General features: G+C 42.0%; 37 protein-coding genes, 1 pseudogene and 1 CRISPR repeat array (1 of these 39 only partly in view). Of the genes and pseudogenes, 14 read left to right on the top strand and 24 right to left on the bottom strand.

What is annotated here, in order from left to right; all coding sequences use genetic code 11:
- Positions 1-802: the 5' portion of a hypothetical protein gene (locus V7K62_RS21265; RefSeq protein ID WP_334867521.1), read on the bottom strand. It extends 3146 nt beyond the left edge of the window; 802 of the gene's 3948 nt are visible here — the first part of the coding sequence; the start codon lies at positions 800-802; the stop codon falls past the left edge of the window.
- A gap of 433 nt (positions 803-1235) precedes the next feature.
- Here V7K62_RS21265 and V7K62_RS21260 point away from each other — a divergent pair, with 433 nt between their 5' ends.
- The 3 genes from V7K62_RS21260 (at position 1236) to V7K62_RS21250 (ending at position 6780) form a co-directional block, all read left to right on the top strand.
- Positions 1236-4064 (top strand): DUF3131 domain-containing protein, encoded by a 2829-nt coding sequence (locus V7K62_RS21260; RefSeq protein ID WP_334867519.1) that lies wholly within the window; start codon positions 1236-1238, stop codon positions 4062-4064.
- A 206-nt stretch (positions 4065-4270) separates the two neighbouring features.
- Positions 4271-6265, top strand: a complete 1995-nt coding sequence (locus tag V7K62_RS21255) for a glycosyltransferase (RefSeq protein WP_334867517.1) — start codon at positions 4271-4273, stop codon at positions 6263-6265.
- Positions 6266-6453: 188 nt separating this feature from the next.
- Entirely contained in the window at positions 6454-6780 is a 327-nt protein-coding gene (locus V7K62_RS21250; protein WP_334867515.1) for an STAS domain-containing protein, read from the top strand.
- Between the two features lie 42 nt (positions 6781-6822).
- On the opposite strand, the gene V7K62_RS21245 is transcribed toward V7K62_RS21250, so the two are convergent.
- Complete coding sequence (locus V7K62_RS21245; RefSeq protein ID WP_334867513.1) at positions 6823-8013, bottom strand: SpoIIE family protein phosphatase; 1191 nt, start codon at positions 8011-8013, stop codon at positions 6823-6825.
- Between the two features lie 150 nt (positions 8014-8163).
- Here V7K62_RS21245 and V7K62_RS21240 point away from each other — a divergent pair, with 150 nt between their 5' ends.
- The gene (locus V7K62_RS21240) at positions 8164-8592 is read left to right on the top strand and encodes an ATP-binding protein (protein ID WP_334867512.1); all 429 of its coding nucleotides are present in this window, start codon (positions 8164-8166) and stop codon (positions 8590-8592) included.
- Between the two features lie 198 nt (positions 8593-8790).
- Here V7K62_RS21240 and V7K62_RS21235 read toward each other — a convergent pair whose 3' ends face one another.
- From V7K62_RS21235 to V7K62_RS21190, 10 genes are all read right to left on the bottom strand, one after another.
- The gene (locus V7K62_RS21235; protein WP_442937320.1) at positions 8791-10899 is read right to left on the bottom strand and encodes an ATP-binding protein; all 2109 of its coding nucleotides are present in this window, start codon (positions 10897-10899) and stop codon (positions 8791-8793) included.
- Between the two features lie 356 nt (positions 10900-11255).
- Complete coding sequence (locus V7K62_RS21230) at positions 11256-11780, bottom strand: Rab family GTPase (protein WP_334867508.1); 525 nt, start codon at positions 11778-11780, stop codon at positions 11256-11258.
- 50 nt (positions 11781-11830) lie between these two features.
- The gene (locus V7K62_RS21225; RefSeq protein ID WP_334867506.1) at positions 11831-14023 is read right to left on the bottom strand and encodes an OmpA family protein; all 2193 of its coding nucleotides are present in this window, start codon (positions 14021-14023) and stop codon (positions 11831-11833) included.
- Positions 14024-14136: 113 nt separating this feature from the next.
- Positions 14137-14793 carry a hypothetical protein gene (locus tag V7K62_RS21220; protein WP_334867504.1) on the bottom strand — a complete coding sequence of 219 codons (657 nt, stop codon included), beginning with the start codon at positions 14791-14793 and terminating at the stop codon, positions 14137-14139.
- 260 nt (positions 14794-15053) lie between these two features.
- Entirely contained in the window at positions 15054-19751 is a 4698-nt protein-coding gene (locus V7K62_RS21215) for a response regulator (protein WP_334867502.1), read from the bottom strand.
- Positions 19752-19823: 72 nt separating this feature from the next.
- On the bottom strand, positions 19824-21179 hold the full coding sequence (locus tag V7K62_RS21210) for a hypothetical protein (protein WP_334867500.1): 1356 nt from the start codon (positions 21177-21179) through the stop codon (positions 19824-19826).
- Positions 21180-21486: 307 nt separating this feature from the next.
- Entirely contained in the window at positions 21487-21699 is a 213-nt protein-coding gene (locus V7K62_RS21205) for a CopG family transcriptional regulator (RefSeq protein ID WP_334867498.1), read from the bottom strand.
- A gap of 56 nt (positions 21700-21755) precedes the next feature.
- The gene (locus V7K62_RS21200; protein WP_334867496.1) at positions 21756-22430 is read right to left on the bottom strand and encodes a response regulator transcription factor; all 675 of its coding nucleotides are present in this window, start codon (positions 22428-22430) and stop codon (positions 21756-21758) included.
- 434 nt (positions 22431-22864) lie between these two features.
- A complete protein-coding gene (locus V7K62_RS21195; protein WP_334867494.1) occupies positions 22865-24298 on the bottom strand; it encodes a sensor histidine kinase in 1434 nt (477 codons plus the stop codon).
- A 401-nt stretch (positions 24299-24699) separates the two neighbouring features.
- Complete coding sequence (locus tag V7K62_RS21190) at positions 24700-24906, bottom strand: type II toxin-antitoxin system HicB family antitoxin (RefSeq protein ID WP_334867492.1); 207 nt, start codon at positions 24904-24906, stop codon at positions 24700-24702.
- Between the two features lie 136 nt (positions 24907-25042).
- Between V7K62_RS21190 and ygfZ the strand changes: the two genes are divergently transcribed.
- The gene (ygfZ, locus tag V7K62_RS21185) at positions 25043-26038 is read left to right on the top strand and encodes a CAF17-like 4Fe-4S cluster assembly/insertion protein YgfZ (protein WP_334867490.1); all 996 of its coding nucleotides are present in this window, start codon (positions 25043-25045) and stop codon (positions 26036-26038) included.
- A gap of 5 nt (positions 26039-26043) precedes the next feature.
- Here ygfZ and V7K62_RS21180 read toward each other — a convergent pair whose 3' ends face one another.
- The 4 genes from V7K62_RS21180 to V7K62_RS21165 form a co-directional block, all read right to left on the bottom strand.
- On the bottom strand, positions 26044-26982 hold the full coding sequence (locus V7K62_RS21180) for a DUF5331 domain-containing protein (protein WP_334867488.1): 939 nt from the start codon (positions 26980-26982) through the stop codon (positions 26044-26046).
- Between the two features lie 55 nt (positions 26983-27037).
- On the bottom strand, positions 27038-27370 hold the full coding sequence (locus tag V7K62_RS21175; RefSeq protein ID WP_334867486.1) for a (2Fe-2S) ferredoxin domain-containing protein: 333 nt from the start codon (positions 27368-27370) through the stop codon (positions 27038-27040).
- 139 nt (positions 27371-27509) lie between these two features.
- Entirely contained in the window at positions 27510-28484 is a 975-nt protein-coding gene (locus tag V7K62_RS21170; RefSeq protein WP_334867964.1) for a cysteine synthase A, read from the bottom strand.
- Positions 28485-29021: 537 nt separating this feature from the next.
- The gene (locus tag V7K62_RS21165; RefSeq protein WP_334867484.1) at positions 29022-29156 is read right to left on the bottom strand and encodes a hypothetical protein; all 135 of its coding nucleotides are present in this window, start codon (positions 29154-29156) and stop codon (positions 29022-29024) included.
- Between the two features lie 379 nt (positions 29157-29535).
- Between V7K62_RS21165 and gyrA the strand changes: the two genes are divergently transcribed.
- The 4 genes and pseudogenes from gyrA (at position 29536) to V7K62_RS21145 (ending at position 36386) form a co-directional block, all read left to right on the top strand.
- Positions 29536-32178, top strand: a complete 2643-nt coding sequence (gene gyrA / locus V7K62_RS21160) for a DNA topoisomerase (ATP-hydrolyzing) subunit A (RefSeq protein ID WP_334867482.1) — start codon at positions 29536-29538, stop codon at positions 32176-32178.
- Positions 32159-33808 (top strand): apolipoprotein N-acyltransferase, encoded by a 1650-nt coding sequence (gene lnt, locus V7K62_RS21155; RefSeq protein WP_334867480.1) that lies wholly within the window; start codon positions 32159-32161, stop codon positions 33806-33808. The genes gyrA and lnt overlap by 20 nt, the downstream gene beginning before the upstream one ends.
- 517 nt (positions 33809-34325) lie before the next feature.
- A pseudogene (locus tag V7K62_RS21150) lies at positions 34326-35574 on the top strand (RNA-guided endonuclease InsQ/TnpB family protein).
- 437 nt (positions 35575-36011) lie between these two features.
- Positions 36012-36386, top strand: a complete 375-nt coding sequence (locus V7K62_RS21145) for a hypothetical protein (RefSeq protein ID WP_334867478.1) — start codon at positions 36012-36014, stop codon at positions 36384-36386.
- A gap of 71 nt (positions 36387-36457) precedes the next feature.
- Here V7K62_RS21145 and V7K62_RS21140 read toward each other — a convergent pair whose 3' ends face one another.
- From V7K62_RS21140 to V7K62_RS21125, 4 genes are all read right to left on the bottom strand, one after another.
- On the bottom strand, positions 36458-37462 hold the full coding sequence (locus tag V7K62_RS21140) for a transaldolase (protein ID WP_334867476.1): 1005 nt from the start codon (positions 37460-37462) through the stop codon (positions 36458-36460).
- A 158-nt stretch (positions 37463-37620) separates the two neighbouring features.
- Positions 37621-39051, bottom strand: a complete 1431-nt coding sequence (pyk, locus tag V7K62_RS21135) for a pyruvate kinase (protein ID WP_334867962.1) — start codon at positions 39049-39051, stop codon at positions 37621-37623.
- Positions 39052-39314: 263 nt separating this feature from the next.
- On the bottom strand, positions 39315-40358 hold the full coding sequence (gap, locus tag V7K62_RS21130) for a type I glyceraldehyde-3-phosphate dehydrogenase (protein WP_334867474.1): 1044 nt from the start codon (positions 40356-40358) through the stop codon (positions 39315-39317).
- Positions 40359-40601: 243 nt separating this feature from the next.
- Positions 40602-42446 carry a vWA domain-containing protein gene (locus V7K62_RS21125; RefSeq protein ID WP_334867472.1) on the bottom strand — a complete coding sequence of 615 codons (1845 nt, stop codon included), beginning with the start codon at positions 42444-42446 and terminating at the stop codon, positions 40602-40604.
- Between the two features lie 279 nt (positions 42447-42725).
- Here V7K62_RS21125 and V7K62_RS21120 point away from each other — a divergent pair, with 279 nt between their 5' ends.
- The 3 genes from V7K62_RS21120 (at position 42726) to V7K62_RS21110 (ending at position 49237) form a co-directional block, all read left to right on the top strand.
- A complete protein-coding gene (locus V7K62_RS21120) occupies positions 42726-43085 on the top strand; it encodes a Rieske (2Fe-2S) protein (RefSeq protein WP_334867470.1) in 360 nt (119 codons plus the stop codon).
- A 204-nt stretch (positions 43086-43289) separates the two neighbouring features.
- Complete coding sequence (locus V7K62_RS21115; RefSeq protein ID WP_334867468.1) at positions 43290-43457, top strand: hypothetical protein; 168 nt, start codon at positions 43290-43292, stop codon at positions 43455-43457.
- 98 nt (positions 43458-43555) lie between these two features.
- Positions 43556-49237: a PAS domain S-box protein gene (locus V7K62_RS21110; protein ID WP_334867960.1), complete on the top strand. Its 5682-nt coding sequence runs from the start codon at positions 43556-43558 to the stop codon at positions 49235-49237.
- A gap of 163 nt (positions 49238-49400) precedes the next feature.
- Here V7K62_RS21110 and V7K62_RS21105 read toward each other — a convergent pair whose 3' ends face one another.
- The 3 genes from V7K62_RS21105 to V7K62_RS21095 all read right to left on the bottom strand — a co-directional run bounded on the left by V7K62_RS21105 (position 49401) and on the right by V7K62_RS21095 (position 53737).
- Positions 49401-49736 carry a hypothetical protein gene (locus V7K62_RS21105; protein ID WP_334867466.1) on the bottom strand — a complete coding sequence of 112 codons (336 nt, stop codon included), beginning with the start codon at positions 49734-49736 and terminating at the stop codon, positions 49401-49403.
- A 584-nt stretch (positions 49737-50320) separates the two neighbouring features.
- A CRISPR array of direct repeats spans positions 50321-51219; the repeat unit is 37 nt; unit sequence GTTTCAATCCCTAATAGGGATTTTAGTTGATTGCGAC.
- Positions 51220-51473: 254 nt separating this feature from the next.
- Entirely contained in the window at positions 51474-52241 is a 768-nt protein-coding gene (locus V7K62_RS21100) for a circadian clock KaiB family protein (protein ID WP_334867464.1), read from the bottom strand.
- A gap of 218 nt (positions 52242-52459) precedes the next feature.
- Positions 52460-53737 carry a type IV pilus twitching motility protein PilT gene (locus tag V7K62_RS21095; protein WP_334867462.1) on the bottom strand — a complete coding sequence of 426 codons (1278 nt, stop codon included), beginning with the start codon at positions 53735-53737 and terminating at the stop codon, positions 52460-52462.
- Between the two features lie 730 nt (positions 53738-54467).
- On the opposite strand from V7K62_RS21095, the gene V7K62_RS21090 reads away from it, so the two are divergent.
- Complete coding sequence (locus V7K62_RS21090; protein WP_334867460.1) at positions 54468-54839, top strand: hypothetical protein; 372 nt, start codon at positions 54468-54470, stop codon at positions 54837-54839.
- Positions 54840-55094: 255 nt separating this feature from the next.
- A complete protein-coding gene (gene wecB / locus V7K62_RS21085; RefSeq protein ID WP_334867458.1) occupies positions 55095-56225 on the top strand; it encodes a non-hydrolyzing UDP-N-acetylglucosamine 2-epimerase in 1131 nt (376 codons plus the stop codon).
- 224 nt (positions 56226-56449) lie between these two features.
- On the opposite strand, the gene V7K62_RS21080 is transcribed toward wecB, so the two are convergent.
- Positions 56450-57040 (bottom strand): peptidoglycan-binding protein, encoded by a 591-nt coding sequence (locus V7K62_RS21080; protein ID WP_334867456.1) that lies wholly within the window; start codon positions 57038-57040, stop codon positions 56450-56452.
- Positions 57041-57671 lie beyond the last annotated feature (631 nt).

The following is a 57671-nucleotide window of genomic DNA, read 5'->3' as shown; positions in this document are numbered from 1 at the left end:
TTACGGAGTTGGTTGTTTCCTGAATAACGTATTTATCAAGATGGCTGCTTTTCTTTACCCATGTTTTCTCATTATGCTTAAAGTATGGAATAGACGTTTCAAATTTATCATAAGTTAGCATCAAAATACCAGATTTCTCTCGCAGAAGATGCAGTGGAAAAAATATTTCAATCAACTTTAAACATTCATTTGGCCAACTTCCTTGATCCAATTTACATTTAATGAGGAATTCTAAAAAACTTTCAAATAAATTATTCAGTTCACGTTTTGCTTTCTTCTCCTCAGAATCATTAAATTTATCATCCCCAAAACCTGTTTTTTTGACGAATTCAAGGCGGTTTATGACATCTTTTATTTTCTCAAGTTTTTGACGGCTTTCCTGAACCTTTTCATGAGGATATACTTTTGAATCGATCTTCCAGAAAGTTTTGTTGTTGAGGATTGAAGGTATCCATTGTTTGTATAATTTGATGAACTCATCCGTCGTTTTCATTTCTAATGAATTTAGTTTATAGACGGGAATATCTGGGTATTGGCTTGCAACTGGAGTTGGAACACATAAATGTTCTCTCAATGGGGCAACATATATGCCGATTATTTGAATATTTGGATGATCTTCAATCGTTTTATATATTGCTTGAAACAATTGATGAGTCTTTCCTGAACCTGTACCATAATTGATGAGTTTGAGTTGGGAACGGTTTTCTCGAAAACTATCTTCAATTGTTGTAAGGTAGGAATTAAGAATTTTGGAACGAGCTGATTCTAACTGCTGGCTAGGAGAGTCTTTTTGCTTGTGCATTACATGCCATCACTTTATCTTGGGTAAGTACATAAAACCCCTGAGCTTGGTTGACTGACAAATCTTTAGCCAAGGGCAGTTGAAATCGCTGTTATCAAGGCAAAGTCGGTCTGCACCGACTATATTTGTATAACTCTTATTAAATGCTAGAATTATACCAAAAATTGCCTGTTTATTTACCCAATTCGTCATATATATAGAAAGAAATTTTCTCTATAAAATCTCTTTTTGGGCAAAATACAAACTTCTTCCGTATACAGACCCAGTTTAAGGAAACAGTATAGAAAATTTCCGTATAATTCACCCTGATTTCCAGAATTTTTCCGAATATCATTTACTAGCGCTACTTGACTCATTCAATACATCTCTATTTATGAATATAGCTGTACAGATGTGATATGACGTTGCTAAGTCCTAACTCTTTCTTTGAATTATGATATACAAACTACCTCAACAAAAGCTGTTGAGATGGATTGCATTGTTCCTAATTGGAACATTTCTGCAATTTTTGTTTTACATCCCGACACCAGTCTTATCCCAAAATTCTAATAGCTGTAGCAATATTACAACCCCGCTCACATCTGAAGAACAAACTTATGCTCGTGCGGCTTGGCAGTATTTTGTCAAAAATTATCAGCCAGCAACGGGATTTACCAATTCTACTGGGGGTTATCCTTCAGGTACACTCTGGGATATGGGTAACTACCTGATGGCATTGAATGCTGCACGCTGGTTGAATCTTACCGATCAAGCAGACTTTGATAACCGCCTCAATAAGTTTTTGACGACTCTTAGCAGTCTGAAGTTATTTGAAGATGCCTTACCAAATAAAGTCTATAATGCAGCCACCGCACAGATGGTTGATTATGGTAACAATCCGGTGGAGCGTGGTCTTGGCTGGTCTGCTTTGGATGTTGGGCGAATATTGGCTGCGTTTGATGTCATCCGTACCTGTCATCCTCAATATAATGACTGGCTCAAAGGAATTATAGCAAAGTGGCAGGTGGCGCGATCGCTCAAAGATGGACAACTTTTTGGCGCTACTGTTCTCCCTGACAACAAAACGTTACTAGTCCAAGAAGGACGACTCGGCTACGAAGAATACGGCGCTAGAGGTTATCAACTTTGGGGTTTCTCAGCACCCAAGGCTATTGCTTTAGAACCGTTTAAGTTAGTTGAAATTAATGGTGTGCAAATTCCTGTTGATACCCGTGACTTTCAAAGCACCAACGCTAATAATTATGTTGTTAGCGAGTCTTATATCCTTGAGGGGATTGAATTTGGCTTGCAAGGTGAGTTAGCTGATTTTGCTGCCAGGGTTTTAGATGTGCAAAAACGGCGTTTTGATACCACAGGTCAGTTGACTGCGGTAACAGAAGATAATATTGACCAAGTGCCTTATTTTCTTTACAACACCGTCTACGCCAACGGTGCAAACTGGGCAACAATCACGGATACCAATCAACCTTATCCACAGTTTCGCAGCATCAGTACAAAAGCTGCTTTTGGCTGGCACTATCTATTTCCAGATAATGCTTATGCCCAAAAGGTTTTTGATGCAGTTAAGGATCTCCGCAGTCCTGATGATAGCGGTTACTATGCTGGTATCTATGAAGAATCAAAACAACCCAATAAAGCTTTGACAGGTAATACTAATGGGTTAATTCTGGAGATTTTATACTACAAATCTAGGGGAAATCACCCTTTAATTGCTTCCACTTCTGCAAGTGTGTCTACTGGCAAGCCTAGTGCAAATGCTTCTTTAGCAACACCCTCAAATCAACCGAATTCTACTGGCAAGCCCAGTGCAAATGCTTCTTTAGCAACACCTGCAAATCAACCGAATTCTACTCCGATCGCAACCCCTGCGGAAAATTCTAAAGTTATAGAAGTGACCGTTGCACCTATTCCACCAGTAGATAGTCCCCAGCCATCATCTAACCTGAAACTAGATCGACCACTGACGCTTATTGAACGGCGCTATGCAGAGGCGGCTTGGCGATACTTTCAAGCAAATTATCACTCCAAGAGTGGGCTGATAGACGATCGCAGTGATTTCAAAGGTGCAACCCTCTGGGGATTGGGAGATTATCTCGCAGCACTCCATGCGGCGCGATCGCTCGATATAATTACCCCCAAAGAATTTGACGGGCGCACCCGCCATCTGTTAGCAGCCTTGACAAAGTTACCGTTATTTGCTGGGGAATTGCCGAGTCGGAGTTATGATACGCGATCGCTGCAACCAGTCGATTATGGTGGCAATCCAGTTCCAGAAGGAAACGGTTGGTCAGCTTTAGATTTAGGTAGAATGCTGGCAGCGCTTTACAACTTAAAAAGCTGTCATCCAGAATACACGGCTGCCGTAGATAAAATTGTACTGGATTGGTCATACTTGCGCGTAGTCCGTGAAGGTATTCTTTCTAGTGCTACCGTTACCAAAGAGCAAGAAGGGCGATATCTGACCCGCGTTAACCCAGAAATCCGCTTGGGTTATGAAGAATATGCAGCTCGTGCTTTTCAATTATGGGGGTTTAATGTTGAGCGTTCTGCTGTTGGGGGTGAATATGAAACTGTCTCAGTGGAGGGCTTGAAAGTCCCAATTCAACGCCATCGCACAGATACTAATTCCAAAGTTAACCAATACACAGTTAGCAATCCTTTTGTACTCTATGCACTGGAGTTTGGACTAGATCCACAAATGCGATCGCTCTTTGAACCAATTTTTCAAGCACAAGCTGAACGTTACCGTCGCACCGGCATCTTCACAGCCTCAGCCACCACCTTGATTGATCGTAAACCTTACACTGTCCATAGTACAATTACTGGACAAGGGGAGTCTTGGGTAGCTTTAGGAGATGACGGTCAACCAGTACCAAAGGGGCGATTAGTAAGTACAGCAGTAGCTTTTGCCTATAATGCCCTGCTTCCAGAAAATAAGTATAGTCAACAGTTACTGCAAGGAACGACTGACTTATATAATCCATTAGTTGGATTTTATGAGGGCTTCTACGAAACCACCGGCAAAACAGCAGTTGGTTTCACCAGCAGTACCAACAGTGTGATTTTGCAATCCTTACTATACAATGTGACAAATCGACAACCCTTAATTCGTCCAACTACCAATATGAACTCCCTTTGGTGGCAGACAGTTACCAAGGGAAATTCTGGGCGAGGTCTACCAAATACCGCCACACAACAAATCAAGTTAACTTCTGATAGTTCTGGAAGTTACTGGGTTTCAGATAGTAGGGGCAATTCATGAATTGCCCCTACTATCTGTAGTTTTGCATAAGTCCAATATCAAAATCCTTATAGAGACGTAGCAGTGCTACGTCTCTACATCCAGATTCATCGCTCAATTCAGCAACGCCAATTTTGGCTGGATCGAGAAAAGGTTGTTAGTCACAAATTTAACTAGGGAATACTTATTTTAATGGAGATACAGACACATTAACTATCGGTACTAAGATGACTTCAGTTTCTATTACAAACTTTTCTGGTAACAGCCGCTCATTGCTCAAAAAAAGAACGCTGTTATTTCGTTATCTAGCAGAAATAAATTTAATTTTTGGTATCTGGTATTTGCAATGGCGTATTACCCATTCGATCAATTTTGATGCCCTCTGGATTTCTATTCCTTTGCTGATAGCAGAGATATACAGTTATTTCGGTGGCGTAATGTTTGTAATTGGGTTATGGCGACCTTTAGTTAGACAAATTAAGTCTCTCGACCAGATGACCCCAACTATACCCAGAGCCGACTGGCCAACAGTGGATGTGTTTGTAACCTGTTACAATGAGCCACCGAAAATTGTCGAAGAAACTGCCAAAGCCGCCCTAGCAATGGATTATCCGCCAATAAAGTTACGCGTTTATGTGCTGGATGATGGTAACTCGGCTGATATGCGAGCGATGACAGAAAGATTGTGTATTGAAGATTTGCAGTCACCACAATTACAGCTAGAAGCGGAACGGATTGATGCAGAACATTCTTGTTTGTTGGAGCGTTTGAAGCAACTGGAAAATCTGACACCTAATACTCAAGCTGCTGAACAATGGCTGCAAACATCATCAGAATCACTGGTGAACCAGTCTGTGGCTGGATTTGTGCAAAGTTTGCGATCGCTTATTCTTTGGCTACCTCCGGTAGATTATACTATTAACGATTCTCCTCTTAAGACCCTAGGCGATCGCCTAATTATCGAACGGAAAGCCTTAGAAGAAGCTATTCGCAAAAAAGAACTGGAACTAGTTGAACTCGCTCGTTTTCGCTACATTGCTCGTCCTAAACCAGCTGGTGTACCCCACCACGCTAAAGCTGGGAACCTCAATTACGCGATTTTTTCTGGAGAAACTTCAGGACAGTTTATTCTTACCCTAGATGCTGACCATATTCCCAAGCCCCAATTTATCAAACGAGTTTTACCTTATTTTTATACATTTAATCTTTTCATAGGGAAATACGACCATAATGAAATTGCTTTTGTCCAGACTCGCCAGGATTTTTATAATATTCCTCCGGGCGATCCTTTTGGACATCGAGCAAATTTATTTTATGGGCCACTTCAACAAGGCAAAGATGGCATGAATGCTGCATTCTACACGGGTACTAATGCGATTCTCAGACGGGAAGCATTGATTAGTGTTGGACTACAACATTTTGCTGATGAGTTTGCCAAAGATGAAAAACGTTTAGATGAATTTCAATTAATTGGTGGCTTATCCAGTAACAGTATTACAGAAGATATGAATACAGCAATGCGTCTGCATGGTGCTGGATGGAAATCTATTTATCACAATGAACTTCTAGCAGAAGGTTTAGCACCAGATGACCTGAGTTCTACTCTTAAACAGCGACTACGTTGGGCACAAGGAACCATCCAAGTGCTACTAAGAGAAAATCCGCTCACAAAACCAGGGCTAAGTTTTTGGCAAAGGTTGCACTATTTTAAGACGATGTATAGCTATTTCTCTGGTTTTGCAACTTTGGTTTTTATTTGTTGTCCAATTATCTATTTTTTTACGGATATTGTTCCAGTTAAAACTTATGGGGCTGACTTTGCTATACACTTTTTACCAGCTTTTATTCTCAACCGTCTGACCTTTATAGCAGCTACTTGGGGCATTCCAGCAACAGAACTTTGGCGCTCTGAACAATATGCCATCGCCTTATTTCCCTTATTAATCCAAGCCGTATGGAGTGTATTCACAGGACAAAAAATCAATTTCCAAGTCACACCTAAGCAACGGCAATCTGGGATTTATCTCCGACTGGTTTGGCCACAGGTGGTTGTCTTTATCCTCACTATCCTGGGAATATTATGGAGCCTTTACCGCTTTGCAACAGGTTATCTGAATTATCCTGAAGTTCACCTAATTAATGGTGCATGGGCTATCTATAACTTATTACTTTTGTCGGCTATCGTCCGCGCATCTGTTTGGCAACCTCCAAAAGTGGACTAAGAGATAGGGTAATGGGTTGATGCTAGCTTTTTTACTGCGATAGCAAATAATAGTAATCAGCAAGTGGTAAACAAAAGCTAATTGCATACGCAACACTAAAGCATTGCTTTATCTATTGCAGTTTATATTAGGTAAATGCCAAAATATAAATACATAGTTTTCAAACCAAATAATCGGAAAATAAAACCATGAGTTTGAGGGTAAAAGTACTAGAAATGTCTGGAATCTTAGATGGTATTAGAGGTAATCAATTACGTCGAGAAGTTAGCGATATTCTGGCAAACGGAGCCGACATTTTGTTGATAGACATGAAAGAAGTAAAGTTTATTGATAGCTCTGGTTTAGGTGCTTTAGTATCAGCAATGCAAATGGTACGAATTGCTAATGGTAAACTGTTTGTTTGTTCTATAAGCGATCAAGTCAGGATGTTGTTTGAACTGACTAAAATGGATAGAATTTTTAAAACTTTTGCTGACCAAGATGAATTCAATCGCCAAGTATTGGCAACACAATAAGCTGTTAAGCAATCAAAAATTCAATATGCATATTTGACTATCCTAACCAAAGTTAACTTTTACTAAAGATAAGTCATCATCAAGATTACCTTGAGGATTTAAGGTGAGAATCTTCGCTAATAGTTGATTGAGATTACAGGTATCTTTCTGACTATATTTGGTGAGTAAGTCAATGAAAGCATCGATCCCCCAAATCTTACCATCTGACTGATTAATTTCATAAGCACCATCACTAAAGATGTATAAAGTGCTGTTTTGTTCGACCTGAAAAACAGCAGACTCAAATTCAACTTCAGGTAAAAAGCCAATTGGTAAATCTAAAGAAGTTAGCTGTTTAACTTCGATGTTGTTCATGGAGGTATTAGATAACAGTAAAGCTGGTGGATGTCCAGCGTTGGCATAAATGAGTTGACGTTTAAGGCGGTGATAAACTCCATACCAGATTGTAAAGTATTTATCACCGTGCTTGCTCATTTGGAAGGCATGATTGAGTGCTTTCAGGACTTCACTTGGTTGACAAAAGTTAGTGTTTGGTAGAGATTGCGATCGCAAAACATTCAACACCGATACCGATAGGAGGGCTGAACCCACCCCATGACCTGATACATCCAACAAATAAATTGCCAAATTATCTTCGTCAATCCAATGATGGTCGAAGCAATCACCCCCTAGCTGTGCTGAGGGAATAAACAGATTTTCTGTAGTTACTGCTCCTACAAGTGGTGAGGGTAAAAGCGATCGCACATAATCAGCAGCCTCAGACAATTCGGCTTCCAAAATTTGCTTTTGAGTTTGCAAATCCTGATTTAGTGTCTCTAAAGCTTGCTTTTGACTTTGTAAATCCTGGTTTAGTTGGTGTAATCTTAGTCCTGCTCTTACTCGTGCTTTCAATTCATTCATCTCTATTGGTTTAGAGATAAACTCATCTGCTCCAGCGTCAAGTCCCCTAACTCTATCTTCCTCCTCTCCTCGAGCTGCTCCCCTAGCCGTCAATAGAATAAAAAAAGTAGTTGCCAAGTCTGGATCTGTTCTAATTCGACGACACACTTCTAGCCCATCTACCTGGGACATCATCCAGTCACAGATAATCAGAGCCGGATGTAGCAGTTGTGCTTGGATAATTCCTTCTTCGCCATTGCTAGCTACAGTAGTCTCATAACCCTGCCTTTGGAGTGTGCTTTTCAGCACTGCTCGTACTGTCGGGTCATCATCAATAACCAGAATTTTAAACATAAATTACAGTTTTCTAAGTAAAATGATCGGTAAATAGTTGCTTTAATTTAAGTTATATGCAATTTAGTTTTTAATGTATAGTAAAAATACTCAAATTAAATAAACTAATTAACGAATATGATGATTTCAAAATATTTTATTAGTTAAGAAGTGAATAAGAAAATTTATCTCAAAGTCAACACAGACCTGACAGCTTCACCTCAAGTTTTGTCTTGGTTCGAGCAGATGAATCAACCACCTATTCCCGATAAACAAACTTGGTGGCAATGTCAAACACTGATGATAGAAGGCTTTACTAATATTGTTGAACATGCCCACAAAAATTTACCTATTGAAACTCCGATTGAGATAGAAGCTGTGCGGTTAGATGAATACATAGAAATTCGCATCTGGTCTCAAGGCAAACCATTTAACTTAGAACAGCAATTGCGCCAAACATCTGAATTTGAGGATATCAATCAAGAGCGCGGGCGGGGTTTAAAAATCATGTCCGCCATTGCCGACAAATTGAGTTATGAGCCGACAGTAGATAATCGTTACTGTTTATTTATTAGTAAATCTTACAAAAAATGCCTATAATTCAGAGGATGTTTGCAAAGTATTGGGCGAATAGAATTCGCTACTACACAAAGCTTAGTCCACCTCCGTGGACTAATACAAAATCAAGAGTTTTTAACCCACGGAGGTGGATTTTGTCTGTATAGCCGCGACTTCTAGTCGCCCGGTGAGTAATAAATTCGACTTTTCAAACAACCTCTCAAAGTGGGGAGATAATGACTACTGACTCCTGATTATAAATTCTTGGATGCGTTTAATAAACTCTTCTAACTCTAAGATTAAGTTAGTGGTACCTCGACGCTCTTGGTTGTAAGCTAGTTGTTCTAGTTTTTCTGCTGCCAGATGCATGGTTGTAATTCCCATATTAGCGCTAGAACCTTTAATTTGATGGACTTGGAGCGCTATTTGCTCAAAGTCATGATCTGCGATCGCTATTTTAATTACCTCTAGACGAGGTTGAATATCTTCAACAAACATTTGCAGTAGTTCCAATTCAAATTCTGGGTTGTTTTCTGAGAGTTGATGCAAACGTTCCCAATCAATTGGCAGGTCAACTGAACCGACATCTGTGGTAGAAACTGTCTGCTCTGTGGCATTTGTTTCTTTTGCCCTGAATATCACACTTCCCCAATGCTCTAGCGTCGCCGCCAATTTTTCTTTCATTACTGGCTTACTCAAATAGTCATCCATTCCGGCATCTAGACACATTTGTTGGTCTTGTTTCATCGCATTAGCTGTCATTGCAATTACCACAGGACGGCGACCACTAGCAAAGCTGCTTTCTTGCCAACAATGAATTTGTTTTGTGGTTTCTAAACCGTCAAGAATCGGCATTTGGCAATCCATCAGAATCAAATCGTAAGGAATTTTTTCTAATAGCTGCAACGCTTCTTTGCCATTATTAGCGATATCAGCACTGTAGCCCAGGCTTTTGAGTTGCTTCAAGGCTATTTTCTGATTCACCAGATTATCTTCAGTTAAAAGAATTCTTAATTTATGGAAGTCAGGAAACGGGGAAGAGGAAGCGGGGACGCTCTTATCCGGGGACAATAAAAATAACTCCTGACTCTTGAGAGCCAGTTGATCGACTTGTGGAGACTCGATCGCCCTTAGCGTCTCCTGTTGGGAGAAGACCACACTGGCTCCCCCTGACTCATCTGCAATAACAGAAGCGGCAATCGTAAAGTAAAATGTACTACCTGCACTAAACTCACTTTCAACCCAAATTCTGCCACCCATTAACTCGCACAGTTGCTTGCAGATGGCAAGACCTAAGCCAGTACCGCCATACTGTCGAGTAATGGAGGAGTTAACTTGACTGAAGGCTTTAAATAAACGTTCAAGGCGATCGCATGGAATTCCGATGCCTGTATCTTTAACACTAAACTGAATTTCGTCAGTATTTGCAGCCGAAGAATGATTAATATCGCTATTCTTGCGGGTTGTAACTGAAACTTCTATGCTTCCAGTTTCGGTAAATTTAATCGCATTACTGAGTAAATTAATCAAGACTTGGCGCAGTCTGGTGATATCCCCCATAATCGTAGTAGGAAGTTCAGGACTATCTAAAAATGTGAGTTTTAAACCTTTTTCTCTAGCTGTAGGCGCAAGCATATAAAGAGCCTCATTAATGCAATTTCGCAAACCAAAAGGCTCCTCTTCTAGTTCCAAGTTACCTGATTGTATTTTGGAGAAGTCAAGAAAATCGTTAATAATTTTTAGTAAAGAATTTCCACTGGTGCAAATGGTTTCAACAAAATCTTGCTGTTCAGTAGTCAATTCAGTATATAGCAACAAACTGGCCATACCAATTACCGATGCGATCGGAGTCCGAACTTCATGGCTAATCATTGCTAAGAATTCCTGTTTAGCAATTTCTGCCTGTTTTCGTTCAGTCATGTCTCGCAAAATGTAAACATAACCTTGAAAATGTTCAATTTCTGTCTTTACTATTGAAGATGAAAAAGCTACGGGGATTGTTTTACCACTTTTGGTATAACAAACAGTTTCTACCTCTTTGACTAAAGGATTTATGTCTTGATTGTCAGATATATCGATACTTTCAATATCACCAATTATAAATTGATATTTATTAACTTCTTTAATAACTTTTGTGATCGGTTGTCCGATGAGTTCTATCTCGTTATATTGCAATAAAAGTTGTGCGGCGTAATTTATTTTTTTTATCTCGCCTGATAGTGTTGTCACTAACAATGCGTCTGCCATTGATGTCACAATTTGGTCAATATATTGTTTAGAAGCCTTTAAGTTACGTAGCAAAAGATTTGCTTCATTTGCACCTTGAAACAAAGATTGCTCAAGAACCATCCGTTCTGTAGCATCTTCGATAACAATGGTTAGTCGATTGCTAGAATGGTCTTCTTGGAGATTATTAGTAATACGAATATCAATATATAAAGGAGAAGCTGTATCTTGCGATCGCATAATTCCTTTTAATTCAAAATTATCTTGCTCTCCTTGTCGAATTGCATCAAAAATATCCTCAAGTCCCTCTAATTCGGGAAATACAATCCGAACATCCTGACCTAGCTTCACTTGATTAGAAATATCGGCAAAATGATTTAGTCCCAAAGACATCTCTAGAATATTCAAGTTTTCATCAATTATCAAATATTCAATACCACATACAGATAATAGGTTTGTTAAAAAGGAGTTCATCTTAATTAAATTAACCGAGTGGCTAAAGCTTGAAATATTTTATCAACATTATTACCAGTTTTAGCTGAAGTTACATAAGTGTCTAATATATTAGCTTGAGCGGTGAATTGATACATTTGACGAATTTTTTCTAAATATTCGGCTGCAATCATATCTGATTTGTTCAGTGCAACAACAATATAGCTGTTAGGATTAACAGCTAAAAAAGTTTGAATATGCTCTTGGATATGATGGAGCGTTTCTGCTTGTGTCACATCACCGACTATCACAGCACCTTTAGAACCTTGAAAATAATTTTTAGCGACTGCCTTAAACTTATTACTACCTTCAATATCCCAAATTATCAACTGTAAGTTTTTTTCATTAAGTAGGTCTTTTTCGGAAATACTAACCAATTTACGAGATATTTTTACTCCTACAGTTGAAAGGTATTCATCACTAAACTGACACTCTACAAATTGGCGAATTAGACTAGTTTTACCAACACCAAAATCACCAAATAAGCATATTTTTTTAGAGATTGTAGACATAGTTGGACAAAAGTAGAGAATGTTTTATCGGAATCATAGCTACTATAAACTTAAAATTGCTTGTTTATCGGTTCTAGAGCGACACAGCGGCTTAACCATAAGGGTTGAGTTACATCAATTCCTGGTGGTAAGTTTGTCCTCCCAATGACCTGTAGGCGAGATGGCTCAATACCTAATTTAATCAGTGCTTGTTGTACAGGCTTTGCTCGCGCCAGTGCCAATTTTTGAGATTTGTTCTCGCCATTACGGTCACTATAACCAATGATTTTTAAATGCTTATTTGGGTGCTGATTGAGGAAAAACTTGACCTGTTGAACCTTGTACACTAAATCTGCTTTCATTAAACTCGCTGAGTCGGGTTGAAAGTAAAATCGAACTTCAATCTGTGGAGGTTCTACTCGCACCGCGCTAGACACAGATTTTACGCCTGGAATTTGTTCAAATGCATTAGCAATAATCTGAGCATCTGCAATTCGGTTGACAGTTCCTTCAACAGCTACTTTACCAGCGATGTATTGAGCGGAAATTGCTATATCGTCAGTCTGATTTAAAACTGCTGTAACTCGTTTGACTTCAGCAGCAGCTAATACAGGGTCTGCGGGTAATTCTACTAATAAAATTTGATTGTCAATCAACCAATTAGGAGAGGTTATTTTAACAATTTGCTCGGCTTTCTGGCGAAGAAGTTGATTAGGTAATCGTCCTGTTAATTTTAATTTATTGTGTTCTACTTGTACAGTGAGCCGATATACGGCTAGTTCTGGAACAGAAGTTAGAGCCAACGAAGTTTGATTTTCAATGGAATATATAACTCCACTACGGTATTGCCAAATGCCCCAAGGAATGAAAATGCTGCTGATAACTGTTAAGCCCAATATCAGTAGCGGTGATATTTTTGTTTTCTTTGTCTCCTGAATACCTGTATTTTTCAGTTCTTCTAGAAGTGTCTGAACTTCCATAGGAATTAAATCTGGGTCGCCGTCAAATTTTTCAATTAAATTACCATATTGTTTAACAATGGTGCTGAAGACTTGCCGCATTTTCCAAATAAATTTTTTGCTTGGTTCTCCTCGTACAACAATCGCTAAATAACAGTATCCTGCAACTTCTAAAATTATTTTGGATGTCCCGTATTCAATTGCATCTAATTCTGTCATGCTTCCAGATTGATTGATGCAATCATTAGCAAAGCTACGAATTGCTGTCAGCATTCCTGCGATCATTTCAGCCTCTAGCTGCTCTACATCAGAGTGCTGAATATCTGAGATAACTAAACCAGATGTTTTATGAATCAAGAAAATAGCTTGAATTGTAAATGGCAGAGCTTCTTTAAGAATTAATTCTGCTTCTGAAACTCCCTGTAGCTTGGCACGAATTTTACGTTTAACGCCTTCAACGCTAAGGGTTTCTTCAACTTGTCGGTTAATAGCACGGATTGTCTCTGCCATATACTTAGCTATGGTACTACCAATAATTGGGTAGAGTGCATCTACCACAATATTCTGTTCAATTTCAATTTGCTTTTTTATGGCTCGTCCCATCGCCGGAGCGATCGCATCTGAAATTTCTTCTGGAGCGATAATAATCTGTTGGGAAATAGCTAGAGGAATTACAGGTGCGATCGCTCTACTCATGCTAATTTTATCTTGTTCAGTGCGACTGCGGATAGCCCGATCGATAATAGGAGCAATTATCTCGACAATTTCCTCTCTCGACTCTGTAATCGTCAGCCTTAAAAGCTCAGAAATCCACGGTAGGAGTAGATTTATTAGCTCTTTAGGGTCGTAAATTTGATGTTCTATTTTTGTTAATTTTTGTTCGAGTTTAGCTGTAATATTATCTATTTCTGATAGTTGATATCCGACCAATATCTCCCGTAATTTTTGCAATGCATCCTCTGAGTTGTCTAACTTTTCCTCAAATTCTGCAAATATTTCAATAGATTCTTCTAATTCTTCTTGAGTAGTTTGTGAGTAATTAGATATATCTTGAGGAAAATTAAAATCAGACTCTAAATAAGCTTCACATACTTCTAATGTCACTGGAGGAAGTTGCAGTAATTCAATTTCTTCTGGAATATACTCACTTTTATGATCAGTTTCTAATGCTAATAAAGAAAAAGATTGCTCAGGTGATTCGATAATTTTGAGTTCGATAAGTAAATGTAGCAAATTGTCAAGTTGCACAGCTTTTTCTGGCTTCAACTCAACAGATTGAGAAATCGAATTTTCCACCTGAGTCATCCTTTTGAGAGTGCTGTTAGCCCGTGCTGAATTAGGAGTTAGGAGTTAGGAGTTAGGAGTTAGGAGTCATTGTCTTCCTCATCACCCTTATCTCTCTTTGCCCTCTGACTTAATTACAAATGCAATTCTGCCGTACTGTTGGAGTGAGTTAACACTTTTGACAACTTTGCAGTTTCTAGAAGCGGTACAGCAGTATATTCGTCGCTGTGTTCATCGGCTGCTTCTCGCAATTTAGGAATAAATTCAGTTTCTTTCAGACGCATTCCCAAGGCAAACAAAGTTTCAGCCATATCGTCTTTAGAAACTTTAGTGTCTGTCAACTGCGAGAAGCGTCGATCTATTTCTTCTAAAATCAGATCACGTAATGCCGTGACATCATCTTGTAATTGGACTTTAGTCTGAAAGATTTCATCTCGAATCGAGGTAGTTTGGCTATCTAAGGTTTCATCAAGCGACTGAACGCTGCTAGAGAACTTTTTATTAAGTCTATCAACCTGTTGTCGTAAGTCAAGAGTTTCTTCTTGAGTTGACAGGTTGAGTGACTTCAGCTTTTTATCCAGCGACTCAAATCCCGCTTTTAGTTCACCCGAAAAGTTGGACTTGAGTTGATCGACATGCGATCGCATCTGTTGTTGCAGGAGAGATATATCTGACTCCAGCTTGCTAAATCGATTGTCGTACTCTCTTAGCTGTGTTCCAAGAATAATATCGCGGATCTGATCGATATTGCCAAGTCTTTCTCGTACATCGTCTTTACTCATCTGACTCATTAAGAAAACCTCACTTTTCGGGAATCAATTGGGAATAGAAGGTGATGCATTTAACTGACATTTAGGCTAAAATATCTTAGCTTATGATGCAGCTAACTCGCCGAATATACTTTTAGTACATCAAAGTTATTATTCCCAGTTGTTGGCAAGTTCTATCTGGAAAATAGGAAATGAGTAATGAGAAATGGAAAATAAATATTTTTCATGCTGACTCAGAAAAAATAGTGACTGTTAATTTATTAATAAATATTATTAATTTTTCAGGTTTTGGCGTTACTATCTTTACAGTCCAAAAATTCTTGGATGCGTTTAACAAACTCTTCTAACTCTAAGATTAAGTTAGTGGTACCTCGACGCTCTTGCTTGTAAGCTAGTTGTTCTAGTTTTTCTGCTGCCAGATGCATGGTTGTAATTCCCATATTGGCACTAGAACCTTTAATTTGATGGCCTTGGAGCGCTATTTGCTCAAAGTCATAATCTGCGATCGCTATTTTAATTACCTCTAGACGAGATTGAATATCTTCAACAAATATTTGCAGTAGTTCCAATTCAAATTCTGGGTTGTTTTCTGAGAGTTGATGCAAACGTTCCCAATCAATTGCCAGGTCAACTGAACCGACATCTGTGGTAGAAACTGTCTGTTCTGTGGCAGTTGTTTCTTTTGCCCTGAATATCACACTTCCCCAATGCTCTAGCGTCGCCGCCAATTTTTCTTTCATTACTGGCTTACTCAAATAGTCATCCATTCCGGCATCTAGACACATTTGTTGGTCTTGTTTCATCGCATTAGCTGTCATTGCAATTACCACAGGACGGCGACTGCTAGCAAAGCTGCTTTCTTGCCAACGATGAATTTGTTTTGTAGTTTCTAAACCGTCGAGAACTGGCATTTGACAATCCATCAGAATCAAATCATAGGGAATTTTTTCTAATAGCTGTAATACTTCTTTGCCATTAGCAGCGACATCAGCGCTATAACCCAGGCTTTGGAGTTGCTTCAGGGCTACTTTTTGATTCACCAGATTATCTTCAGCTAAGAGAATTCTAAGTTTGGGAGAGCCGGGAGCCGAGAGCCAGAAGGCAGGAGAATAATAGTTGCTGTTGTTTTCGTAATTTTCTAGTTTTAACTCCTGACTTTTGAATTCTGTCTCCTCTTGTGCCGGCTGCATTCCTAAGAGAGTGATGATGGTATTGAGGAGTCGGGACGGCTTAACAGGTTTGACCAAATAAGCCGCAAATCCTATTTTTAGCGATCGTTGGATTTCATCTCGTTGATTAGTAGAAGTAAGGATAATTAAAGGTAGCCTAGCGATCGCTGAATTTGCCTTAATTTGTTCTCCCAAGGTCATGCCATCTATTTCTGGCATCTGCATATCAATCACCGCAACATCATAGAGATTTTTTTGCTTGGCAGCCTCCTGAATAGCAATGAGTGCAGTAGTAGCCGAAGCAGCCTGATCCACTAGCATCCCCCAACGGGTAGCTTGATAGTGGATGATTTTGCGATTAGTAGCATTATCATCCACTACTAACAAGCGCCGATTGAGCAAAAGTTCGCGTTCGTCTTCTAAGGAAATAGCGTCAAGTTGCTGGGCGAGAGTTACTTCAAACCAAAACTTAGATCCTTTCCCCAACCGACTTTCTACGCCCATTTCTCCTCCCATCAAGCTTACCAGTTGCTTGCAGATGGCTAATCCCAAACCTGTGCCGCCATATTTACGGGTGGTGGAAGCATCTACTTGCGTAAATGGCCTAAAGAGTTTGCATTGGTCTTCAGGGGTAATGCCAAGACCGGTATCTGTGATCGTAAAATAGATGCTGGCTGAAGTCAGGGAAAGCGATCGCAATTCTGCTTGTAATACTACCTCTCCATTGCTGGTGAACTTGATTGCATTGCTGATTAGGTTCATCAGAATTTGCCGCAGACGGCCAGCATCGCCTTGGAGGTAGGTGGGGACGTTGGGATAGATCAACGCGGCAATTTCTAATCCCTTATGATGGGCTGAGGGAGCCAATAATTCCAACACCTCTTCTACACAAGTAGATAAGTCAAAATCTAGAGTTTCTAGTGCCATTTCCCCAGCCTCTAGTTTGGACAGATCCAAAATTTCGTTGATCAGGCTTAAGAGAGCGTCTCCACTAATGCGAATTGTTTCGATAAAATCCCGCTGCTCCGAGTTGAGGGGAGTTTCTAACATTAAGCTTGTCATGCCCAACACAGCATTCATCGGAGTCCGAATTTCATGGCTCATGTTGGCCAAAAAAGCACTTTTGGTTTGAGAAGCTAATTCAGCTTGCTGACGGGCAATTTCGAGTTCTCGTCGCTGTTGAGTTTCTGCATTTAACATTTGGGCTTGGGCTAAAGCAATACCTACTTGGTCAGCTATTTGCCGTAAAAGATGAGTTTCAAAACTAGACCATTGGCGAGAACTGCCGCACTGATGGACAATCAGTAAACCGCAGAGTTCTTCTTTGACAAGAATGGGTATGACTAAATTACACTGGACTCCAAATTCTTGCAGTAATTCGATATGGTTTTTTTGGACTTCAACTATATCCAATTCAGCCAGCCCCAGATTCGGTTTTTGACGGTACTGCTGTAGATAGTACTGTTGTATATATTCGGCTTGAAAGTAAGTATCGGTGAGCTTTTTCTCTTTAATTGCCAGCCAGCCAGAAACTACTGCCTCAACCACGGTGGCTCCAGATCCATCTGCCAAAGGCTGATAAATCAAAACTCGGTCGCTATGGAGAATTTTTTGCACCTCCGTAACAGTGATTTGGAGAATTTCTTTGATTTGCAAAGACTGACGAATCTTGAGGGTAATTTCAGTAAATAGTTGCGATCGCAAATTTTGACGTTGGAGTTCTTCTTCTGCTTGCTTGCGATCGATAAACTGCCCTACTTGCTCACCAATAGAATTCATGACTTTTGCCAAATCTGGATCAGCTTGCTGGATTTTATGGCTAAAGCAGGTAATGACACCGATAACTTTTTTACCACTACGGATCGGAAAACCGAAAGCTCCGTGCAGTTCTGCTTGGGCAGCCATTTGAGAGCGAATGAAATTCTGATCTTTAACGACATCAGCGATCCAAACAGGTTCAAGACTAGCCCAGACACGACCAGGCAGCCCAATTCCTGGTGTAAACGTAATTTGCCGACTTAGGATGTCAAATTCTTGCATCTCGAAGGAGATTTTATACCATGCATTTAGCAAGGACAGTTGATTTGCTCGCTGATCTAGCAGCCAAAATTCACTTAAATCCCATCCCAAACTTTCGCAGATTCCTTGCAGGATTTGGGGCATGGCTTCGTTGATTGTGGTTGACTCTGCTAAGAGGCGAGTTGTAGCATACTCTGCTTTCAGATGCTGTTCAGTGCGTTTGCGTAAGCGAAGTTCCTCGAAGACATCGCTGATGTCAATACCTGTGGCAACAATGTATTCAACGTAGCCCTCATGGTCTTGTAAGGTAGTGTTAGTCCAGGCAATCAGCCGCCGACTACCATTTTTAGTTACCCAATAGTTTTCGTATTCGTTAGGCCCTTCACCAGATCGCAGCTTTTCAAAAACTGTTTTAACCGGCTCTATGTCTTCAGGAAGTAGAAACAGGTTCCAGAAATGCCTTCCTTTCACCTCATCAAATGAGTAACCAGTGGTTTGTTCACAAGCTTGATTGAAGCGAACGATTTGCCCTTTTGGGTCAAGAACTATTACCAAAGCGCTGGTTGTATCAAGGACTGCTGAGATAAAGTTGCGTTCTTGCTTCAGTGTTTCCTCTGTTAATTTACGCTCTTTTCCCTCACGATCAATAAAGTAGTAGACTATAGCTAGAATCAGAAAACTTAGGCAAATAGCGATCGCTTGCATCAAAAGAGTATTGCGGGCACTAGTTTTGGTGATTTTTAACTGCTGCTGAAGTTCTTCCGTCTCTTTTTTTTGCATCTCACGAATGATATTGCGGATATCACTCATTAAGTTATTTCCCTGATTTGTATTTATTACCTCCAATGCAGCATCTAATCCGAAATTCTGGCGCAAGTCGATAGTCTTTTTCAGTTCCTTGAGTTTTACTGCAATCAGGGATTCAAGGGTGTTGAGTTGACTCAGTTGCTTAGGATCATCTGCTGTTAATTTTCTTAGCTCCTTAATTTCGGGGGCAACTTTAGTAATTGCTGTCTGATATGGTTTTAGATACGCATCCTGTCTAGTGAGTATATAACCGCGTTGTCCCGTTTCAGCATCCTTGATGTTAGACAGCAGTTCTTGCAAGCTGTTGATTGTCAGTTGGGTGTTGTTCAACTTTTTACTAGTATTAATCAACACTTCCGTACTCTGGTATGAGAGCGTGCCAATCAAGACTAAAATTGCCAACGCCAACCCAAACCCGACGGCAACTTTTTTTAAAAATTGTCTACGTGTCTTCTGTGCCTGTTTGCGTGTATCACTTGCCAATACCAAAGTTGCTAAACTGCGCCGCATTTCTAGTTGCTTGATTACCTGGCGACCTAGAATTCGTAATGCTTCAAATTGTTCTGGAGAGAGGTTTCTTGGTACATGGTCAATTACACAAAGTGTTCCTAACGCATATCCTTCCGGGTTAGTCAGCGGTACACCAGCATAAAATCGAACATTTGGGTCAGAGGTGACTAGCGGGTTTGTCGCAAACCTTTCGTCTTGTGTGGCATCAGGCACAATAAAAACTTCAGATTGGATAATAGCATGGGCGCAGAATGCGACATTTCGAGGTGTTTCTAGGGCATCCAAACCAACTTTTGACTTGAACCACTGGCGATCGCTATCAATTAAACTGATTAAAGCAATGGGAGTTCCACAAATATATGAGGCTAAACGGGTCAAATCGTCAAAGGCCGCTTCCGCACGAGTATCGAGGATTTTATACTGCAAAAGAGATTCGATTCGCTGTGTTTCGTTATCAGGTAATGGTGCTTTCATTCTTCAGCCTTATACCATTTTGGATTTTGGATTTGAGATTATTTATCGGGTTTACCTTCTGCCTTCTGCCTCCTAAAATTTGACTCGCAACTGTCCTGTCAAGGAATTACCACCGTAGGCATTTCCCCCGGTTTCTTGATTTTGGAGATTACTAAAGCTATAGCCCAAGTCTGCTTCTATATTGGGTGACAGTTTTACCGTACAGCGCGTTTGATAAGTATTAGCGTTGTCAAATTCTCCTTTAAGTCGCTGCCGTCCTAAGTTGGCAGCAAGACGACAGCGTAAGAAATTAGCAATATCTCCTTCCCAAGCTACCTCACCGTTGTAAACTAGAAAATCTGGTGGAGAAAAATAGCCACTTGTGCGTTCTAAATTGCGATCGTAACTCCAAGTAAATAAGTTAGCTGCCAAAGAAAATTGTCCGAACTTACGCTCTAACCTACTAAAAGACTGCACCTCGGAATTACCATCGTTGTAACTACCCAAACGCAATGACGAAAACAAGCTGGTGTCACGGTCAATCTGCCAGTATAAATCAGGGCCAAATCGCCAAACAGTAATTTGATTGTCTAAAGTTCGAGCATTGGATTTATAAGGGCCTTGTTCTAAATTACCTGATAGTACTACTGCCGATAGCAATCGACCTGATGACGAAACTTGCGGCGGCGAAATGGGAACCTCCACCTTAACATTGAGATTGATAGCTGTGGGTAAACGATTGAACACATCGACTCCGGCTGCTGTTTGTAGAGTCACTTGTCCAATTTTTCCTTGCCATCCAACTTGTAAGGGAAAATTGGTAATCGATTCAACACCGCGTTGCTCAAAGAAGTTAAAACCTGTCTTGAAAAATATTTTATTGCCATTACTCAATCGAAACTGAACTGTAGGTTCAAGGAAAAAATTTGTTTGGCCAAAGTTGTCTGTTTCATAGTGATAGTCCGTATGAATACTTTCCAAAACTGCATCCGGCGTTTTTGGTTCGGTGGAAGTTGTTGGTGGACTAGAATTCTGCTGCGGTGGTTCGGTGGAAGTTGTTGGTGGGCTAGAATTCTGCGGTGGTGGTTCGGTGGAAGTTGTTGGTGGGCTAGAATTCTGCGGTGGTTCGGGTAGCGATGGCGGTAATCGCAAATCAGGATTGAAGTTTTCGGGTGCCGCCATCAAAATAGGTGTTTGCTCAAATCGATAGGGGAGCGGTTTTGAGTATTGCTCTGTTGACTCAGGATTTACTATGATGACTTGCTCGGTCAATTCTAAAGGTGATTTCCAAGTCTGATGTGCTTGGGCTGCTTGTAACTTAGCTTCTGATAATATCCAAATACCTACGCTACAGATTACTCCTAATTGAATCTGTAGGCATCCCAAAATAAACACAGTGTACAAACTATATCGAGAAACAAAGAGATAACGTCTAAAACTATCTGCCATCGGTCGATACTATATGTGTAGAAGAAAAACTTGCTGCCAAAGAGTTTCCTGGCTGCTAGTTGATCTATTCGGATTGGGATTATGATGCCCACAATCGATGCGTGTTAAGACATGGGAAAGGCAAAAGGCGTAAAGACGTTTAGTTTTTAGCCTTAACCCAAGCGTATTGAGATGTAGAAGTTCCCAGGTGCATGAAGTACACATCAAAACCTCACCCTCAACCCCTCTCCTTGGTAAGAAGAAGGGTTGAGGGTGAGGTTAAGCTGTACCTCATTCTGATTAGGAAACGCTATATTCGAGTGGATCGTTACTGTGATTTTGAACAACTGCCAACAGTTATTGTTGAGTCTGCTGTTCTCATCTCAGAGTTTTCAGCATTGTCAACCTCAAGACTTCGGAGCAATTCTCGAATTACATCTGTTGCTGGTCTTCCTGTCAGACTACAGTATTGTTCAAGTTTGTTCATTTCCTCGGTTGTGAGATTTACTGTCAGTCGTTTAACAGCCCATTTTTTCTTCATGATCCTTTTTTATCTTTAATATGTTGCTTTTTCTCGAAATCACCACGTCATTACGATTACTCCCGTAGTGCATAGCCTACACCACGGACTGTATGAATCAAACGCTTTTCATTATTTTCTTCTAACTTGAGTCGCAAATAACGAATATAGACTTCAATAATATTAGAATCGCCCATGAAATCGTAACCCCAAACTTTCTCTAAAATTTGATCTCTAGTAAACACTTGACGGGGATGTGAAAGGAGATATTCTAATAAGTCAAACTCTTTTGCTGTTAACTGAATGCTTCGTTTCCCCCGAAATACTTCACGGGTGCGGCGATTTAAGCTTAAATCTTCAAATTGCAACAAATCCTCGTCTGTTTCTTGGGTGCGGCGGAGATGAGCGCGAATTCTAGCTAGTAGTTCCTCAATGCTGAAGGGCTTAACTACATAATCATCGGCTCCTGCATCTAATCCTGCTACGCGATCGCTCACTTCATCTTTTGCTGTCAACAAAATTACTGGCACTGTACTGCCTGTTGTTCGCAAACGGCGACAAATTTCCAAACCCGTCAATCCTGGGAGCATCCAATCCAGAATCGCTAAATCTGGTGATGAGTCTCGCGCCAGGGTTAGACCAGCAATGCCATCATGAGCTACACTCACTCGGTATCCTTCGCTACTAAGTTCCAATTCGACAAATCGCGCTAGTTTGACTTCATCTTCTACCAAAAGGATATGTGCTGTCATATTTTTGCTCCTAAAGCAGGTAATGTCAGAATAAAAGTGCTACCATAACCTAGCTCTGAAATGACGGCAACTTTGCCTCACATACCTTCGGCTAGGTGTTTTGTTTCACAATCTATAAACCCAAGCCTGCTTTGCCAGTTAAACGAGGGCTGCCTTTATTCTCACAGGAAACGGGGCGATTTCCAAATAGATTACCCGATGCTTAAATTTCTGGCGTTGCGGATTGATGTATGAATCTTGGTGAGATGTTGCATTGCAAGGTTTTAGCCTTAACCCAAGCGTATTGAATTATAAATAATCAAGCGGACATGATATGAAATCACGCAAAATCATTTTCAGATCGGAATTCAGTAACGCCAAATTTCTCTATCATTTGCACTATGTCTGCAATCAAATCAAGAAGTCGGGGATCTGAGTCTTTCAATTTTTACAAATCAGATAGAACTACTATATGTAGGTAAACTGATTGTAAAGATACTCCCTTCTCCTAACTTTGATTGTACACTTACACTACCTCCCATACCTTCTACAAGTGTCTTGACAATCGATAAACCCAAACCACAACCCCCAGTAGTATGAGAGCGGGATTCATCTACACGGTAAAATCTCTCAAATATCCGTGCTTGCTGTTGCAAAGGAATGCCATCACCTTTGTCAACAACTTGAATAATAGCCTGATCTTGAAGCTGATTTAACTTAAAAATTATCGGTGTGTCAGCATCAGAATACTTAACGGCATTATCAATTAAATTTAATAACACTTGTTTAAAGCGACTATAGTCTGCTTTGATCTCAATTGGATAAATTTTGGACTCGATTCTAATTGTGCGATCGCTATATTTTTCTGCCATCATTACAACTTCTTCAACCAAATCATTCAGCACATAAGATTTCATTTGAAAGTATAAGTAACCGCTATCTGCTCGTGCTAAATCAAGTAAATCTTGTAGCAGGCGAATAGTGCGTTCAGCTTCTGATGCCGCAGTTTCTAAAGCTTCTTGTTGTGTTTGGGTTAAGTTATTTTGCCTTCGCAAGACGCTTTGCAAATAACCATGTACGATTGTTAATGGTGTGCGTAATTCGTGAGAAACATTGCTTACAAATTCTCGCTCTTGCTCCCATGATTGGGAAAGGCGCGATAACAGCATGGTTAAAGTTTGAGCTAATTCTTTAACTTCACTAGGTGCATTATCAAGATATAGCTGTGCTTGTCCTAAATCTTCGGCGGAAATCACAGAAGCCATTTGATTTAGCTGGCGCAGGGGTTGCAGAGAACGCTTAATATAAAATGCGATCGCAGCAGTTAAAACAATAATTGCTAAAACACTAGTGATACCTAAACTCTGCACCATTACCATAAACATTCTCTGTTCGCGGGTAATATCCTTGACTACAAATAACTCACCCAGTAACTTACCCTGGACTTGCACAGAACTACCACATAAAACAAAGTAGCTTTCATTTACTTTGTAAACTTGTGCTTTAATCGGCATATTAGTCAGGGACATTAACTCAGCTACGGTAGTATTAGATAACAAATCTAAAGTGGCAGATTTTACTAAAATTTTCTGATCGGGACTTTTTAGCCATAATAATGTGTTGGTATTTGCCAAATTATTAATAGCTTTTTGCAACCCAGTTTCAGGTTGCATCATTTCACTATAAATTTGCACATCTTGCGGCAAGCGCTTGGCGATTTGTTCTATATTATATTTATGACTATCAACTAAAATTTGCTGCATTTTCCAACTAGTCCATGTAGCGAGGCTACCTAACACCAAAGCGGAAAATGCTCCAATACCAACCGTGAGGCGTGACTGTAAGGAAAATGGGTCTATATTTATCCAAACTTTTATGATTTGCTTCACTGTTATGGTTGCACTTGATGTTTTTAATAAGGCTTGATCAATAAAATCAGACTGCTAAATGTAAAGTTACTGTCAACCGCTACATCTTTAGTTATAGCTGACTTGAACTTACCTCTGTTGTATACCTACAGTGGAAAGTACAGCCATTCCAAAAATATTTAGCAATATTTTTATTTCATTGCACTCTCAACTACGCAAATTTGTGTCTAATAATAATCTAAATGTATTTACTAATAATTAAATTAATTTCTGCTGAGAATTACCTGAAAATTTCTAATATAGGACTCGTATTTGATTTTTGAAACAACTCAGTACACATCTCTTCCCTGTTCCCTGTTTCCTCCCTACGCAAGTAAGTTCAGGAATCAAATCGGATTCCTATAGCAGATACAAGTAATGGTTTAAGCGGCACCTATTTCTACCTGAAGTGTCTTAATTTGAGGAATAATAGTAGCTACTGGTGGTTCAAAATGCAGTGACAAAGCTTCCTCAAGATTAGCCAATGTCTCAGTTTCAGTCTGGCCCTGGCTAGCAATATCAATCTCCAAGCACTGTGCCACAAACCAGTTACTTTCCTGCCATACACTTGCAGTAAAAGTTCGTTTCATAAGTTTTTCTTGTTCGGCACTTTCTGTTGATTTGATTATACGCTAGAAAAAAACCGGAGGTGCATTGAAGCCGCAAACGCTTATTTGCTAAGATTTCCAGTGCGACAACATTCAAACAGGGCAACTTCTCATCACCATGCCAACATCTACAATTGACGATAAAGACACAGCAGCTATCGAAGCCGCCAGAGTTGGGGTTGCAATATGCGATCGCACCGCCTGGGGACGTATCAAAGTCTCTGGCGACGATCGCCTCAATTTCTTACACAACCAAAGTACTAACAATTTCCAAATACTCAAGCCAGGACAAGGTTGTGATACAGTTTTCGTCACTTCCACAGCCAGGACAATTGATTTAGCAACCGCCTACGTTAGAGAAGATGCAGTAATCTTGCTGGTTTCGCCTAACCGCCGCCAGTACCTCATGGAATGGCTGGATAAATATATTTTCTTTGCCGATAAGGTGGAATTATCTGATATCACAAAATACACCAACACCTTCAGCCTGATTGGCCCCGGAAGCGACGCTGTTTTAGAAAAGTTGGGTATTGGCGAACTCATCGGCCAACCTTACGGTAGTCACAAAGTATACACAATCGCTCCGGCTGAGGGAGTGCGGATTGCTGTGGGTAGTGGGTTAGCGGCTCCCGGATACACCTTCACTTTTCCCTATACGGACAAAACAACGGTGTGGAACAAATTGTTAGAAGCTGGGGCGGTAGAAATGAGCGATCGCGCTTGGGATGCATTGCGAATCTTACAAGGCCGCCCTGCGCCAGATGCGGAACTCACAGATGATTACAATCCTCTGGAAGTTGGTTTGTGGCAAACAATTTCTTTTACTAAAGGTTGCTATATTGGGCAAGAAACCATTGCTCGGTTAAATACATATAAAGGTGTAAAACAACACCTTTTAGGTATCCGCCTCAGTGCCCCTGCAGAAATTGGAAGTGCGATCGCAGTTGGAGATGAAAAGGTCGGCAAACTTACCAGTTACACCCAAACCGCTGATGGTTACTTTGGACTAGGTTACATTCGTACCAAAGCTGGTGGCGTCGGCTTAAAAGTCCAAGTGGGAGAAACTGAGGGTGAAATAGTAGAAATACCGTTTGTTTCTCACGAGTACCCGTAAGTAACTCAAATCAAAATATCTTTCTCTTTATCCCTAGCACCGTCACAAAATTCATCTACCCAAGAAGCTAGACTACGGGCATTAGTGGTTGTTAAATTCACTTTACCTTTAACCTCTTGTGGTTGAATATTCGGATCTTTGCCGTTGCTTTTAACCTCAGTAGTAATTGCTAGCGATCGCACTGGTTTGCCATTACTGTTAATCTCAGTGGTAATTGTAAGCAATGCGCCTACAGGGATTCGGATAGATGGCGCGTTGCTCTTAACCTCAGTAGCTAATGCCACAGATGGCATGGTTTTGGCTTTGCTGTTAACATCACTGATCATTGTCAGCGCCGAGTGCGATGTCTGACGACAAGCTGCAAAGCCGCTACCTATTGGTTGATATTCGCTTAGAAAACCGGAGGATGGCGTTTTCATTGGAGTATCTGGAGCAATTTTAGTCGCAAATGCAACTACCAACTCAGGTTTGCCTGTACGAACTACTTCAGTGGTAGCTGTAATTGATGGCACAATTTGATCGGTGCGTGACAAGTTGGAGTCTAGAGTCTTGGCAAGAGAATGAAGCACAATCTTGCTGGCAGTTACAGCCGATGACAGATGTTTATCCTCAGAATGGTTCTCATCTGGCGACTCGCTTTTAACTTGGCTTATAGCCATAGAATGCTCTGATTTTATTAAACGTAATTCTTCATCAGGATTGAAGTTAAGACCTAAAGCGGCGACTATTTTATCTGGATCGTTATTCAGATCCAGCATAAAAGAAAGTATTTCATCAAATTGGGGTTCCAAAACAGACAGTGTTGCCAAAATAAAACCGGACAAAGGACGGCGCAGACCATCGTAAGTGGCCCAAATTCGCATTTTGACCAGCCAGGTAATATTTTGCTTGTAGTAAATGAGCCACTTTTGTTTTAAGGATTGACGCAGCTGCTGGATATTCATTGGATGCCTCACTTCAGTCAACAAGATTGCAGACCTTGATATTGAAAATTTAGCTTTATTTCTGGGGATGAAACCGATAATAGAGCATCTGTTTGATTCTTTGACCACCAAGCAAATGATTTTCTATCAGTAGAGATACTTCATCGGGTTGAACAGCGCTATACCAGACCATATCGGGTAATATCAGCACCATCGGCCCATTGCCACATTGTCCTAAACAGCTGCTAGCCGTTACCGTTACACTAGGGATTGGCAAAGCTGTAAAAGCTTCTAATACCTTGAAGGCACCTTGCTTTTTACAAGTACGATTTTGACAAATTCGCACACATCTAGCAGAAGAGGGTTGGTCTATTATCGGGAAGTTTGATGGTTGAGTTATGTTTGACATTTTTTAACGTAGACGCAAAGCGGCTGACCGCAGGGTACCACAGAGGCGCAGAGGACACAGAGGAGAGGCAGATGGGAAGAGGGGGAACTTTCTCATTCTCAGGGTCTTTTCCCAATGCCCCATGCCCAATTCCCCATAACTAATCTATTGAAAGTCCTTTTGAGGCTAGCCATTCAAGGTTGAATATCCGCGACTGATAGCGGGAACCACTATCACATAAAATGGTGACAATGGTATGTCCTGGCCCCAACTGCTTCGCTAGGGCAACAGCTGCGCCAACATTAATACCCGTTGAGCCGCCCATTAATAGTCCATCTTTCCTCAGCAGTTGGTAAACTACCCGTAAAGCTTCTTGGTCATCAATTTGGATGGCATCATCAGCAGGTGCGCCTTCCATATTGGCTGTGACGCGACCGTTACCGATGCCTTCGGTGATAGAATTTCCTTCTATCTTGATTTCGCCGGTTTTGACATAGCTATAAAGTCCACTACCCAGCGGATCGGCAACAACGCATTTAATTGCTGGATTTTGTTCTTTCAAGTACAACGCCACACCAGCATAAGTACCACCAGTACCAGTTGCAGCTGTCCATGCATCTATTTTACCATCTGTCTGCGTCCAAATTTCCGGCCCTGTGGTTTTGTAGTGGGCGCGGCGGTTGGCTAAATTATCAAACTGATTTGCCCAAATGGCATTTTCCAACTCAGCAGCTACTCTGCCAGATAGCTTGACGTAGTTGTTCGGGTCTTTGTAGGGTACAGCGGGGACAGGACGAACTTCTGCCCCTAGTGCTGTCAGTGCATCTATCTTTTCTTGTGACTGGTTATCGGGAATGATAATTAGGCATTTGTAGCCTTTGGCGTTGCAAATATGTGCTAGCCCAATGCCAGTATTACCAGCAGTTCCTTCTACAACGGTGCCACCAGGTTTGAGTAAACCTTTCTCTTCGGCATCTTCAATGATGTAAAGTGCAGCGCGGTCTTTGACGGAACCCCCAGGATTGAGAAATTCTGCTTTAGCAAGGATTTCACACCCTGTTTGTTCGCTGAAACTGTTTAAGCGAATCAGAGGTGTGTTGCCAACAGCGCCGACGAAGCCATTCTTTATATCCATTTTGACTGTACCTGTGTGAGTATCTATAAAAATTTTGGCTGATCGCGGTGGCATGATTTACAACTGATTTGCCTAAAATTCTATGATACTTACATCGGAGGGCTTGCCGTTGGTCATGCGTGTCAACTTAAGCCAAAACCCTTTTAAAATCTCGTTGGAAATGCACCTCATCGCGGCTCTGCCGCAAGTTTTGAGGCGGAGCCTCTCGGAATGCATTCCCAGTCTCCGACTGGGAACGAGACAATCTCTAAAAGCTGGTTATAGGCTGGCTTTCACCTTAAGTTGACACCAATGGCCGTTGGTGTACTCCTACAAGAATACAAGCAAGTTACCCGAAGAGTCTGGTTAGAGAAACTTCTTGCATAGATAATTCTTCTTTGGAGCAACTGTTATAATACCATGTTCTCGGATAGGCAGCCATCGGTTGCCTCTAACTTCACACTCATAATGATTATCATTACTAAAATTGGTAATATTTAATTCCTCAAAGTCATGTCTGAATAGGGTCTTGGTCAATTCTACTCAAATCCTAGCTCGTCAATATTTAAATGCGATCGCCCTGATCAGGTTACTTGTACAGAGAGTTCCGACTTGCTGGAAAATAACCCAGAAGCTTTTAACGATCGCATTGTGTTTTTGCACAACCAGCCCGATATCGGATGTTGCTAACATTTCGGGTAGTTTTTCTCCTGGCTGCAACTAAATATATTTTCTTTAGTGGTCAACAAGAAAGTGGCGGGTTTGAATCCCCCATTGATAGCGGAGCCTCTTCTCTACGAGAGGCTACGCCATGCAAAGAATCAAGCTAGCAAGAGGTCTGTCTGCGACACGCTGTTCGCGTTCCTAGAGAGCGTCTTGATTCTGACTTCTGAATTCTTCTTCAATATGCTATTTATTTGCGAGGTACTTGAGTTAGCTGCCCAGGCAAAAAAAAGCAATATATGCTAGGATTGTATCAAATTATAGCAATTATTCAAGAGCAATTTAGAATAATTTTGCGCTTTGTTGAGTAAAAAAGCTAAAATCTACGATTTTTGGAGATTTTTAGGTTATGACAACCTCACAGGAGAGGATTATCCCGATAGACTTGCGAACCGAAATGTCGCAGTCTTATCTGGAATACGCCATGAGCGTGATAGTGGGTCGGGCGTTGCCAGATGCCAGGGATGGTCTAAAACCTGTGCATCGTCGCATTCTCTACGCAATGCACGAGCTAGGTCTGCTCCACGATCGCCCCTTTAAGAAATGCGCCCGTGTGGTGGGGGAAGTGCTGGGTAAATATCACCCCCACGGGGACACGGCAGTATATGATGCCCTGGTGCGAATGGCACAGGATTTTTCGATGCGATCGCCCCTAGTTAACGGGCATGGTAACTTTGGTTCGGTAGACAACGATCCGCCAGCCGCAATGCGGTACACAGAATGCCGCTTGCAAGCTTTAACTAGTGCTGGTCTACTCCACGACATCGAATTAGAAACTGTAGACTTTGCCGATAACTTCGACGGTTCCCAGCAAGAACCCACAGTTTTACCAGCACGGATTCCGCAGTTATTGCTCAACGGTTCCTCTGGGATTGCCGTGGGCATGGCCACCAATATTCCCCCCCACAACTTGGGCGAATTGATTGATGCTTTGGTGGCAGTGATCCACAATCCAGAAATCACTGACATTGAGTTAATGCAGTATGTCCACGGCCCAGACTTTCCGACTGGGGCGCAGATTTTAGGAACATCTGCCATTCGAGAAGCTTACACTACCGGGCGTGGTTCCATTACCATGCGTGGTGTAGCTAACATTGAAACAGTTGAACAACGGGGACGCCCAGATAGAGAAGCAATTATCATCACCGAATTGCCCTATCAAACCAACAAAGCGGCGCTGATTGAAAAAATCGCCGAAATGGTGAACGAGAAGCGTCTAGAGGGCATTGCAGATATCCGGGATGAAAGCGATCGCGACGGGATGCGAATTGTGATCGAACTCAAGCGTGATGCTTATCCCCGCGTCGTTCTGAATAACCTTTACAAGCAGACGCCACTGCAAGCTAACTTCGGCGCGAATATGCTGGCATTGGTGAATAGCGAACCCCAAGTACTCACCCTCAAGCAGTTCTTAACAGTCTTCTTGGATTTCCGCATCGAATCCATAGCCAGACGCACCCGCTACGAACTGCGGAAAGCCGAAGAACGCGACCATCTTCTGCAAGGGTTATTGATTGCCCTATCCCAGTTAGATCCAATTATTGTCTTGATTCGCCATGCACCAGATGCACCCACAGCTAAAGGCGAATTAATCACAACTTACGGACTCTCAGAAGTACAAGCAGATGCAATTTTGCAGATGCAACTGCGGCGCTTGACTGCCTTAGAAGCAGACAAAATCCGTCTAGAACACGATGAATTGCAAGCGAAGATTACCGATTTGCAAGATATTTTGGCACGCCGGGAGAGAGTGCTAGAAATCATTGAAACTGAAGTTGCACAACTCAAAACTAGCTTTGCCACACCCCGCCGCACGGTGATTTTGCCAGGGGAAGGGGAATTAGATGACCGTGACCTAATTGCCAATGAAAAAGCGATCATTTTGGTTACAGAGCAAGGCTACATCAAACGGATGCCAGTCAACACCTTTGAAGCCCAAAGCCGTGCAACCAGAGGTAAAGCCGCAGCCAAGGTGAAAGATGATGATACCATTGAGCATTTTTTGACTTGCTGCGATCACGACAGTATTTTATTCTTTAGTGAGCGTGGTGTTGTTTATTGCCTGAGAGCTTATCAAATTCCAGCGAGTTCGCGTACTAGCCGTGGGACACCAATTGTCCAAATGCTACCGATTCCCAAAGAGGAAAAAATCACCTCGATTGTACCTGTTGACGAGTTTAGCAGTGAAGAATATTTGGTCATGCTCACCAAGGGCGGCAATATCAAGAAAACTGAATTGGCAGCCTTTAGTCACATTCGCGCCAATGGTTTGATTGCCATTTCCTTAGAAGAAGGCGACCAACTGCGCTGGGTGCGACGTGCTAAACCAGAAGACAGCGTAATCATTGGTTCTCGTAACGGGATGGCGATTAACTTCCGGTGTAACCACGAACAACTGCGTCCTTTAAGTAGGGCGACTCGTGGGGTGAAAGCCATGAAACTGAAAAATAAAGATGAACTGGTGGGTATGGATATTCTGCCCGCAGCAATTCTTGAAACTTTGGATACAGTTATAGAAGCCGAAATTGAAGATATCGAAACAATCGAAACAGTCGAAGCAGTCGAAGCAATCGAAACAATCGAAACAGAAGATATCGAAATTACCGAAATTAATGAAGAGTCCGCAGAAGTGCCTAGCAGTGGCATCATTGGCCCTTGGGTCTTGGTAATTACAATGGGAGGATATGGTAAACGCGTACCAGTTGCCCAGTTCCGGCTGCAAAACCGTGCTGGTCAGGGTTTAATGGCAACTAAGTTCAAAAACCGCAAAAACAAAGACAAGTTGGCAACCCTACGCATTGTCAACAACGATGATGATGAAATCATGATGGTGACAAATCGCGGTATTATCATCCGTCAAGCAGTGAATGCGATTTCTATCCAATCGCGATCGGCAACTGGAGTTAGAGTGCAGCGTTTAGATGAAGATGACGCCATTACCGGAGTGGCAATAGTTCCACCTGATGCTGTCGATGCAGAAGAAGCAGAGTAAGAAGCAGGGGGAGCAGGGGAAGCAGGGGAGGCAGGGGGAGAGGTTTATCTCTTTACTGCCTTGCTTAATTGCCTTAGCTAGCGGCATTTTAATGGGGCTAACCGTAGCCCCAGTAGGTGCATGGTTCTTGGCCTGGATTGCCTTAGCTCCCCTATGGATCTTGGTTGTTAGTTCTAGCTCAATCCAAAATCCAAAATCCAAAATCCAAAATGCCTTCGCTTGGGGTATCGGTTATCACGGTGTCGCTCTATCCTGGATTACGGGAATTCATCCCATGACTTGGTTAGGCGTTCCGTGGTTGCCGAGTTTGGCAATCACCCTTTTTTGTTGGGGATTTATTAGTGTTTTAGGAGGGGTATTCGTTGCTATTTGGGCAGCTGTAATGGTTCGCCTAGCGGGACAAAAACCGTGGCTACGTATACTGATTGGTACAGCCGTCTGGTGCGGTTTAGAAAGTCTGTGGAGTGCTGGGCCTCTGTGGTGGAGTTCCCTTGCTTACACACAAAGTCCGCACAATCTCGTAATTGTACATTTGGGCCAACTCTCTGGGCCTAATACTGTGACAGCGACAATAGTTGCTGTTAATGGGTTAATTGCAGAAGGATGGACGAACCGCAGAGACGCAGAGAGCGCAGAGAGAATTTCTTCTGTGTCCTCCGCGTCTCTGTGGTTGGTAAATAAATATTTAGTTACCGCCATAGGATTATTAATTAGCTTACACCTCATAGGTTTTATATTATACAGCCGTCCCATTGCCCAACTACCAGAAGCCGCCTTGAAAGTAGGGATTATTCAAGGTAATATTCCGAACCGACTTTTACGAAGTTCCGAAGGGTTTCGTCGCGCCCAAGAAAATTACACCAGTGGGTATATAACTTTAGCAAATCAAGGTGTAGATGCAGTCCTCACCCCAGAAGGAGCCTTACCTATTTTCCAGCGTGACTTGCTGGCAACTGCTTTAGTTGCAGCCGTGAAGGAAAAAGGTGTAGTTGCTTGGATTGGGGCTTTTGGCGAACGGGGAGACAGTTATACAATTAGTTTGTTTACTTTCAACAGTAAAGGTGAAATTGTCAGCCGCTACGATAAAGCCAAATTAGTACCTTTGGGGGAATATATTCCCTTTGAAGGCATTTTAGGGGGAATAGTTCAACGCTTGTCGCCTTTGGAAGCACACCAAGTACCTGGTTCAGCAAATCAGCTATTTGACACTCCTTTTGGTCGCGCGATCGCTAGTATATGTTACGAATCTGCTTTTCCTGAACAATTTCGCCGTCAAGCGGCTATGGGTGGGCAGTTTATCCTCAGTTCTTCTAACGATGCCCATTACACTGCATCTATGCCATTCCAGCATCATGCACAAGATATCATGCGGGCAATTGAAACTGATCGATGGTCAGCACGGGCAACTAATACCGGATATTCTGCCTTTGTAGATCCCCACGGCAAAACCTTGTGGATATCTGGATATAATACCTACGAAACTCATGCTGAAACAATTTATCGGCGACAGACACAGACTTTATATGTGCGTTGGGGTGATTGGTTAACACCGTTGTTGTTGATCTCGTCTGGAGGAGCTTGGCTGATAATTCGCGGTATAAATAAATTCAGTAATTTTGGAAATCCCTAGCCTATTGAGTTTTTAGAGTTATTAGCGTTGACTACTTAAATTTACCCTTGCCAGTGACTCAATAGTCAAGCAAGGTAGAAGTGCTTGCTGTGGCAACTGTACGGAATTTCCGTTTGAAAGCTAAATTCTGGACATTTATCGCGATTCATTTCAACTACTTTTGAGGCTTTCCCCAAATGAATAAATTACTTATTGGGATTGGAATGTTTTTAGGATCTACTATTGGCAGTTATATCCCCATATTATGGGGTGGAAGTTTGTTCTCGATTACCTCGATTTTATGGAGCGTTATCGGGGGCCTTGTGGGTATTTGGATCGGATATCGGATCTCGAAATATTTAGGGTTTATTTGAGTCTAGTTGGTTGGAGGTAGAAACCTGGTAACAGATTATTATTTACCGAAAAAATGGGTAAAAGCCCCGTCATAAAGGACGGCTTTATATTATATTTTCCAGACAATTATTGATAATCTTATGATGGGTGTGCTACAATAAGATAAGTGAAATAAAAGATATTCATGCTTCTTTTTGAATTCAAAACCTACGGCAAAGCATCGCAATTTCAAGCAATTGATGAGGCAATCCGAACGACCCAATTCATTCGGAACAAAGCCATTAGATTGTGGATGGACGGGCTTGCTAAGTCTTGGATTGAATTATCACGGCATTGTGCATTATTAGCAAAAGAATTTCCTTTTGCAAATAAGTTAAACTCAATGGCTAGACAAGCCGCAGCCGAACGAGCATGGGCTGCTATATCTCGATTTTACGACAACTGCAAGAAAAAAATATCCGGTAAAAAAGGATTTCCACAATTTCAGAAAGATTGTCGTTCTGTTGAGTATAAATCAACAGGATGGAAGCTTGCAGATAATCGTAAATCGATAACTTTCACAGATAAAAACGGTATCGGAAGATTAAAGCTTAAAGGCACTCGTGACCTGCATTTCTACCAAATAAACCAGATAAAACGAGTGAGATTGGTAAAACGTACAGATGGTATATATGCACAATTTTGCATTGATGCAAATCGCCAGGAGTTCACACAACCATCTCATCAAACAGTTGGTCTAGATGTCGGGTTAGAAAGCTTTTATACTGATTCCCTTGGCAATAAGGTTGAAAATCCTCGGTTCTATAGAACTGGGGAAAAAAAAATGAACCGGTCACAAAGACTTGTTTCTCGCAAAGTTAAAGGTTCTAACAACAGGCGCAAAGCAAGAAATATATTAGGTAGAGTTCACCTCAAAATAAGTAGGCAGCGCAAAGACCATGCTGTGAAATTGGCACGGTGCGTAATCACATCAAACGATGTAGTCGTCTACGTTAGCGAAGCGGGGCGCTCTTAGCGCACAGATTTGAGGATTAAGAACATGGTCAAAAATCATTGCTTGGCAAAATCAATCAATGATAGCGCAGCGTTAGCGAGTCTTCGAGCGTCTGCGGGATGGTATCAATTTAGAGTTTGGTTAGAGTATTTTGGGAAAGTATTTAAGAAGATAACTATTGCGATAAATCCTTCATACACTTCGCAAGAATGCTCTAAGTGTGGCTCCATTGTGAAAAAGTCTCTATCTACTCGTACCCACGTTTGTCAGTGTGGTTGCAAGCTAGATAGAGATCACAATGCTGGAATAAACATCCTTAATTTAGGATTGGGTACGGTAGGGCATACCGGAACCTTTGCGCTAGACGCAAGCAACGCTTTGGGAGAAACTACCTCTACTCATGAAGAGAGAAATCCTGTCTGAGCAAGTTGTCTCGTAGATCAAAGAATCCTCGTGCGTTTACGCCGAGGAGTGTCAAAGCTTCCACTCACGAATATTTAGCAGTTATCGTTTGCATTAAATACAGTTTTGATACATCTTGTATAGTAGAGATAAGTCTGATCTAAGGCTTCCTTTCATTAAAAATTTTGAGCATATAGTCCTTAATTAGCAAGGCTTTACAACCCATCTCACAATAAAAAATCTAGCGTATTTAACTAAGAATCGTATACTTTATTTATGTGAAAAAAATTACATTTTGCTAGATATTGACTATTTATATACACAAGTTTAAACAAATTACAATTATCCCTAAGGGTGAAATTGCAACACAGAACTTCATCCCAAATTAAGTTTAAAAAAAGTGCGCCAGCGATAATTCTCAGACTTGAAAGTGTTTTAATAAAGTTATTACCGAAAGTTTAGAGAAGCAAAAACATGAAAGGTTTCAGGAAGCTATCCTCAATAGCAATGTTGCTATTTGCCTTTGTGTCTCCGCCCTCATTAGCTGAAGCGAAAGATATTTCTCCAAGTCATGTTCTGAATGAACAGAGCGTTGCGCCAGATGCCAATCTGGTTGGAAGTAAAACCGGAGAGCTTTTGATTGCTCAACGGCGGCCAGGACGATACCAAATTATTCGACGGCGGCAGGAGTTCAGAGAACGGCAGTTTATTCGACGACGGCAGCCCGAACGATACCAAAATATCCGAGAACGGCAGTTTATTCGACGACGGCAGCAGTTCAGAGGACGGCAGTTTATCCAACGACAGCAGCCCTACGGACGAAACCAAAATATCCGAGGTCGTTATTGATGACGGCTGATACAGCTAACTAATGGTTAGTGGTTAGTGGTTAACCACCAACCACTAACTATTGTTATCTTCTAATGGCTTGCTACTACCTCTCCTTCAAGGCGAACTAGTCGGTCTGCCAAAAGTTTCTCAAGGTCTTCTAATGCCTTAGTGAAACCTTTGATGCCCTCGTCTAGTTTGTCATTTGCCATGCGGTCAGCCGCGTGCATTTTGTCATAAGTAGCTTTGTCAATGGATATCTTTTCGATTGACAAGTTTGCTGCCTTGGCGGGGTCAAGTTTGCGTGGCAGTTCTGCAACAGTTGACTGCAATTCAGCCAAAAGTGACGGCGAAATGGTCAGCAAATCACTACCTGCAAGTTCAGTAATTTCACCAAGGTTGCGGAAGCTAGCTCCCATAACTTCGGTTTTATAGCCGAATTTCTTGTAGTAGTTGTAGATTTTGGTGACAGACAAAACTCCTGGATCTTCGGCTGCTGGGTAGCTATCGCGTCCGGTATCTTTTTTGTGCCAGTCGAGAATCCGACCGACGAAGGGAGAAATTAGGGTAACGCCAGCTTCTGCACAGGCGATCGCTTGGTGAAGACCAAACAACAAGGTAAGGTTACAGTGAATACCTTCTTTCTCCAGGATTTCCGCAGCGCGAATGCCTTCCCAGGTGGAGGCAATTTTAATCAAAACGCGATCGCAACCAATTCCAGCAGCTTTATACTGGGCAATTAAATCCCGTGCCTTAGTAAGGGTAGCTTCGGTATCGTAGGACAAGCGAGCATCCACTTCCGTAGACACGCGACCGGGAATGATTTGCAAAATCTTTAATCCAAAGGCAACTGCCAAACGGTCAAAAGCTAGAGAAACTATCTGTGCTTGGTTGGCTCCGGCTCCGGCATCTTTCTTTGCCTGGAGTAAAGTATGATCAACAATTCCCTGATATCCTGACATTTGCGCCGCAGCAGTAATCAGAGAAGGATTGGTGGTGGCGTCTTGAGGTTTGAACTTTTCAATTGCCTGGATATCCCCCGTATCCGCAACCACAACAGTCATTTTCCGCAATTGTTCTAGTAAATTCTTAGACATAAAATACTCCGTGATGAATGTTACAGGATTTACTTATTCCCCAGTTCTTTACACTCTTTACACTCTTTACTGTTCCTTCAATTCTGATTCTGGCAATTTTTCTTAATCATTGCCCAATTTTGCTTACTATCTTGAGCCACAGCCCTATTCTAAGTGGCTTATGCCGAAATTGGCTGTCCAATGGAATGCACTTTGATTAAACTAGTTGTTCCTGATTTACCAATTGGAACACCAGAGGTAATTACCACCTTATCGCCCTTATTCGCTAGACCCATTTCTACAACTGTGTTCACCACATTGGTAAACATCTCTTCGGCATTGTGGACTGGTGGAATCAGCAAAGCTTCCACACCCCAAGAAAGTGCTAGCTGGCGGTAAGCGGTGATGTCAGCAGTGAGGGCAATAATCGGAGAAGTTGGCCGATATTTAGACACCATTCTCGCTGTATTCCCTGAAGAAGTGTTACAGAGAATTGCCCGTGAGCCTGTTTCATAAGCGATGCGACAGACTGATTCTGCCACAGATTCGGTAACGCTGAGACTGCCTGCTTCATGACACCAGGCATGTCTGCTACTCTCATCTAGAGCCTGTTCTGTCCGCACGGCGATGTTGTGCATCATCTGGACGGCGGCGATGGGATATTGGCCGACAGCTGTTTCACCAGAAAGCATTACTGCATCCGTACCATCTAGGATGGAGTTGGCAACATCGGTTGCTTCGGCGCGGGTGGGGTCGGGGGAACTAATCATCGACTCCAGCATTTGCGTGGCTGTAATCACTGGCTTGCCAGCATAATTGCAACGGCGAGTTATATCTTTTTGAATCAGAGGAACTTCATGAATCGGCATTTCTACGCCCAAATCGCCACGGGCAATCATGATTCCGTCGGCAACCTTCAAAATGGAGTCAAACTCCTCTACTGCCTCTGCTCTTTCGATTTTGGCAATTAAGCGGATGGAAGCGCCAGCGGCTTCGATCATTCGTCTGGCGGGTTCTAAGTCTTGTGGCGATCGCACGAAGGACACCGCTACCCAGTCTACACCCAACTGAATCCCAAAGCGCAGATCCAGCAAGTCTTTTTCGGTGATCGAACTTACAGGTAAAGGAGTTTGGGGGAGGTTTACTCCCTTGTGCGTAGAAATTAACCCGCCAATTTTTACTTGGGCGCGAATGCGATCGGCATCGCGAGCGGTGACAATCAGCTTGACGCGACCATCGTTAATCAAAATCGGTTCACCTGGTCGCATCATTGCGAACAAAGTCGGCAATGGTAGAGGTATTTCGTCAATATTCTCACCCTTATCTTGTAAAACAAAGGTAACTTCAGTACCGGCTTCCAGATTTAACCCTTCTGGTGGTAAAATACCTAAACGAATCTTAGGGCCACACAGGTCTTGCATAATAGCGATCGGCTTTTGCTGCTCAGTACTAATCTGCCTGAGATAGTGAGCTGTTTGGGCGTGGAATTCATAAGCTCCGTGGGAAAAATTCAGCCGTGCCACGTTCATTCCAGCTTCTACTAAGGCTTGCAGCTTTTCAGGTGCAGATGTAGCCGGCCCAACAGTACAAATGATTTTGGTTCGACGCATAGGGATTGGGGGTTGAGGAGTAACCTGCAAATTTGTCAGCTTTGAGCGTAGGCGTAGCCCGTCGTAGACATCGCACAAAGTATCTAAATTCACACGTGCTTCATATCACTTGTTTGCTAAATAAAAATACTAGATTCCGTTTTTTTTTAAGTGTATTTACCATTTGACCCAAATCCCAAAAGTCCCTAGTCAAGAGTCAGCAGTCAAAAGCTAATGACTAATGACTAATGACTAATGACTAATGACTAATGACTAATGACTAATCAAACCACAGCTGCTGTCGATGCGAGTTTTTCCTTCTGTGACATAGACAACATCAAGTCAATCACGCGATTTGAGTAGCCCCACTCGTTGTCATACCAGGCAATTACCTTGAAGAAGTTGGAATTCAACTCAATCCCAGCACCTGCGTCGAAGATACTGGAATGGGTATCACCTTGAAAATCTGTGGAAACTACCTCTTCATCTGTGTAACCCAAGATATCAGTTAATGAACCTGCGGCAGCCTCCTTCATGGCAGCACAGATTTCCTTATAACTGGTGGCTTTGGCTGTTTTGAAAGTTAAATCAACTACAGAGACATCGGGAGTCGGAACTCGTAATGCCATACCAGTTAACCTACCCTTCAATTCTGGTAAAACCAGTGCTACAGCTTTAGCTGCGCCCGTGGAGGAGGGAATAATATTCTGGCTTGCACCTCGACCACCCCGCCAGTCTTTCTTGCTGGGGCCGTCTACAGTTGGCTGAGTGGCAGTCATAGCATGAACTGTGGTCATCAACCCTTCAGTCAACCCAAAGTTGTCATTAATCACCTTAGCTATGGGAGCTAGACAGTTTGTAGTGCAGCTAGCATTGGAAACAATGATATCCTTGCTAGGGTCAAATAGGTGATGATTGACACCCATTAACAGGGTAGCAACTCTATCTGGATCTTTCGTGGGAGCGGAAATTATCACTCGCTTTGCACCTGCTTTCAGGTGGTTTGCAGCTCCTTCGTAGTCAGTGAAGAGTCCGGTAGCTTCCACGACATAATCTGCACCTAATTTTCCCCAAGGTAACTCTGCTGGATTCCTCACTGACACGCAAGGAATGAAATGCCCATCAATGAGGATGCCATCTTCCTTAGCTTCAACCTTGTGCTTTAATTTACCGTGGGTTGAATCGTACTTTAATAGATAAGCGAGGTTATCTGGTGGTACTAGGTCGTTAATGCCCACAAACTCAATGTTGGGATTATCGATGCCAGCGCGAAGCACAAGTCGCCCGATTCGACCGAAGCCATTGATACCAACTTTCAATTTAGTCAAGATTAAACCTCCCGTTGTGGAAAGTTGAACAAAAGGAGAAAGTTAAAAGTCAAAATAGATTGCCTTTTACTCTTTACTCTCTGATCCTGACAGTCTCAGTCGGCTAAGGCATATTTACTTGGCATCTTTTAAGGATTGGGGATTGGGCATTGGGAGGTTTGAGTCTTTTATGTGGATGAATCCAGTTCAAAGGTGGATGAACGAGGCTCTAATTTTCTTTGTCTCCCAGTCCCTAATCCCTAATTAATTACTAGTGGGTTGGACAAATCGCTTAATTTCACCACAGGCAATATAAGATTTGCCATCCGGTGCTGTTTTGACTTCATCAACGATGTAAAGCATTCCTTCCTCGCGAACCGATCGCGGAAAACGCATGTTCCAATCCGGTTCATATCCGTCGGAAACTACCCTAGCACGTAGCTTGCTGCCATCTTTGACACACTGAACTAAAATGCTGTCTCCTACACTGTCAGTTGTGGTCAGATCGGCAGCACTGGCAGGGCCTTTGGAAGCTTTACCTGTGTTAGTTAGATTCGATTGTCTAGGAGCAACGAAAATATCTGTTGCACCGGGTTGAGCAAAACGGGTGATATTACCACGTACCCGGTAGAAAGTGCGTTCGCTTGAGAGTTCCAGTCCTTCAACAACATAGCGTGCGCCCTCAGCACGAATGGCCCGGGGAAACTGGATGTTCTTGGTTGAATCGTAGCCTTCGGACACGATTTTCACCCGCAGTTTACCGCCTTCACGAACACAATGCAATTCAACACCCGAACCGACTTCATTGACAATCGGCATGGCGTACACTTCATCGCCAGCAGTCACACCGCGACCCACCAGATCGCTGCGATTGCGCGTCATCGTCTGGTAAGACTGATCCCGCATCTCTTTACGTCCGGCATTGCCTAGAGCTTTTTGGGCGATCCGACCTGCAAAATACTCAAGCTGCTCGATCTCTTCAGCAATTTCAAAATTCTCGTTCAACCCTTTATTCCGCAAATCTTTCACAAGCGCCCGCAGGGTTTGTTCAGCTTCCTGATGCTTGCCATGTTCAGCGAGATTAAGTCCAGTCTCTTTGGCCTTAGCGATCGTGAGGCGACTCAGTTCCAGAATAATATGGCTCGTAGCAGCAAAAGCTGCTTCCTCAACGGTGCCAACTTTGGTAACGACATCTATAGTACCTGACACGCTTTGAATGAGGTCATCTTGCACAACATCAGCGCTATAATGCAGCTTCATCACAGGTAACTCACCAACTTGAGCGCTTGATATCACCAAACTTAAGCCGAGAAGTTTGTCTTCGCCCTCGTAAAGCTCTCCCAAGGTGATGACAGCTTGACCAACATCATTCTGGCTAACTTTAGCAAGACTTAAGGTATCAACAAGGCTGACACCATCAGCCAACTCAAGTGTCACCTTGAGGTTCTGTCCCACTACTGCTCTGAGACTGTTTAACTCAATACTAAACACTTCACTTGCTTCGTCGATGCTCTGAATGAAGTAGAAGTTGCCCGTGGCGGCCCTTGCCATACCAATCAGCAGGTCTTCATTGAAACCCTGAGCAAAACCTAACGTAGTTGTGATAATGCCTTCCTCAGCTTTTTGCCCTGATGTCGCCGTCAGTATCTTGGGGTCTTGAATGCCCATATTGGCGTGACCATCGGTAAGCAGGAGAACACGATTGATTTTTTGCGGTTCAAGTCGCGTCTTCACGTGTTCACAGCCTTTGAGCCATCCCCCCGATAGGTTGGTAATACCACCTGCTCTCACCTTGCGGATAGAATTTTTCAGTGCGGCTTTGTTAGTCACCGCCTGGGGTGGCACAACACTGTCCACTTCATCGTCGTAAACAACTACTGAGAGAATGTCATAAGGCTCAAGTTGATCTACCACAGACTCAGCGGCTTTGAGTGCGTGATGCAAAGGAGCGCCTGCCATAGAGCCGGAACGGTCAATTACAAGAGAAAGGTTAAGGTTACGTCGAGGAGATTTAGCTACCTCAGCACGAAAACGTAGCAGAATATTAGTCTTTAATGAAGATCCTGCCGCGAGGATTGACTGGTCAAATTCGTAACTTGTCTTAATCATTTTTTATATTCCTCAAAATTGTCTGTTGTCAGCTACAAGCCTTATGATGTTGGGACAGTAAGTACTTTCTTTAGTTTACCCAGAAATTATTTTTTTCAGTGTCAATACATAATTTAATGTAACATTTTATAACTGTGGTATCTCACCAACAATCACTCTTTCGGAAAAAGTTTGTGAGCTACTGACTTCATCCTTCCTCACTCCTCTGTAGTGAAAGGCGATCGCACTGGTCACAATTGCGGGAAACTGAAAGCAGATCAATTAGGAAAGGAGAACCTAATGAGCTGGACTAAAGTTCTTGCAGTCGATGCACTTTCCCCAGGTGCGCGACAAGTGGTAAAAGTTGGGAACCGGAAAATTCTGCTTTTGAATCACGAAAGTCAGCTTTATGCAGTCGATAACACCTGTCCTCACATGAAATTACCGCTGAAAAGTGGGAAAATCACTGAAAATGGCGCAATTGTTTGTTCCTTCCATCACAGTGCTTTTGACCTGCGGACTGGTGAGGTAAAAGACTGGTGTTCCTGGCCACCTGGTGTAGGTAAGGTACTATCGTTGGTTTCACAACCAAAGGCACTGCCAGTGTTTCCGATTCGTGTAGAAGAAGACAGTATCTGGGTTGATGTACAAGAGGAATAGGACTCTCTGCCTGAATTTATAGCGTTTCTTTCTGAAGCTGCATATATATTTATTTACCCCGGCTACGCCGTCCCCCCTTAGCATCGGGGGGACTACAAGGGGGTCTTGTTATGTGCGTCTTCATACAGAATTGGTATTACCGAAACACACCGCCACGCCAGTACAGTCCGTTAGGCGCTAAATTCACTTTGAAAAGAAAGAACAGTGAATGCCAAACCCTCGAATCAGCAAGCTGTATGGGCGATGTCAGTTTTGTTGTATCTTTGTATTCCATTGCGTCATAGAGATTTGGCAGTATTAACCAGTTATCCTGCTTCATCTGCAACTTTTCCATACACCCTGCGGCTGAAGTATGGTGGTAAGCGACGATGATTTTATTTACAATCTGGTGATAGAGTTTTGCTTTCTGATTTCATGTTCAGTTTGATTCCATAAATTATTCCTGATTGAAAATTAACTTAGTAACTGATATGGATGCTCAAAAAATAAAAATTTTATTAGTTGATGACAACTTAAAGAATTTACATTTTTTATCAGACATCCTTCAACACCAAGGTTATCAGGTGCAAAGTGTCATTTCTGGACAATTGGCAATCAATACGGCGCTTGCTTCTCCCCCTCATTTGCTTTTACTAAATGTTCTGATGCCAGAGATGGATGGTTATGAAGTTTGTCAACATTTGAGAGCTAACCAGAAAACTCAAGAGATGCCGATAATTATTTTCGGTATTTTAGATGAATTATCTGAAAAAATAAACGTCTTAGATTTAGGCGATATTGACTATATTACTCAACCATTCCAAACTAAAGAAGTTTTATTACGTGTCAAAAATCAACTCACTCTTCAAAGGCTGAAAAAACAGTTAAAAGAAAAAAATGCCCAACTGCAACAGGAGATTAAAGAGCGTCAACGGGTTGCAGTTGAGTTAAATATTCGCAACAGACAAATAGAAGATATTTTTAAAGAAATTCCCGTTAGCATTAGCAAAGCCTTTTGTAGAGAAGTTTACCAAAGCGATGGCTGCGCCAACGCCAAGGGCGAACGCCTTTTAGTCGAAGCCGCCCTAAAGAAGAGTGAAAGTCAGTATCGCCTCCTAGTGGAGACATCCCAGGACATGATCTGGTCGGTGGACATTGATGGACTAATTACCTTTGTCAACCCGGCAGTCAAGCAGATTTATGGCTATGAACCCCAAGAAATGATCGGGCGTGCCTTGACTGATTTCATCTCGTCTACACAAGTTGTTCAAGATCAAGTAGCCTTTGGGCGTGTTCTTCAGGGAAAGCCGATCTTCCAGCATGAAACTATCTGTGTGGCTAAAGATGGTACCTTACTTTATCTAATGTTGAATGCGATCGCATTACGCAACGAATCGGGTTTAGTTATAGGCATGACAGGCACTGCTAGTAATATTACACAGCGTCGAGGAGTAGAAAAATTACTCCAAGAAAGCGCGATTAAGCTCCGCAATCATAACCTAGTACTCACACAATTGGCACAAAATCAGACGCTTTATCAGGGTGATGTGAAAGCAGCCTTGAGTAAAATCACAGAAACAGCTGTCAAGAATATTGGAATGGAACGAGCTAGTGTCTGGCTGTATGACGAAACAGGCATAAAAATCCAGTGTTTTGACCTATTTGAGGGTAGTCGTAATCAACATAGCGAAGGACTTTCCTTATCAGCAGCAGACTATCCAGCTTATTTCGCAGCTTTGCAGCAAGACCGACCAATCGCCACAGATGATGCCCATACTGATCCCAGAACTAAAGAATTTTCTGCGTCTTACTCAAGATTAAACATCACCTCTATACTCGATACACCCGTTAGGCTGGAGGGCAAGACCGTAGGAGTTTTATGTCTGGAGGCAGTGGGAGTTACTCATCATTGGACGCTAGAAGACGAAAATTTCGCTCGCTCTCTGGGCAATTTAGTATCCTTGGTATTGGAGGCAAAAGAACGCCAACGCGCAGAAGCAGCGCGACGGGCTTCTGAAGAAAAGTTAGCATCAGCTTTTCGGTCATCTCCTGACCCAATTGCCTTAATTACTGTTCCCAATAAACGCTACATCGAAGTTAACGACAGCTTTTGTCGGTTTTTTGGTTATTCTCGTTCTCAGGTAATCGATCGCACCGATGAAGAATTGAATCTTTGGGTGAATCCAGAAGAATATAATTTTCTTACCCACATCCTGCAACAAACAAAAGCCATCCGCAACTATGAGATTGATGTCTGCACAGCAACAGGAGAAATCAGGACAACACTGTTGAGTGCAGAGATGATCGAGATTGATGGGCAATGGTACGTACTGGGTACCACGAAAGATATTACTGAACGCAAGCAAGCAGAAAATGAAAGTCGTTTACTGCTGTTGACAACTCAAGCTATCACTCGCGCCAGTGATGTTAACAGCGCTTTAGCAGTGGTCTTGCGCTTAATTTGTCACACCATTGGCTGGGATTTTGGTGAAGCATGGATACCCAATGAGAATGGGACTGTTTTAGAACACACCCTATGCTGGTACGGAGAAGAGAGCAGTTTAGAAGAATTCTGCCACCAAAGCCAAACTGTGAAATTGGCTCTGGGAGTGGGACTACCAGGAAGAGTTTGGCAAAATCAAGAACCAGAATGGATAGAAGATGTTTCTAAAGTTACACAAGCAGTTTTCTGGCGAGCGCCACAAGCAGCAAAGGTGGGATTAAAAGCTGGTTTTGGTGTTCCCATATTCGCTGGGAACCAAGTATTAGCTGTTTTAGTGTTTTTTAAACGTAGCTCAATATTGGTAGATCGGCGTTTGCTCTTGCTAGTCAGTGCTGTTGCGGCTCAGTTGGGTGGGTTGATTGAGCGCAAAACCCTAGAACAAGAACTAGCACTCAGAGAAGCTCGTTTCAATGCCTTTTTTAGCAGTGCCCCCGTCGGCATGAATATTGTAGATAACCAGTTGCGGTTTGTGCAAATCAACCAACTGCTGGCGGAGATTAATGGACTACCCCAGCAAGAGTATATTGGCAAGACCATCCATGAAGTCTTACCCCACATCGCCCCTTTAGTGGAACCAATTTATCAACAGGTTCTGCTCAGTGGTCAACCCATTCTCAATCAAGAATTAAGCAGCGTATCTATTAAACAACCAGATATTATCCGCCACTTCTTAGCTTCTTATTTTCCGATTGTTGGTGAAGACGATCGCCCCTCTGGTGTCGGCACAGTTTTAGTCGAAATTAGCGAACTGCAAGCAGCGCTGCGCGAACGCAAACGCATCGAACAAGAACTACGTTTAGCAAACGAACGCCTACAATATCTGCTCACCTCTAGCCCTGTAGTCATTTATAGCAGCAAAACATCAGCGGATTTTAGCACTACTTTTATCAGTGAAAACGTTAAAGAAATGGTGGGCTACGAAGCGCGGGAGTTTATCGATAACTCCAGTTTTTGGCTTTATCACGTCCACCCACAAGATATTGAACTGATCTCGGAAAAATTTTCTCACCTTGTTGAGCAAGAGTACATTTCCTACGAATACCGTTGGTTACACGCTGACGGAACTTATCACTGGTTCTACGAAAAGATGAGGTTAATTCGTGACGAAGCTGACTCCCCGATCGAATGGGTTGGTTATTGGGCAGACATTAGCGATCGCAAATTAGCAGAATTAGCTTTGCAGTCAGGTCAGCAGCGATATCAACTTCTGGCAGAAGCTTCACCAGCTTGTATATTTCATACTGATGTCGATGGCAATGTCTTATATTTTAATCAACGCTGGAGTGAAATTACTGGATGCAGTTTAGAAGAGTCTCTCTTAACAGGTTGGGCAAATGCCGTACATCCAGACGACCGCGAACAGGTTTTGTTGCTTTGGAATCAAGCAAGAGCCGCTCAGGGAATGTATAAGTATGAACATCGCTTCTTGCGTGATGCTCATACAGTCGTCTGGGTAATTTGTCAGGCTTTGCCAGAATTTGGAGATGATGGAGAAATTAAAGGCTATATCGGTACAATTACAGATATTACCGAGAGAAAATTGGCAGAAGAAGCCTTGCGTGAGAGTGCAGAACGAGAAAGAGCGATCGCCCAAGTGATTCAAAGGATGCGCCAAACACTGGATTTAGAGACGATATTTGCGGCTACGACCGAAGAATTACGCCAAGTACTCAACTGCGATCGGGTTGTTGTCTATCGTTTCAATCCCGACTGGAATGGCGAATTTGTCTCCGAGTCGGTGGGTAACGGTTGGATTTCTCTCATAGAAGAACACAACAATCACCCCGATCTAACAGAGGGTATCTTACAAGATGGGCGTTGCCTAGCGAAAATTTTGGATAGCGCGGATAACCAGGTGGAAGATCCGGCTCTGCAAGTAACCCCAGGTGCAAGTTTCCTCTGTATCCCAGACATTTACAACGCTGAGTTTCATCCTGCTTATATCAACCTCTTAGAGCGCTTTCAGGCAAAAGCCTACATTATTGTTCCGATTTTACATGGTAATCAGCTTTGGGGATTACTGGCGAGTTATCAAAATTCCGATCCCCGCCAATGGAAACCAGGAGAAATCAATATCGTAGTTCAAATTGGTAATCAGTTGGGTGTTGCTTTACAGCAGGCACAATTACTAGCGCAAACTCAAAGGCAGTCACAAGCATTGCAAGAAGCTGTGATCATTGCTGATGCTGCTAACCGTGCCAAAAGCGAATTCCTCGCCAACATGAGTCACGAACTGCGTACCCCACTCAACGCTATCCTTGGTTTTACCCAAATCATGAGCCACGATCATGATTTATCAACTGAACATCAGCAAAATCTAGCAATCATCAATCGTGCTGGCGAACATCTCCTCAATTTAATCAACGACATTTTAGAAATGTCTAAAATCGAAGCCGGCAGAATAACATTAAATCTCAACAGTTTTGATTTAATTCGCCTCTTGGAAAACCTCGAAGAGATGTTGCGTTTCCGCGCCACTTCCAAAGGATTGGAATTGGTCTTTGAATATACATCTCACCTTCCCCAGTACATCCAAGTTGACGAAAGTAAACTGCGTCAAGTCTTGCTTAACCTCCTGGGAAATGCAATCAAATTTACCGATACTGGACGGGTGACGCTGCGGGTGGAGATGGGGACTGGAGACTGGGCAGCAGGGGAGCAGAGGAGAATAATTAATGCCCAATCCCTAATCTTCGAGGTAGAAGACACTGGCCGCGGTATTGCCCCACAAGAAATTGACTTGCTGTTTGAAGCTTTTGGGCAAACTGAAACCGGAAGGAAATCGCAACAGGGAACAGGACTAGGTTTAGCAATTAGCCGCAAATACGTGCAACTAATGGGAGGAGATATAAGCGTCACCAGCACTATTGGCGAGGGAAGTAAATTTGCTTTTGATATTCAAATTGGTCTAGCCGCAGCCAGCGAAATCCAGATCAAACAAACTAGACGCCAAGTTATTAGTTTAGCGCCCGCTCAAAGCGAATACCGTATTTTAGTGGTTGATGACTCCACAGACAGCCGTTTAGTGCTAGTGAAAATTCTGGCATCCATTGGTTTTGCAGTCCAGGAAGCAACAAATGGCATCGAAGCGATCGCACTTTGGCAGACATGGCAACCACATCTGATCTTAATGGATATGCGGATGCCAATTATGGACGGCTACGAAGCCACAAAAGTTATTAAAACTAGAGAAGAAACCTCAATCCCAAATATCAAATCCCAAATCCCAAATTGGAAGACCATTATTATTGCCTTAACTGCTAATGCCTTTGAGGAACAACGAGAGGCAATGATCAAAGCTGGTTGTAATGATTATATTAACAAGCCTTTCCGCGAGGAAAAATTACTAGAAAAGTTGAGTGAATATTTGGGAGTTCAATATATTTATCAAGAAGAAATCTATCAGCCAACAAACGTAAAGCAACAAAGATCAAAATCAATGTTGGCGCTCACAGATTTAGTGACTCTATTATCTGAAATGTCGCCTGAATGGGTGAAACAGGTGTACACTGCCGCAGCCCAATGTAGTGATGACCTGATTTTAGAATTGATTGAGCAAATTCCTTCAGAAAATGCTGCACTGCGAAATTTTATCAATAATTTAGCTCATGATTTTCAGTTTGAGAAAATTATGGAATTGACAATTATTGCAGGAGTATTATCTAGTTAATCACAATTGTGGCAAAAGCGGCAATGCAAACCTATGTTGAACTTATATCATGTCCGGATAAATAGTTATGATTCCCACAGTCATTGCACCCCTCCCTTTGCCAAGGGGAGGGGCTGAGGGTGAGGTGCTTGGGGTTGAATTAAGTAATCAAGCGGACATGATATTAATGATTAAAGCGAGCTTGACGTTCACGCAATTCACGAGTATGTTGTTCACGGGCTTGATGTTCACGTAATTCACGAGCGCGTTGTTCACGAGCTTGACGTTCACGCAATTCACGAGCGCGTTGTTCACGAGCTTGACGTTCACGCAATTCACGAGCGTGTTGTTCACGAACTTGACGTTCACGAACTAATTTACTGTTATTAAAAGCTACAGTATTCTGATTCAAATGTTCATGCTGATATTTCACTTCAGCAGCATTAGCATTTTGAGAAAAAGCAGCAATTGAAGCAGCTGCTAATAAGCCTCCGAGAATAATAGATTTTAAGCTGTTCATATATCCTTTCATCTTCATCTACCTTGCATTACTTGATTTGTATATTCTCAATTTAATCGGAATAATCAGGTACACGCCTGTGACAAAAGTCATCTTTAAATGGTTACTTTTGTCACTAATAATAGGATTTTTATTTGATTTTTAAATCGGATAACGATCGAAACCTTGCCTGAGATAGGTTATACCCTCAGTATGCTTAGAGGATGTTTGAAAAGTCCTCTTGTCGGTAGCAAAACGTTCTAGATCCCCCTAAATCCCCCGATAAATTGGGGGACTTTGATTCCGGTTCCCCCTTTTTTAAGGGGAGCCAGCGCGGTCTTGGGGTCTCCCCAAGTGGAGCGACTGGCGTGGGTTAGGGGGGATCTGAAAGTGCCTAAAGTCACAGTGAAACACTTTTCAAACAACCTCTTAGGGACTGACAAATAAAAAAACATCCCAAATTCTCTTGTGGGATGGGTGTCTGCACCCGTCCTATATTCAGGGCGGGCTTTCCTGCCCACCCCACAAGATGGATAATTTATTTCTTGTCAGTCCCTTACTAAAACTCAAGTCCATACTTTGGATTAATTCAGTATTGGGAGTGAGTTTCAATCCCTAATAGGGATTTTAGTTGATTGCGACCACCTCTAGAAACCCCATGAGGAATTTGAGAAATAATTGTTTCAATCCCTAATAGGGATTTTAGTTGATTGCGACTCCAGAAAATAGTTGATTCTATTAAAGATTTGTGTTTCAATCCCTAATAGGGATTTTAGTTGATTGCGACTTCGTTTAATTCTTGAAGATGGTTTTTTAGCTCGTTTCAATCCCTAATAGGGATTTTAGTTGATTGCGACCAAAGGATTTGTCGATTATGTACAATTCAATGTCTGTTTCAATCCCTAATAGGGATTTTAGTTGATTGCGACGGAGAGTGGTTAGCGCTGTTCAGGGATTGTATCAGTTTCAATCCCTAATAGGGATTTTAGTTGATTGCGACATCGCGCCGCTTCCCCGCAAGCTATCGCTTGTTTTTCGTTTCAATCCCTAATAGGGATTTTAGTTGATTGCGACCGGAGATTACGCTAAAGAAGCAAGGTTGAAGCTTGTTTCAATCCCTAATAGGGATTTTAGTTGATTGCGACCAAATACACCACAAAACTACCCCCCATTCGTTGGCGGTTTCAATCCCTAATAGGGATTTTAGTTGATTGCGACCTCTCTTTTTTTTGTATGACGTATGCTCATTTTAGTTTCAATCCCTAATAGGGATTTTAGTTGATTGCGACGAGGAAAATGGTCGAGGGGGGGGTTGGTAGATTTTTGTTTCAATCCCTAATAGGGATTTTAGTTGATTGCGACCTTCTTTCTTTTCAATACCAGGGCGATGCTCATTGTTTCAATCCCTAATAGGGATTTTAGTTGATTGCGACAGTAGAACTGGAACGGATAAGAAAGGCTCTATTCGTTTCAATCCCTAATAGGGATTTTAGTTGATTGCGACATCAGGAGTCTGAAGGCCTTATATTATTTGGTTTTCAAGGTTCAATAGCGCGAATGCAAAAATCATAACATAAGGAGTGGCAATTGTGCCAGATGTAAATAGCTGAAAGTCAGTCTACATAAGGTGCGCGGATGGTTTAAAGATGCTACAGCCCTCCAATCCTGACAAATACAGCAATCTAGCCATATTTGTAGTTACCCCTTCACCAACACCTACCCATTCGCGCACTTGGCAAATAAAACTAGTGTGATTACTTAAAATTTTTCCTTAGCAGCTAACATCTGTAAAATCTTTTCTACATGATCCAATTCTCCAACGATTCGCCGAATTGGGTGAGGCCAAACCTTTACAAGGGTGGGAGTTGCAGAAACCTGATTCAGTTCTGCTTGTTCTGGATGACTTAAAACATCAATCACCTTCAAAGTATACGGATGTCCAAGCGATCGCTCTAACAATTCGTGTAAATTTTGCAGAATGCGTTCAGTACTACTGCTATGTCCTGCAACAAACAAGCGGAGAACATAGCCTTGTGCGATCGCTTCCTTTTTTTGTACTATTACTGGTTGGTGATATTTTGGCACAGGTTCAGAAAGGTCTAGACGGACAATTAAATCGTGATCCTCCCAAAGCTGAGGAAATGACGAACGATAAGTTGTTAACACCATGCGATCGCACAACCCCTCTTGCCAGGGAGCTGCTTGCCATACTAACTCCCCTGTGCTAAAAACGGCATTAAGCAAAGCTTGATGTCTAATTACAGCCGGATAAGCTTCAGCAAAAGTTCGCACTTTTTGAGTACGCGGATCTAACCAATTGTCAATAGTTGCAGTATAGCAAGGCACTAAAAAGTGCGGCGGCTCTGGCAAATCTAGGATTTCTTGCAAGGCCGAGCATAAATGCAAGTGCCATCGACCTTGCTTGCTAGGGTCGATGCAGTAAATTAAATCTCCTCCAGGTGTAAATAGGGCAATACCTTTAAACAACTGGGGTGCAGATAGTTTATTTGTCGTCAAGTTATTCACAGAGGCTAAGGAACTAAAAGTAAAAAATTCTCTCTTTTACCTTTTACCTTAGCTATAACCTCAACCAGGATCACAAAGATATTTGGAATTGGGCATGGGGCATTGGGTATGGGGTATTGGGAATGGGGCATTGGGAATGGGGTATTGGGAATGGGGATTGGGGATGGGGCAGAGGAACAGAAGGGAAAAACTTGCTCCCCAGTCTCCAATCCCCAATCTTAAACTCGGCCTCGGAGAAACTGCGCCATTTCGTTAGGAGTTGGCGACATTTCCAAAGCAGTTTCTTCAGTGATGCGACCTTCTTGATAGAGATTGAGCAACGACTGATTCATCGTAATCATGCCGTCAAAGCCAGCTTGTTTCATCAACTCGCCAATTTCATCATACTTACCGTCTTTGATCCATTCTTTAATCGCCTCAGTATTGATCAGCACATCATGGAAAGCAGCCCGCTTACCGTCAGTTGTGCGACACAAACCTTGAGCAATTACTGACACTAAAGACTCAGAAATTGCCACCCGCATTGCATCCTGTTCGTCACCAGAGAAGAGATTGAGAATCCGCTCAATGGTTTTAACAGCGCTATTAGTGTGGAGGGTTCCCATAACTAAGTGACCAGTCTGAGCGGCTTTTAGGGCGGTGTTAACTGTTTCCTTATCCCGCATTTCCCCCACCAGAATCAAATCTGGGTCTTCCCGCAAAGCTGCTTTCAAAGCATTGTCAAATTTCCGGGTGTGCATTCCCACTTCCCGCTGTTTAACTAAAGACTTGCGGCTTTGATGGACAAATTCTATCGGGTCTTCAATGGTGATGATATGCTTGGCCATCTCCTTATTGATATAGTCAACCATCGCTGCCATTGTGGTGGACTTACCAGAACCAGTAGGTCCAGTGACCAAAATTAAACCTTTGTGGTAATGACAAATATCCCGAAAAATTGGGGGTAAATTCAACTGTTCCATAGTTAAGATTTTCAGTGGAATCAACCGCAACACCATTGCAGGCCCTTTGAGAGAGCCAAAAACATTAATCCGCACGCGAGCAAAGTCATACTGAGTTGCTCCGTCAAATTCTAAGGTTTCTTCAAAGCGCTGAATTTCCCCCTGACTCATCACCTCCCGCAACCAATTCATAAAAACTTCTTTATCTGTTTCGGGATAATCTGTTGATTGAATTTCTCCTCGGCTGCGGAAGCGGGGTACTTCACCTACACCCAAGTGCAAGTCAGAATATCCCTGATCGTAAGCTAGCCTGATTAACTGCGCTAAAGTCAGTTGTGGAATGCTGTTTTGAGGGCGAACTGAACTAGGCATTGGCGGTGGACTAGCCGGACGATGACCTGCAACAGGCGCGTTGGTGCTTCTATCCATTGACATATCCAATGTTTGTGTCATTTGCCGCTGCGTACTAGAGGTTGGCGGTGGTGGTGGCGGCATTGGTGGCAGGTTACGTCCGGCAGCAGAGTTAGAATTTAATGGAGACTGTGATTCTGTCATATATCTTCACACTTGGCAGTTAAAAAATTGAATTAAGAAGAAGTCAAGTCACTTGCTTCGATGACTTTTGGAGAATGCTTACCTGCAAGCCTTAGCAGTGATAGAAGGCGATTGAAACTCTAGAACCACGGTCAATCCATTTAATCCGCCTCAATTGGTATCTTTTCTTTTCTGAGATTTCGCTACTCAGAATATTTAGATAGATTATTTAACCTATCTAAACTGGTTTAACACACGCAGGGACTTAAAACACCACCGTGAATATACATGGATTTTAATGTAAATTTTGATACTTATAAAATAAAATAAATATTCTGAGAATTTAGATGAGAAATTTATTCCAGGTTTGGACAGCAATTGCCAGCAATTAACAGCACAAATACTAACAGAGCATTTATTTAGCCGATTAATTAATTATGAGAACCACTACTAGTTTTTATAAGAAATGTTAAGTTGAATAGAAGCGATATCCTGGGGATCAAGGTTAAAAGCTCATAGCTTTTAGGTTGTATACCTCAAGACGGATGCAGTGAACAAGTTTTTTTAATAGATAGAAACTTGACTTTATATCCATAATTACAAAAAATTAACTGTAAACTTTAGTAAACAAATGCTCATTTTCCCAATTAGTTTTTATATACTGAATTTCACTGAAACAATTCAGTTTAACTTGCCAAAAGCAAGATATGACTGAAGTTAAAATTTGCTGTGTATTTTGGGAGGAAAAGTCATGGTTTCTGCTCAAAGCTCTAATCAAGGAAAGACCTACTCCTTGTTGATGATTAAAAGCTTTTTAATATGGACTTTTACATTAGCAGTATGTTTGTTGGTTGTGGGTTTTCCACTAGTTGTCTTGATGGCTACTGTCGGATGTCTGTTGTCAATTATCTTGCAATCTGTGATGCCTGTTAGTGCGGTATTGCTTGTAGCAGGCGCTCTAATAATGTTTAATGTCATGGCAGTTCTATTGGCTGCGGGTGTGCTAACTCTTAAAGGAGTTCATCCTAGTGAAGTTAAATGGTTAAGCTGGCTGCATGGAGAGGCAGACCAAATGCAGACTAGTGTTTACGCTGCTTGCCCTCTAACTTGTGAGATTAAATAGTCATTACAGGTGAACTCGACAAACAGTGCGTCTGCCCGGTTAAGCCGGGTTTTTTCATTTGTGAGATCAAGATGTAGTGATTACAGTTGAATTTGAGAAACAATGCATTTGCCCGGTTAAGCCGGGTTTTTTTATATCTTGTGTGATTTATCCTTTTATATTTATGGTTTGTGTGATGATTGACTGCCAACTATTGACTATTGACCATAGACCATTGACTATAACCATTGACAAATCACAGATGAATAATGACTGATGACTAATCAAAAACGCGTTTGCATTATCTTAGGTACTCGCCCAGAAGCGATAAAACTAGCTCCAGTGATTCAGGCTTTCCAGAAGTCTTCAGGTTTTGAGTTGCAAGTAATTCTAACTGGACAGCATCGAGAGATGGTTGAGCAAGTTATGCAACTGTTCAACATCAAGGCAGATTATGACTTAGAAATTATGCAGGTTCAGCAATCTCTAAATGATATTACTTGCCGTAGTTTACAAGGGTTAGAAGCATTATTCAAGGTGGAAAAGCCAGATTTAGTACTCGTGCAGGGAGACACTACGACGGCTTTTGCCGCAGCTTTGGCAGCTTTTTATCAAAAAATCCCTCTTGGTCATGTAGAAGCAGGGTTAAGAACTGATGATATATTCAATCCTTACCCAGAAGAAGCTAATCGCCGATTGATTTCTCAAATTACTCAGTTGCACTTTGCGCCGACTCCTTGGGCTGTGGAAAACTTGCATCGTTCTGGTGTTTTGGGTGAAATTCACATGACGGGTAACACGGTAATTGATGCATTGTTAAATGTTGCTGCAACCCAAGTAGTTTGTAATGTACCAGGTTTAAACTGGGAATCATATCGAGTTCTGTTAGCAACAGTTCATCGTCGGGAGAATTGGGGAGAACCTCTGTTAGCGATCGCTCAGGGCTTTTTACAAATTTTAGACAAGTTTCCTGATACAGCAATCCTCTTACCATTGCACCGTAATCCAACAGTGCGAGTCCCATTGCAGGAACTTTTAGGGAATCATCCCCGAATTTTCTTGACAGATCCTCTAGATTATGGCGAATTGGTGGGAGCAATTGGGCGATCGCATCTTTTGCTGACTGACTCTGGTGGCTTGCAAGAAGAAGCCCCCAGCTTAGGAAAACCAGTACTGGTATTGAGAGACACCACCGAAAGACCAGAGGCTGTTGTAGCCGGTACAGCTAAACTTGTAGGCACTACGAGTGAAAACATTTTTGCAGCTGCATCTGAGTTACTCAGTGACTCAGATGCCTATGAAGCAATGGCAAATGCAATCAATCCCTTCGGAGATGGTCATGCAGCAGAGCGCATTTTGCAGATTGTACAAAATTACTTGGGTATTTCATCAGAAACATCAACTTAAGAACTTTTTTTAAACAAAATGCCAAATTTCTGTTTTTTAGGGTGCATAAAACCGGCTTTTACCCCGGTTTTCATTTTTACTAGTTCTTGTGAGGTGGTATTGCCCGCCTGATGACGGGGAGACGCTGCAAAGTTTTGATTTAAGTTCGTGATTTATGACTTCTCTCGATCCCGCAAGAAAACAGGTAGAACTTGGAAAGGAGATTTTCAAAGGGTGGCTTCTGGCTAAATACCCAGAGCTACTCGAGTTTCGGGGCCTACAACACCATCTACAAGTAGACCTTTACTTTCCTGAAAGCTTCGGACTCGGCTAACAGTTTCTTCACCGTAAATTCCATCAACTGTGAGATTACCTAAAGCTGTTTGAACGTCTTTGACAAGCTGACCTTTAGAACCAGGGGTAAGAATCACCGAACCGCCAACACCACCAGGTTTAGTCACAGGAGGATTGTTAGGTTTATCACCAATCCATCGGGCAAAAATGTATCTACCCGTAGAAAGCCTAGCAAAACCGTTTTCATACCTTTCAATTGCTGGAAGTGTTGCGCCATTTGGTACACAGTCCACATACGAGTAGTTGCTGCTTGGGCCTGAACGAACACGCAAACAACTGCCGTTAGTTTTTACATACGCAGCCGAACTCATTTGAATTTCGGTTACAGCAGCAAATAATACACCAACCCCAGCTAAAGCTAACCAAGCCGAAGATTTAAGCAGTTTTTTCCAATTGAATTGAGGTTGAGGAAGATTATACTTAGTGTTTCCAGATGCCTCTTCTTGAGCAATAAACATGTGAGAATATGCAAGATATTCCATAATATGCTCCTTTATATGAAAAAATGAGTACTCGCAGAGAATTACTTGGTCGTTCTCTGTATTTATTCTTAGTATATTTTATATCACTACCCTTGCAAAAGGTTTTTATCAGTAGCGAAATTAAGAAAAAATAAAATTAGTCAAAAGACTCCTGAGAAAATGCGATCGCGATCGCCTGGAGTCGCAATTACATCAAGCTGAGTGCTGTTTCGGGCAGAGAAACTTAAAAAAAATCAAAGCCACGTACCTCATATAAACATTTATTAAGTTTTAATTCTCGAAGAATCTTCAGACTCTTTGATATACTACGATAATCCAGTCTATTTACAGTAGTTATTATTTCAGCTAACAAAGTCCATTTCATAAATACTCAATAAAAGCAAGTATTTTCAACTACAATTTTAGAATTTTTATTACTCCAAACTCGCTTACTTATCTGGTTAATCTATGCAATAATAAACAACTGCATCCATAAAATACGTTTTATCTATCGGTTTTTAGTAGTATTAGTAGATTAATGTTTGCTGAAAAATTTATGTTGGCTTAGTACCAAATTCAGTGTTGTTTGGAGCTAATTTACTTAAAAATAATCGTGTGATTGACAAAATGCAAAATTTCCAACAAAAATACC

This window comes from Nostoc sp., assembly GCF_036917935.1.
GTDB lineage: Bacteria > Cyanobacteriota > Cyanobacteriia > Cyanobacteriales > Nostocaceae > Nostoc.
The sequence above is the reverse complement of the archived record's forward strand: the minus strand, read 5'-3'. Positions and strand labels throughout refer to the sequence as shown.

What these genes read in the sequence shown, in the direction of transcription:
- V7K62_RS21205 (WP_334867498.1), bottom strand. Translation starts at nt 21,699, where the DNA reads ATGAAGAAAAAATGGGCTGTTAAACGACTGACAGTAAATCTCACAACC.
- V7K62_RS21090 (WP_334867460.1), top strand. Translation starts at nt 54,468, where the DNA reads ATGGTTTCTGCTCAAAGCTCTAATCAAGGAAAGACCTACTCCTTGTTG.
- V7K62_RS21245 (WP_334867513.1), bottom strand. Translation starts at nt 8,013, where the DNA reads ATGTTTAAAATTCTGGTTATTGATGATGACCCGACAGTACGAGCAGTG.
- V7K62_RS21250 (WP_334867515.1), top strand. Translation starts at nt 6,454, where the DNA reads ATGAGTTTGAGGGTAAAAGTACTAGAAATGTCTGGAATCTTAGATGGT.
- V7K62_RS21200 (WP_334867496.1), bottom strand. Translation starts at nt 22,430, where the DNA reads ATGACAGCACATATCCTTTTGGTAGAAGATGAAGTCAAACTAGCGCGA.
- V7K62_RS21235 (WP_442937320.1), bottom strand. Translation starts at nt 10,899, where the DNA reads ATGGTTCTTGAGCAATCTTTGTTTCAAGGTGCAAATGAAGCAAATCTT.
- V7K62_RS21255 (WP_334867517.1), top strand. Translation starts at nt 4,271, where the DNA reads ATGACTTCAGTTTCTATTACAAACTTTTCTGGTAACAGCCGCTCATTG.
- V7K62_RS21080 (WP_334867456.1), bottom strand. Translation starts at nt 57,040, where the DNA reads ATGGAATATCTTGCATATTCTCACATGTTTATTGCTCAAGAAGAGGCA.
- V7K62_RS21230 (WP_334867508.1), bottom strand. Translation starts at nt 11,780, where the DNA reads ATGTCTACAATCTCTAAAAAAATATGCTTATTTGGTGATTTTGGTGTT.
- wecB (WP_334867458.1), top strand. Translation starts at nt 55,095, where the DNA reads ATGACTAATCAAAAACGCGTTTGCATTATCTTAGGTACTCGCCCAGAA.
- pyk (WP_334867962.1), bottom strand. Translation starts at nt 39,051, where the DNA reads ATGCGTCGAACCAAAATCATTTGTACTGTTGGGCCGGCTACATCTGCA.
- V7K62_RS21190 (WP_334867492.1), bottom strand. Translation starts at nt 24,906, where the DNA reads ATGAAACGAACTTTTACTGCAAGTGTATGGCAGGAAAGTAACTGGTTT.
- V7K62_RS21140 (WP_334867476.1), bottom strand. Translation starts at nt 37,462, where the DNA reads ATGTCTAAGAATTTACTAGAACAATTGCGGAAAATGACTGTTGTGGTT.
- lnt (WP_334867480.1), top strand. Translation starts at nt 32,159, where the DNA reads ATGCAGAAGAAGCAGAGTAAGAAGCAGGGGGAGCAGGGGAAGCAGGGG.
- V7K62_RS21220 (WP_334867504.1), bottom strand. Translation starts at nt 14,793, where the DNA reads ATGAGTCAGATGAGTAAAGACGATGTACGAGAAAGACTTGGCAATATC.
- V7K62_RS21120 (WP_334867470.1), top strand. Translation starts at nt 42,726, where the DNA reads ATGAGCTGGACTAAAGTTCTTGCAGTCGATGCACTTTCCCCAGGTGCG.
- V7K62_RS21225 (WP_334867506.1), bottom strand. Translation starts at nt 14,023, where the DNA reads ATGACTCAGGTGGAAAATTCGATTTCTCAATCTGTTGAGTTGAAGCCA.
- V7K62_RS21215 (WP_334867502.1), bottom strand. Translation starts at nt 19,751, where the DNA reads ATGAAAGCACCATTACCTGATAACGAAACACAGCGAATCGAATCTCTT.
- ygfZ (WP_334867490.1), top strand. Translation starts at nt 25,043, where the DNA reads ATGCCAACATCTACAATTGACGATAAAGACACAGCAGCTATCGAAGCC.
- V7K62_RS21175 (WP_334867486.1), bottom strand. Translation starts at nt 27,370, where the DNA reads ATGTCAAACATAACTCAACCATCAAACTTCCCGATAATAGACCAACCC.
- V7K62_RS21105 (WP_334867466.1), bottom strand. Translation starts at nt 49,736, where the DNA reads ATGAACAGCTTAAAATCTATTATTCTCGGAGGCTTATTAGCAGCTGCT.
- V7K62_RS21170 (WP_334867964.1), bottom strand. Translation starts at nt 28,484, where the DNA reads ATGGATATAAAGAATGGCTTCGTCGGCGCTGTTGGCAACACACCTCTG.
- V7K62_RS21095 (WP_334867462.1), bottom strand. Translation starts at nt 53,737, where the DNA reads ATGACAGAATCACAGTCTCCATTAAATTCTAACTCTGCTGCCGGACGT.
- V7K62_RS21125 (WP_334867472.1), bottom strand. Translation starts at nt 42,446, where the DNA reads ATGATTAAGACAAGTTACGAATTTGACCAGTCAATCCTCGCGGCAGGA.
- V7K62_RS21110 (WP_334867960.1), top strand. Translation starts at nt 43,556, where the DNA reads ATGGATGCTCAAAAAATAAAAATTTTATTAGTTGATGACAACTTAAAG.
- gyrA (WP_334867482.1), top strand. Translation starts at nt 29,536, where the DNA reads ATGACAACCTCACAGGAGAGGATTATCCCGATAGACTTGCGAACCGAA.
- V7K62_RS21180 (WP_334867488.1), bottom strand. Translation starts at nt 26,982, where the DNA reads ATGAATATCCAGCAGCTGCGTCAATCCTTAAAACAAAAGTGGCTCATT.
- V7K62_RS21165 (WP_334867484.1), bottom strand. Translation starts at nt 29,156, where the DNA reads ATGTTAGCAACATCCGATATCGGGCTGGTTGTGCAAAAACACAATGCG.
- V7K62_RS21260 (WP_334867519.1), top strand. Translation starts at nt 1,236, where the DNA reads ATGATATACAAACTACCTCAACAAAAGCTGTTGAGATGGATTGCATTG.
- V7K62_RS21210 (WP_334867500.1), bottom strand. Translation starts at nt 21,179, where the DNA reads ATGGCAGATAGTTTTAGACGTTATCTCTTTGTTTCTCGATATAGTTTG.
- V7K62_RS21145 (WP_334867478.1), top strand. Translation starts at nt 36,012, where the DNA reads ATGAAAGGTTTCAGGAAGCTATCCTCAATAGCAATGTTGCTATTTGCC.